Genomic DNA, 56,255 nt, shown 5'->3' with positions numbered 1-56,255 from the left:
CAACATGCGTATGCAGACCGCGGGAGGGCTGTGGGCCTGGGACTTCGAGCGACGAAGCAAGCCATTGAACGTGCGCGTCGATGGGCAACTCACCTTCAACACGTCGCCCAGCATGGTGGATGCTGCGTTGGCAGGGCTGGGCATCGCATTCCTGCCCGAACAGGAATTCGCGCCGCACCTCGAGGAAGGCCAACTGGTACGTGTGCTGGAGGACTGGTGTCCTCCATTCCCGGGCTACTACCTGTACTACCCAAGCCGCCGGCAGCCATCACACGCGTTCTCATTGGTAGTCAACGCGCTGCGCGTATCGTCTCCGATCAGCCCAAAACAACGTTAGGCCGGTTCGCCCTCGGCTTCTCCCGGCGCAGCGTCAAGCGGCGCTTGATCAGTGTTCAAGTCCCATCGGACCGATTGCCGCTTCCATGCTCAGGCGACTAGACAACGGCAACGTTGGCGGCGAGGTTGACTCGGCACAGAAGCCAAGCAAGTGCGATGGGTGCCTTTCGACCCACCGGGTTGCTTGGTCATACGCATCGGCGAGTTGCAGACAGCCCCATTCGTCACGAAGGCGCCCCACGATCTGAAGCCCCGTGGGCAGGCCCTGGGGATTGAACCCGGCGGGCACATTCAGCGAAGGACTGCCGCACATCGTGATCGGGATGGCCACCTCCATCCAGCGGTGATACGTGTCCATGGAGACGCCGGCCACCTCTCGCGGCCAATGAACAGCCGCGTCGAACGGGAACATCTGCGCCGACGGCAGCAAGACGAACTCATAGGTCTGCATGAAGTCTTGCATCCGCGCATGCCATGCCGAGCGCGCGTTCAATGCATCGGTCACTTGGGTCGCCGTCAGCTTCAGCCCTCGTTCGATCTCCCAGAGAGCCTCAGGTTTGAGTTGCCTGCGCTTGATCGGGTCGGCGTAGCTGTCTTTCAGCCAGGCGGCGATCCTCCACGAGCGCAACACCAGCCAGTTCTTCCAGACTTCTTCCATCGGCCAGTCAGGCCTGACGTGTTCCACGATGCAGCCCAACGACTCGAAGACCTGTAGCGCACGCTCGCACAGTTCCAGCACGCCCGCTTCGAATGGCATTGCACCTCCGAAATCGCCGAACCAGGCCACTCGCGTCCCACGAAATCCGGGTCAGCGGTCGCGCGAACAGCGCCGGGTCCGTATCCAGGGAGAGCGGCACTCTCGGATCGTATCCCGCCTGAACCGACAACAGCATCGCGAGGTCAGGAACCGAACGCGCCATCGGTCCCATGACGGTCAGTGAAGGGCTGAATACATCGCCCGTAACGCCCGGCACGCGCCCAAAGCTGGGGCGCAGACCGAACACGTTGTTGAATGCGGCTGGATTGCGCAGAGATCCCGCATGATCGCTGCCGTCTGCTACGGCCTGCATCCGCAGGGCCACCGCCACCGCCGCGCCGCCGCTGCTGCCTCCAGCAGCCATCGACGGATCGTAGGCGTTTCGTGTCGTGCCGTAGACGGAGTTGTAGGTCTGGGACCCCAAACCGAATTCCGGCGTGTTCGTCTTTCCGATGATCACGCAGCCGGCGCGCTTCATGCGCTCGACATACAGAGTGTCGCTCGTCGCAACCTGGCCCTTGAAGAGCGGCGACCCCATCGATGTCGGGAAGCCCGCCGCATCGTCCAAGTCTTTGATCGCCTGTGGAAATCCGTGCAACGGCCCCAGCCACTGCCCGCGTGCGAGCTGCGCGTCGCGCTCGGCGGATTGCCTCAACAGCAGATCACGATCGGCCAGCGCTACGATCGCGCTGGCAGGCCGAGCCCATCAGAGCGGCGGCAATCGGCTCGCATTGAGATCGCGAATGCGACGCCGCTCGATTGTTCTCGCCCCGCGATCTAGCGGCGTCCCCACTTCACCCGGGCGAAGCCCCACACAGTCACTGCGGCGCCGGCGATCGCGCCACCAGTCACCACCACGAAGGCAGACTCAAGGCTGAGCCTCCCCGCGAACACGAGGGCCGCCGCCGACAGCGCGCACACGAAACGCAAGCCCCCCGCAGCGAGCGGCCAGCCGACACGCCGCGCACCCTGCCCCGCGAAATACAGCGACAACGTGATGGCGATGAAGCCGAACGCCGGGCCCATCAACCTCAGGTAGTGGCCGCCGACGGCCAATATGTCGGGGTCGCTCGTAAAGTGAGACATCCGCAGTCCAGGCAGGAACGCCACGCCGAGGCCCAGCACTTCGAGCAAGCCACCGACGAACAACGCATTGACCAGCGCAGCGCGTCGCGCACGCCCCACGTCGCCGGCGCCGATGCAGGTTCCGACCACTGCGATGGTGGCAGTGCCGAAGCCGAACATCATGGGAACCAGCAGCATTTCAAGCCGGGACGCGATACCGTAGCCTGCGATGCTCGCCACGCTCAAGAGATCCGGTCCGGTGCAGGTCACGCCACAAGGGCGACCGCAACGTGCCGACCGTTTCAACGCGCAACGCGCACGGTCATGGCCCCTATTTCCGGAATAAGGGCCTCCAGAACGTCGCCGGGCACGACCGGCCCTACCCCCGCCGGCGTGCCGGTCATGATCACGTCCCCCGGGTTGAGCGTATAGATGGCCGAGGCGTACTCAATAAGGCGCTGCACGTCAAAGATCAGGTACTTCGTGTTCGAGGCCTGCTTCACCTCCTGGTTCACGCGAATGCTCAAATCCAGCACGTTCGGGTCGGCGATCTCGTCCTTCGTGACAATCCACGGCCCGAGCACGCAAAAAGTGTCGGGGGACTTGCGAAACGTCGGGAACTCCGGGCCACGCACGGTCATGTCTAGGCCGATCGTGTAGCCGAACACGTAGTCCAGTGCCTCCTCCCGAGGCACGCGTTTGGCCTTACGGCCAATGACGACCGCGAGTTCAACCTCATGGTCCGTGCGGCGGTCAGCGAAAGGAATCCTAATTTCCTCGCTGCAGCCGATCAGCGAACTATTCGCCTTCAAGAACAGGCCAAACTGGTCCAGCTCGGTGAACGTCTTGCCATGGTTGATCTGTGTGTCAGCGTTCGCCTCCGCGATGTGGTCCTTGTAATTGATCGGCGCGCCGATGATCTTGCCCGGGTTAGCGACCGGGGCGCGCAATTTCACCTCCGACAAGGGGACGCGCGCGCTGGTTTGAACCAACTCCTCGACCTTGGCGCGCACATCGTCGAAATGCTGGATCACCCAGTCGGACTGCGGGTACGGCCAAGTGGGCTTCGGGACAGCCGCGAACGCTTCCGTGACGTCGACGACTTCCTCCTCATCGGCGATGCCGATCCTGTTGTCGTTAAATAGGCAGAGTTTCATGGAACAGGTTCTTCAAGGTGAAGCAGCTTGCTCAGCCGCGGAGTTCGCGCAAGAGCCCGAGCTTCTCGTGCACGGGGCGATCCGAGTAACTGAAGACAACAGTGTCCTGCTGCGCCGCGACGGTCCACTCGCTCCAGCCTGGTACGACGGCGATGTCATTCGGGCCGATCCGCATGGTCGTCCCGGCCACCCGGATTTCAGCCTCGCCTTCGAGGCCGACAAGGACAGTGCTGTCGGTCGAGCGGTAAGGCCTTGTCGTGAAACCTTGGGGGTAGTACCGCAGCACCGTGCCGATCGTCGGCATCGTCCAGCCCCCCGTGAGCGGGTTTACATAGCGCAGGCATACACCCAGGTGCGGGTCGGGCGGCGCCGATCGCGCCTGCACCTCGATGGCTTCGCGCGAGCGCGCGTAGGGGTAGCTGAACAGCGGCGAGGTGAGTCCGTGAGGAACATAGTCCAGCGGAAGCAAGCCAGAGCCAAAGCGCGTCGCGCTCTCGCCTGCAGCCTGGGATGTGGTCTGCGCCTTCTGCGTGTATTCCTCACGAAAGCCAGCTCGCAGGAACGAGACGAGCGGAACGTCCAGCCCGTCAAGCCACACAACGGGCTCGCTGCCTTCGTGCCCGTGGTCATGCCAGGTCCAATGCGGCGTGATGATGAAATCGCCGCGCTGCATCGGTGTCTTTTCACCATCGACTGCGGTGTACGCGCCGGATCCGTGAAGGACAAACCGCAGCGCCGACTGGGTATGCCGGTGCGCCGGCGCCGTCTCGCCGGGCAGGATCAACTGCAGCCCTCCATAGAGCGTGTCGGTGATCTTTGACTTGCCCGGCAAGCCAGGATTCTCCAGCACCAGGACCCTGCGCTCGGCCTCCTCCGCAGAGATGAGCCCGCCTGAGCGCAGGAGTTGCGGATACACCTCGTCCCAAGCCCACTTGCATGGCTTGGCCGCGGGCACAGGCTGGGCGGGGACAAGGCCTTTCAGCACGCTCCATAGCGGAGCGAGGTTCAACGGCCGAATTTCGTCGTAGTAGCGCTCTCGTGCCGCGTTATCGGCTTGCAACATTCCACTGTCATTCATCTTGATTTCCTCAGTTGACGTCCCTGTTTACGCTGCCTTCCGCCAAGCCTCGTACCCCGCCACGAAGTGCGGTGACATGGCCCTGAGACGTTCGGTGTCGATCCGCCCTGACCGGCTGATGTAGTTCATGGCAAATTCCCAGGCGGGCAACTTCAAGTGCTCCGCAAAGCTGTCGTACCAGGTCGCGCTGCGGGTTGCCGCGGCCGCCAGCTTGTCCACGATGGGACGCCGCTGTGCCTCGAACTCAGCGAGTGCATCCTGGACGTTGCGCGGGTGGTTGGCCAGCGCATGTGCGAGTGCCTGGACATCTTCGAGCGCCAGCCGCGTTCCAGAGCCGATCGAAAAGTGGGCGGTACGGAGCGCATCACCGACCAGCACCCGATTGCCGACGCACCAGCGCTTGTTGCTTATCACTGGGAAGCGGCGCCACAACGACTTGTTGGTCACCAGCTTGGCGCCGTCGAGCTCCTCGGAAAAGACCTCTTCACAGTACGCCCGGGACTCGTCTTCCGTCATGCGGTCGAAGCCCACGCGCTCGAAGGTACGGGCATTCACCTCCACCAGAAAGGTGCTCATTGAAGGGGTGTAGCGGTAGTGGTGCGCATTGATGCTGCCCTGTGCGAGCTCCTTGAACGTCTGCGTGAGGTATTCAAAAGGGCGCGTTGCGCCGAACCACGCGAACCGGTTGTTCAAGAGCGTGACCTCCGTGCCGAACTCCGCCTCATGAGTCTTGCGGACCAAGGAATTAACCCCATCGGCGCCGATCACCAGGTCGGCGCCCTCCAGTTCTGCCAGGTCGCGCACCAAGTGGCTGTTGATGAGGTCCGCCCCTACGGATAGCGCGCGCTGGCGCAAGATCTCGAGCAGGCGCAACCGTGCGATGGCGGTGAACCCGACCCCATCGATTCGGATACGTTCGCCGTGCACGCGCAGCTCGATATCGCTCCACTTCTCGAGGCCCGCAGTGATAAGAGGCAGCGTCTCCGAATCTTCCGCGCCGAGGAACTCCAGCGCCTTGTCAGAAAACACCACGCCGAAGCCAAAGGTCGTCCGTGAGTCGTTCTGCTCGTAGACCGTCACTTCAGCATCGGGCAGTTCGCACCTGATACGGTAGGCGGCGTACAGGCCCGCCGGACCTCCACCGAGGATCTTGACCTTCATCTTTCGTTTCCCTTGTTCATTTGGTTGTCCCTTTGCCCGGCCTCTCAGACGGCTTCCTGCAGCAAGGCACGCACGTGCTCTGGGACTTGCAGGGTGCGCAGCGCGCGTGGGTTGCCGAGCGGGTGCTCCGCCCACACGCGCGTCTCTTCCGCCTCCATCAGCAACTTGTTGCCGCTCAAGAACCGATGCTGGAAAGCCATCGATTTGCCACCGACCTTCATCACGGTGATCTGGTGGGTAACGGTTTCGTGCAGAGCGGGCGCGCTCACGAACTTCATTGAAAGGCCGAGGACAGGCAGGCCGCCCAATGCGTTGCCACCCGTCGGCGCGTTCGGATCGATCCCGAGGCTGAGGAACATCTCGTTCAGCCCGTCAACCATCCATCGAGCGTAGTGCGGGAAGAAAATAATCCCGCCCGGATCACATTCGCTCCAGTTCAAGCGGCGGTCATAGGAGTAGTGGCGCATGAAACTGCTTACCTCCCCCGGGTCTCGCCTGCAAGCTTCTCGGCGATCGCCTGGCGCATCTGCTGCCGATCGAGTTTTCCCACACGCGTGATCGGGAAGGTGGTGACCGCCTCGATATGCTCGGGGCACTTGTACTTGGCGAGCCCGTGCGAAACGAGAAATGCCGCAAGCTCCGGCACAGACGGGAGGGCAGCACTGTTGCGTGGGATCAGGTACGCGCATGCCTTTTCGCCGTAGATCGGGTCTGGCATGGCGACAACTTTTCCGTCCGCGATCTGCGGATGCCGCGCGAGCAGCAGCTCGATGTCCTCCGTGCCGAACTTCTCGCCGCCGCGATTGATGTTGTCGCGCATGCGGCCTTCGAAGTGGTAGATGGTCAGCGGGCCTTCACGGATGGCGCGGACCATGTCTGCAGTCCGGAAGAACCCGTCGGACGTCACGGATGCGGCCGTGATTTCGGGGGCGGCGTAGTAGCCACGCAGCGACGACGGGCCGCGGAAGCACAGCTCCCCGGATTCGCCGAAAGGAACCTCCGTCTCCGTGCCGGGCTCCAGAACGCGAACCTCGTCGTGCTCCCAGCAAACCGTTCCGATCGAGCCGTGCCGGATGGCTGGCGGGAACTGCGGTGCGCCGGCAAGCACCAGGCCCTCGGTGATGCCGTACATGTTCGTCGCAGGGCGTGCTGTGCCGCGCTCGATCGGCTCCGCGCCAATGAGCGTCAGCGTGAGCTGCAGTGAGGAAAGGTCATGATTCGCTGCGCCCGGATATCCGGCAATCGAGGGCGCATGCGGCCCGATCGTGAAGGCGTGCTGAACGCGCTCGCGTTCCAGCAGCGCAAAGAAGCGGGCGACATCCCATTTCGGCATCAGCACGGTCGTGGCGCCATAGAGCACGGAACGCAGCAGCGAAAACATCATCCCGGCGTTGTGCAGCATGGGGAGCGCCCAGATCCCCACGTCACCATCCTCGCACCCGAAGTGGTCGCACCATGCCCTGGTGTGCGCGAGGTATTCGCCGTGGTACCGGGGAATGACCTTGGGCACGCCCGTAGAACCACCGGACAGCTGCAGAGCCGCAACATCGCAATAGTTCCACTCCTCCTGCGGCGACTCCGATGGATGTTGCGCGATCAGCGATTCGATGCTGCGCCCGGGCGAGCCAGTATCGCCCCCGCCGACCAGCAGGTGCGGCATGTGGTGCGCGTCAGCCATCTCGGCGGCGAAGCCCACCTGGTCGAAGTTGGGCGAAACGTCGGCCTGCACGAAGAACGCGCTGGGTCGCGTCGCATGGGCCAAGGCGGAGATTTCCATCGAGCGGTATTGCGGGATCGTGCATACCGGCAGGACGCCTGCCTTGAAGCAGCCGAAGAGCGCCAGCGCCGTTTCGATACCCGTTCCCATCTGGAAGATCGCCCGATCTCCAGGCCGGAGCCCCAGGATACGCAGCCCTGCGGCCAGTCGCGAGCTCTTCTCGTCCACTTCGGCAAAGCTGATGCGGCGGTCATCGCAGACGTAGGCGGTTCTCTGCGGATTCTCGCGGGCCACCTGCTGCAGCGCGTTCCCAATTGTGGTCGGCCGCCAAGCGCCTTCCCGAAGGTATCGCTCGGCCTGCGCCGGAGGCGTGTAGACGACCCCAGGGAGAGGCAGTCGGGGGCGGGTTTCGATTCCGCTCATTTCATGATTCCTGGCAGCCAGGTGGCTAAGGGTGGGAAGAAGAACATGGCGGCGAGCAGCAGCACGCTCATCGCCACGTAGGGCACGACTGCCCGGAAGATGTGGGCCATGCTCACGCTCGACGGAGCGACGCCCTTCATGGTCATCAGAAGCAGGCCGTGCGGAGGCAGCAGCAGGCCCATCTGCATGCACATGAGGAACATGATTCCGAACCAGATCGGGTCGACCCCGAGCTTCTGGACGATCGGCATGAAGATGGGGATCGTGATGAGCATCATGCTCACCTGGTCGACGAAGATGCCCAGGAAGATCAGGATCAGCATCATCCCGGCGATGATCGCCATCGGTCCAAGTCCTGTGCCGGTGATCGCCTCGACGATGCCATTGGAGGCGCCGGAGAAGGTGAGAATCTGCGCGAAAGTGGTCGCGCCCATGATGATCAACAGAATCATCCCCGAGATCCCGATCGTTCCACGCAGTGACTTCATCAACGCTTCCACGGACAGCGCTCGGTAAGCGATGGCGATGACCAAGGTCGCGACCACGCCCAGGGCCGCGCTCTCGGTCGGCGTGGACCAACCCGCCACCATGGCACCGACGACCACTCCAAAGATCGAGAGCAGCGGCAGCACGTACTTGAAGAACGGCTTGAATCGTTCCCACCCGTGGAAGTGCTTGAATTCAGTTGCCGGTGCCAGGGAAGGATTCATTGCAGAGCGCAGCACGATCCAGGCAACGAATCCGATCGAAAGCAGGAGACCGGGGACGATCCCGCCAATCAGCAGCCCTGAGATCGAGATGTTAGCGAGGCTGCCCAGGAGCACGGAAAGCGCGCTCGGAGGGATCAGCATGTCCACGGCGCCGATCGCCATGATGGGGCCGGTGGCCATGGTCGGGTGGTATCCCCGCTGCAACATGACGGGCACCATGAGGGAGCCCAACATGGCTGTGGTGGCAATCGTCGATCCAGAGATCGCGGAGAACACGGTTCCGGCAACAACTGCCACGACCGCCAGCCGGCCCGGCACTCCCGTGATCAGCCGCTCGACGCCTTCGATCACCTTCACGGCCAAGCCGGTGTGGAAAAGGATCTCGCCCATGAGAATGAACAGAGGGATCGGCGTCAGTGAGAAGCTGGTCACCGCAACGACGCTGTTTCGCACCAGCTGCCCCAATCCAGCCTCACCCCCCAGATAGATCCAGGCACCGACCAGGTTGGTTACCAGGAAGGCGAACGCCACCGGCAGGCCGACGAAGAGAAGGAGCGTGGACCCGCCAAGGAGCAGCCACGCAGGAAGGATCCAGGCACTCATGCTGCAGACACCGCGTCGGAACGCGGCTCCTTAGGACCATGCGCCAGCCGCCGCATGCGAAATGCAAACTCAATGGCGAGCAGCGCAAACACAATTGGAAGCGGCGCCATCACCCACCATTCCGGAATGACGATGCTCTTGATCTGGATCGCGCCGCTTGCATAACTCTTGAAGGCCATGACAACGCCCATCCATGTCAGCACGACACAACCCCCAAGGGCCATGACGTCCGACAGCCACTCACAGCCATAGGCAAGCCTGGGCGGAATTGCGCGCAGCACGATGTCGACGCGAATGTGCTGGCCTGCCCGCAGCAACCAAGGGGCGCCCAATAAAGTGCAGAAGTACAAGGCGTACTCGGAGATGTCGTTGGAGGCGGGAAATCCGCGAGGCAGGCCGGGGATCTCCACGTTCCGCAACAGCACATCGAGCGTGATAGAGCTCACCATGACGAGCAGCAGTAGGCAGGCCAGCAACATCATGAGCTCGTAAAGGCGCCCGAGGGCCGCCTCCACGGCTTCCGTGGTGTGGCCTCCAGCTGCCGCGGCAAAGGCTTGTTGGTGCGCCATGCTGGTCACGGCTTCTTGGACAGCAGTGCGCGCAGCTTCGGTCCATGCACCGGGCTGGTCTTGATGAGGTCGGCCCAGCCCGCTTCGTACACGGCGTCCAGGTACTTCGCGGTGTCCGTTGCGCTGAAGGTCAGCGGCTGGATGCCCGAAGCATTCTGCTTTTTCTTCTCGTCCTCGCCCTCCTTGCGCCAGTAGGCAGTGTTGGCCTCCACCTCCATGGCCATCTTCTGGATGAAATCACGCTGCTGCGGCGTCATGGCCCTCCACTTGTCCAGGTTCATGATCAGCGACACGTCAGCGTCATAGAAGCCGGGATCGATGCGAAACTTCGTGTGACCCGCGAGGTTCAGATCGAAGATGCCGCCGACCGACCAGCCGTACCCGTCGATCACACTGCGTTCCAGCGCGGTGTAGATCTCGCCCGGCGGGATGTTGATCACGTTGCCGTTCAGCGTCTGCACAGCCGGCCGAATGGCCGGGGATACGCGGATCTTCTTGCCGGTGAGATCCAGCTTGTCGACCTTCTTCGTCAAGAAGATGTGGAATGGGTAACCCTCGACCATCCGGGCGAGATACTGCATGTTCCCCTTCTCGTTCCAGACCATGTTGATGTACTCAACGGCGCCGTTCTTGCGCTGCTCGGCCACTGGGATCTGCGCCATCTTGAGCATGTCTGCCTCGGGGAACACATTCGTGTAGAACGCGCCAGGGCTAAGGGCCATGTCGACGACTCCGCTCTTCACCGCATTGCCGATCTCGAAGGTCGGGACCGCCCGCGGGCCGCCGATGAAGTTAATCTTGACAAGGCCTTTTCCCTGCGCGTTCACCCGCTCGCTCCACTTCACCACTTCCTGCGAAAAGGCCGTGTTCTCAGGGAATGCCGTTACCAGCCGAATTTGAGCTTCCTGTGCCGCCGCCGAGATGGCCAGGAGGCCCCAGGCGGCGCTTGCCGCCAGGCGCTTGAAGGTGTTGGTCATGATGTCTCCGTTGTGATTTGTAGAACTACGAACGTGGGTCAGGCCGCCAGCGCAACCGGAGTAATCTCGATCTTTCGAGGCCGACTCAACTCAGACAGAAAGCGCTGCGCTTGGACCTTTGCGTCGGCGGCAGCCGCAGATTTCACGGACTCGTAGCCGCGAATGCTCTGGGGCAGCCGCAGCAGCTCGGCGACCTCTGCGGCGTTGCGCCGGTCGAGCAGCCGCAGGCCTTCAACCAGCACCCCCTCGTACCAGGCGAGAAGGGCTCGCTCCTCCCGTCGAGACTCCATTGCACCGAACGGATCCAGCGCAGTCCCACGAAGGACCTTCAGCGCGGCGAGGGCTTTCAGCACGGGATGCATCCATCTGCCGACGCGCACCTTTCCCTTCAGGCCCAGCGTGCGTGCGAGAGGCGGCTGCAAGTTGTATTTCAGGCGGACGTTCCCGGAGAACATGTCGGCCACTCGTTTCTCGAAGCCTGACTTGGTGAGTAGGCGGGCCACTTCGTACTCGTCCTTGTACGCCATCATCTTGTGCAGGCTGTCGGCAACAGCCGCGGTCACCTCATAGGCGTGCCGCTCTCCGCGGGCGGCTGCCTCGGCCTTGACTGAGGACGTCACCCGCTCCAGATAGCGGACCGCATACGCAATGTTCTGGTAGTCCGCCAGATCCACAGCACGCAGCAGCACACGGTCACGAAGCTGCGCGGGGAGCTTTGCCAATTGCGGCTCGAAGGCGACCAGTTCGCCCAGCCTGCCCTCGCTACGGAGGGCACGCAGCCGCTCCGTGCGGTCCGCGAGCGGTTGCAGCCTGAGCATGCCCAACGCCTGGATTTGCTCCGGCGCGTGCACCCACAGCCGTCCCGCACGGAAGGCCGTGGTGTTCGCGTCCACCTGAGTGCCGTTCAGCGCGATGGCGGCCTCGATCCATTCCGCGCGGATCGGCAGCCAGCCCGCCTGGTAGGCAGCACCGATAGCCACCATGTTGGTCATCATGTAGTCGCCGAACAGCGCCTCGGCGATGCGCTGGGCATCCAGCGTCAAGGCGCCGTCTTCCCGAACGGCGGCGGCGACGGTATCGCACAACTCCTGCGTCGGAAGAGTCTTGCGGGAGTCCCTGATGACCTCTCCATTCGGGAACACGCCGGCGTTGATGACGGACCGCGTGCGTTCGGCATCGCAGCACTTCAGATTGCTCACGTCCACCGCCGCCAGGAGATCGAGCGCCAGGTACAGATCCGCTTTGCCGATGCCGACCTTGTTCGTGTGCGGCGGCCGGTCCGCGGGAGCAAGAATGAGGCTGGAGAGCACGGCGCCCCACTTCTGGGACGCTCCGGTCTGGTCATAGGTCTTGACCTGCAGACCCTGCATGGCGGCCGCCTGTGCGAGGATGGCGCTGGCCGTCAGGACGCCGGATCCGCCGAGACCCGGGATGTACACGTGGTACGGCGCCTGCAAGGCTTCCGGCTCGATCTCCGGAATTCCCGTTGGGTCGATGGAGGGCAGCCCCGGCTTTCGAAGCCCCTTTCCAGGCTCGACTTCGACCGTGACGAAAGAAGGGCATTCCCCCTGGATGCAGGCCTGATCCTGGTTGCACGTGGACTGGTGAATCTGTGTCTTGGCACCAAACTCCGTCGGTACCTTCTGCAGCGACATGCAATTCGCCTTGGCGCCGCAGTCGCCGCAGTTCTCGCACACTTCTTCGTTCACAAACGTGAACACTGCGGGCGCGGGCAGCAGCCCCCGCTTCTGGCGTCGGCGCCGTTCGTTCGCACAGGCCCCGTCGTAGATCAGGATGGTGACGCCCTGAGTCTCCGAGAGCTCCTTCATAGATTGTTCGAGCTCGTCGGGCGAACGACGCACCAGGCCGGCGGGAAGCTGCACTTTCGCGTACTGACCAGGCTCTTTCGAGACCAGGACCACGCGGGACGCGCCGTCCTGCAACAGACGGCTGGCCAGATCCGCGATCGCGCTTGCGCCCACCGCTTCCTGCCCGCCGGTGTTCGCGAGAACACCGTTGATCAGCAGCTTGAACGTCATGTTCGCCCCCGTGGTGATCGCAAAGCGGATGTTCTGGTAGCTGGAGTGAAACAAGGCGCCGTCGCCAACGTTCTGGACTATGTGGGGGCGGCTCGTATACGGGGCGAGTCCCAGCCAGGGCACCCCTTCGCCACCCAAGGGCGTCGTGGCTTCGACGCGCTTTTGCGGCTTGTCCATGAGTGCCGCGAACAGGTGACAGCCTGGCGCCCCCCATGCCATCTGGCCTGGCGCGAGCAGCGTCGAAATGTTGTGGGGGCAGCCCGAGCAATAGTTCGGTGCACGCCCGGGCAAGGCGGGGCTGCGCTGCACGGTCTTCTGCTGCAGGTATCGAACGCGCTCGCGGCCCCGCTCTGGCAAGGTGAAGCTTCGAGCCAGCACCCGCCCCAGCCGTTCGGCCACCATGTCGCTGGTCATGCCGCCTTCGACGGGGAAGAGGCGGGTTCCGTCCGCGTCTTGTTTTCCGAGCAGTGCACGGACGCTAGTTCCGACGATCCCTGCAGCGACCTGCCTTTCTAGAAAGTCCCGCTTCTCTTCGACCACGACCACCGTTTCGAGGCCGTCGGCGAACTCGCGAAAGAACGCGCCGTCGGAGGGGCAAAGCAGTCCGACCTTGGCCAGCCGGATGCCGCTCGCTTCGAGAGCTCGCGCGTCGAGCCCGAGATCCTCGAGGGCCTGCATGGTGTCCGCCCAACTCTTGCCCGCGCTGAGGATTCCAATCCGATCGCCCGGTGACGATCGCACGATCCGGTTGAGCCCATTCGCCCGCGAGTAAGCCAGGACAGCGGCATGGCGCTCGTCGTAGAGGCGCCGCTCCGTCTCCACATTGGTGACCGGAAAGAAGCGGTGATTGGCGAGTTTGGCGAAAGGCTTGCCAGCGATCTGCAGATCCGGCGTTCGGGTCGTGATCCCTGCAGGGTGCAGTTGCACCACCTCGCCCCCGTCACATAGCGTGCCAACGAGCTTCAGGGCCACCCAGCAGCCGGAGTACCGCGACAGCGCCGCAGCATGCAGGCCGTAGTCCAGAAACTCCTGCACGCAGGATGGATACAACACCGGCATGCCGTGGTGCTCGAAGGAGAAATCCTGCTGGTACGGCACCGTGGAGCTCTTTGCCTCATGGTCCTCACCGCTCAGAATGACGGCGGCCCCATGACGGCTCGTACCCGCGAAGTTCGCATGCTTGAGAACGTCGCCCGAACGATCCAGCCCTGGGCCCTTTCCATACCAGTAGCCCACCACGCCGTCCACGTCCGGGTGCGGGTGCTCGTCCAGCATCTGCGTGCCGCTCAGCATCGAGACGGCAAACTCTTCATTCTGCGCAGGCTGATGCGTGATTCCATGCGCATCGAGGGTTCGCCGCGCCTGGCGCAATGCGATGTCGATACTTCCTAAAGGGGAGCCGGGATAACCAGTGACGAAGGCCTTGGTGCGCAAGCCGGCTGCAGCGTCGGAGCGCATCTGCTCCACCATCATGCGGATCAGCGCGTGATTCCCGTTCAGGAATGCGATCGGCGTATCCGATTCGAAGCGAGCATCCAGGCTGCGGGTCATTGATTCACTCCGCGGGTGAAGTCCGCATACGAATCGGCGTCGCCGCCCGGAATCCCCAGGATCTGCATGTGTTGTCTCCGGCTGCCGGGTGGCTGATGCCCGTGCTGTTGCTGTCAAGGATCGGGAGGATTGACCAGCGACGAGATTTAGGCAATAAACACCGCCTTAATTCCGTTATTTGCTTTGCAAATGTCATCGCGCTTCGACCTCAACCTGCTGCGTGTGCTGGTTGCCCTTCACCGGTGGCGGAGCGTGTCCAAGGCTTCGGTGGACTTGGGACTCAGCCAACCGGCAACGAGCCTTGCCCTCGGCCGGCTCCGCAAGAGCCTCGGAGACCCTCTGTTCGTACGATCATCATCGGGGATGCTGCCCACGCCCAGGTGCACCGAGGTCGTTGAATGCGCGGTCGAAGCGCTTTCGGGCATCGACGAGACAGTTCTTCACCGCAAGGCGTTCGACCCAGCCAGCTCCAGGCGAGACTTCGTCGTCACCATGGCGGACGTCGGTGAACTGCACTTTGCCCCGCCGCTGATGGCCTACCTCGAGCGCGAGGCACCTCTTTGCAACCTGAGGTGCGAGACGTTCCCGAGGCAGGACATCGAAGCTGCCCTCGAGGAAGGTCGCTGCGACCTCGCCCTCGGCTTTTTCCCGAATCTGCACCGGCCGGCGCTCTATGCGCAAACGCTGTTCATGCACACACTCGTTTGCCTGGTACGCGCCAACCATCCCGAAGTCAAGTCGTCGCGCATTAGTATGAAAAAATTCCTGCAGCTGTCGCACGCCGTGGTGACGCCGATGGGCCGCAGCGGCGAGTTGTTCGAAACCAAGCTCAAGGAAATGGGACTTCAGCGTCGGGTGCAACTCGCATCCGTTCACTTCCTTACGGTGCCTGCGATCATTGCGACAACTGACATGATCGTGACGGTACCTCGGTCGATTGCGGACTACTACACGCGCCTGGAGAACCTCCGCATGATCGAACCACCCATCCACATCAAGCCATACGCGGTCAAGCAGTTCTGGCATCCCAGATTCAATGCGGATCCCGCCATCCGGTGGCTGCGTGAATCTGTTGTTCGTCTTTTCGGAACCCAGAGCGATGCTGTCCGGCCCTCGAAGCGGGCTTCGTGATCTGCCGTGGGCTGCTGCCGGCGTCCCCCGCAGCGGGACATACGTTTGAGCAAATTCAGAAGAACACGGGTCTCTCACACCGTTCGACGATGTTCAGCCACTTGCTTTGAAGTGCTCTTGCAGATGCCGAGACAGTTGCATCGCAGCTTGAGTTCTGCCCCTGTCAGGCAGAAGAAGGCCCAGCGACTCCATGGGGCTTGCGGGTCTCACATCGAGTTCTACCACCTCATTGGCGTCGATGAGCGGCTTCACAAAGTTTCGCGGGAGAAATGCAAGCGCATTCTCGTGTCGCAGCATCCACCACAGCATCGTCGGGGACCGCGTGATGATGGAAGAGGCCTTCAGTTCGCCCTGTGCGTCTTCGAACAATGAATCCAAGCGGTCCCGCGCGGCGGTTCCGCTCGGGCTAAGAAGCCACGTTTGCGACTTCAGTCGCTGCCAGGTAACACGTTTGGTCGTCGCCAACGGGTGGCTCCTGCGACACACAACCGTCAACCGATCATCGAGTAGCGGCATGAAGTCCCACCCTTCGGGTGATTGCGGCGGCCGTCTGCAGGCAACCAAATCTGCCTCACCGCGCGCAATGGCCAAGAGCTGGTCGTCGCCTTCGGCCTCCGTAAGATGCACCTGAACGGTGGGATGGCTGCGTCCGAACTCCAACAGTGTGCCGACGAGCAGGCCGTGCATCGCAGAGACGGATGCAACAACCCGAACGATAGTCTGTCCTCGGCTATGGCGCGCCGTGATGGCCTCGGCGCAATCAGCGACCCCGAGGAGAATGTGGCGCGCCACAGGCAGCAGGTCTGAGCACGCAGGGGTTGGTCTGACCCCTTTGGCGTGACGCTCGAACAGCTTGACGCCGATCAGCCGCTCCACATACGCCAGCGCCTGGGTGACCGAGGGCTGGGACATGCCGATTGCCTCCGCTGTGCCTTGAACTGTTCCGACCTCCGCCAGCTTGAGCAGAACCTGCATATGCCTGAACTTCCCCCGCGTAAGTAGCCGGTTCAAAAGAGCTGACGCACCAGGCGGCTTCCCATTCATGTATTGGTGTCTCCTATGGATACCCTTCATTATGAATTTGAACGCAATAGGGAGCCGCGACAAGATGCGGCCTGAACTACCGACGCGTTATCGGGAACCATAAGGAGACGGTCTTGCAAAGAAGAAAACTGCTTCGGGCCATGGGCCTGTTGATCGCCCCTTGCAGCCTCACTCACGTTGCTGCCCAGGAGACTGACTGGCCCAAAAAGCCCATCAAGGTGATCGTCCCAGCTCCCGCCGGTGGACCCTTCGACCGGACCATGCGGCCATTGGCGCAAAGCCTGGCTGACCTGCTCAAGCAGCCTGTTGTGATCGAGAACCGGCCAAGCGCTGGCAACATCGTCGGCACACAGGCTGGAGCGAGCGCACCCGCTGATGGCTACACGCTGACCATGACGGGCATGCTGAACACCATCGCGGCGAGCCTCTATGACAACCTGCCATTTGATGTGGCACGTGATTTCGAGCACATCGGTGGGATTGGCGAAGGCGCCCAATGGCTTGTGGTCAGGAGCGATGCCGGAATCGCTTCTTTTCAAGACTTGATCGCTCACGCCAAGCGAGAACCCGGAAAGCTGAACTATGCGAGCTCGGGTGCTGGTAGCTCGGGGCACTTGATCATGGAGATGCTCCAGCGAGCTACGAGCACGACACTCACACATGTGCCATACAAAGGTGGAGCGCCTGCGCTGCAGGATGTGCTCGGCGGCGTAGTGTCGGTGACTGCGCTTCCCATCACTGGGTCGCTTCCCTTCGTTCAAAGCGGAAAGTTGCGAGTTCTTGCGGCATCAAGCAAAAAGCGCGACCCGCGGTACCCGGACGTTCCCACGTTCTCCGAGCTGGGATACCCGCAGCTCAGCGTCACTTCGTGGGTTGGCCTTTCCGCGCCCAAGGGAACGCCCGCGCCCATCGTGCGAAAGGTCAGCAGCGCGCTCCAGATGGCCCTTTCGACGCCCGCAATCTCGAAGCAACTTGAAGCAGAAGGCATGACCGCCTTGCCCATGACCCCTGAACAGTACGCTGCCCTCGTGCGATCCGATGTGGCCCGGTGGGGCCAGCTCGTGCGCAGCTTGAACATCAAAGCCAACTAGCCTGCCGATGCCATTTGTCAACTCACACGGCCGCGACATCTACTTCGAAGTGTGCGGGTCAGGCCCCGCACTCCTTTTTTGCCACGGCGCTGGGTCGAACGCCGCAACATGGTGGCAGCAGTTGCCAGCGTTCAGCGCGCATTACACGTGCATCACGATGGACATCCGATGCTTTGGCCGCTCCGTCGCACCTCTTGACGAGTTCACGCTGCAGCTGTTTGTTGCCGATGTTCTAGTGATCCTCGATCATCTTGACGTCGAGCGCGCTGCATTCATTGGCCAGTCGCTGGGCGGAATGATTGGGCTTGCCCTTGCCCTCCAACGGCCATCTCGCGTTGGCGCCTTCGCTGCATGCGATACCAGCTTGGCGGTCGATCACCCGGCCCTCATAGACATCTCCAGGAAGCGCCTGTCGTCCATGAAAGCAGTGAGTATCGAGCAACGCTCCCTCGGCGCATGGTTTCTTGAACGGGCCCCAGAGAAGGCAGCGTTGTATGCGCAGATCAATCGTTTCAACCCAAGCGCTTACTCAATTCCGCCAGCCGCCTGGAATGCTGCAGTGGGCAGCCTGATGGAGCCCCGCAATTTGACGCCGCTTCGCCGGCTTTCGGCAGTGACCTGCCCGACGTTGTTTCTGGTTGGCAGCGAAGACCCAATCGTTCCCGCTGAGGTCATGCGTGAAGTCGCGGCGCTCGTCCATGGCAGCGAAGTTGCTGTACTGGACAAGGCTGGCCATTCCGCATATTTCGAGAAGCCCGAAGAGTTCAACAGCGTCGTGTTGCAGTTCCTCCGGCGACATCATTGGTAGCCGCTGACGCGGCCATGCCACGGCCAGCGGCGAGGCCGTGATGTCCTCGGGGACCGGCGTCCCCCCGCAGCGGGACATACGCTTGGGCAAATCCGGAAGAACATGGCCCCCTCATACCGAGGTAGCAGAGCCATGCAGAGCGTCGTGATACTCGGAGCCGGGCACGCCGGCTTCCAATGCGCAGCCGCCTTGCGACAGCAAGGCTTCGCGGGCAACGTGTCCCTCGTTTCCGAGGAACGAGGCTTGCCCTATCAGCGCCCACCTCTTTCCAAGGCCTACCTGCTCGGCAAGGCGTGCGCCGCCGATCTGGCCTTTCGTGCAGAGGCCTTCTTCAGCGAGCACCGCGTCACCCTCATCTCGGGCGTCGCAGAAGGCATCGACCGCGTTGCGCAGCGGGTCATACTCGGCAACGGTGAGTCCCTGCCCTACGGCCACCTGGTCATCGCGACCGGTTCGCGACCGCGGAAGCTTCCGGTCCCGGGCGCGGAACTAGCGGGCGTGCTCCCCCTGCAAACACTGGATGATGCCGATCGGCTCCTCGCGGCGCTTGCGGGCTGCAAAAGTGTCGCCGTGATTGGCGCGGGCTTCATCGGCCTCGAATTTGCTGCTTCAGCGCGGCTGCTCGGCCACGAGGTCACTGTCGTGGATATCGCCGATCGTCCGATGGCCCGAGTGTTGTCTCCGGAATGCGCCCTTGCATTTGCCAAGGCGCATCGCGCGCTTGGCACGAAGCTGCTGTTGCAAACCGGCGTGGAACGGCTCGAAGGAGAAGGTGGAAAAGTCGCCGCGGTCGTCACGACGAGTGGGGAGCGAATTCCGGCGGACATCGTGCTTGTTGGTATTGGTGCGACTCCGCGGGTCGAGCTCGCGAAAGAAGCTGGTCTTGCGGTCGACAATGGAATTGTCGTGGACGCCATGTTGCGCACCGCGGATCCGCAAGTGTCCGCCATCGGTGACGTCGCCTCATTTCCGAGGCGCGATGGTGGCCAGCGAGTCAGGCTCGAATCAGTCCAGAACGCGACCGATCAGGCGCGCGCGGCGGCGGCTCGCATCGCGGGACATGCCGCGGTTCCGTACGAGGCGGTGCCGTGGTTCTGGAGCGACCAAGGGAACCTCAAGCTTCAGATCGCCGGACTGCGCGGCGACGTTGATGAACGTCTGCTGACCGGTGATGTGACCGCCGGGCATTTCTCCGTTCTCTGTATTTCGGACGGCGTGCTGTGCGCAGTCGAATCAGTGAATCGGCCGGCAGATCACATGCTTGCGCGCAGGCTTCTCGCCAAGCAGACCCGCGTTCTGCCGGCTCAGGCACGCGAGCCCGGATTCACGCTCAAGATGCTTTGAGGCTCGGCAACGGGAGACGTTTGTCACGGCGCTGTCGTGTTGGCCGCTGAGCCCTGCAGTCGAAGCGATGTAGAGGCCTCGTAGAGGAGTTCGGTTTCAATGGGCCGCGTTCAGGCGGAGGTGAAGCAGCGCAACTGGAAGTGCACCTTTGCCGACGCTGCGCCGCGACCGCCTGATGCATTAGGCCGCTGAGGCATTCCGCTGTCGCGCACTGGCTTCGAGACGCCGTCTAGGGTTACTCCCGACGTTCCGAGCGGACGAATGTTGTTCTTGGAACAAACAGCATTCGGGCGCGTGCATACGATGACCTTTGCCCCGGCATCCGGCGTGGGACGCGAATGCATTGGGCGCCTGCCCACCTTGTGGACGCCAATGAGCACACAACCAGGAGACAACCATGAGAGAGATATGGAATCCAGTTCGGTCCGCCACGGCAATCGTCCTCTCCACTGCCCTTCTCGCCAGCTGCGGCGGCGGAGGTGGCGGCGGAGTTGTCGCCCCGCCAACGGAGGCAAGCGGAACCCTGGTGCTGAGAACCTTGTCCAATCGTGCCGACATGATCAGCGACGGCGACGCACTGGTCGAGGTGGTGGTGCCAGAGGGCATGGCCGCCACCGAGGTTTCCATGGACCTCAACGGAACGGAGGTAACGGCGTCTTTCGCAAAAAGGGCGGATGGCCGCGTGCTGGGCGTAGTGTCGGACCTGCGTGATGGAGAGAATCTGCTGACTGCGCAGGTCAAAGGGAAGAACACCGGAGCTCGCCTGAAGATCACCAACTTCGCGCGCGGGGGGAACATCTTTGCCGGCATCCCGATCCAGCCCTGGGTCTGCGCTACGCGCACCGTCACCACGGTGCTTGTGTCCCAGCCGGGAACAAACCTCTCGGGCACGGCGACGACTCGCGCCAACGGCCTCGATTCGGATCCCGTCGACGCCGACTGCAACGCGCCGACGAAGTTCACCTACTACTACCAGCCGAAGGCGAAGCAGGGCACGGCCTGCACCTTCACGATCACCGGGGCGAACCCCTGCCTGCAGGCTTACGATCCGAAGGCGCGGCCGGCGGACCCCGACATCGCGGACATCACGAACGATCGGGGCGACACGGTGAAGGCATTGCTGCGCGTGGAGCTCGGCACCATGGGACGCGGCATGTACCAGATTGCCACCTGGTTCGATCCTGCCAAGCCATGGACCCTCTTCGAACCGCAGAAGGGTTGGAACGGCAAGGTCCAATGGAAGATGGGGCCCGCGGCTTCCGGCAACCGTTTCCAGCAGCAGCCCGGCGGCTCGATCTTCGACGACAACGCGCTGCGGGCCGGCTTCATCACCGTGAACTCGCAGCTGACCAATAACCTCGACAACAACAACCAGGTCCTCGCCACCGAGAACATCATGATGGTCAAGGAACATTTGATCGACACCTACGGCGAGGTGCGCTACACGATGAGCGACGGCGGCTCCGGCGGCTCCATGATGCAGACCGTGCCCGCCTCGGTCATGCCGGGCCTGCTCGACGGACTGCAGACGGGCAGCAGCTTCCCGGACGCGGTGACCACCTGGATCGAAGCGCGCGACTGTGGCATGCTGAACAATTTCTATGCGACGGCGGCGGGTTCGGGCATCAGCGAGAGCGCGCGGGCAGCAATCAACGGGCATCCGACGGCTGCGCACTGCGGCACCTGGGCTGGCTTGAACAACGCAGGGGATCCCACACGCGCCGGCAGTTGCCTCCCCGGTTTCCCGGCCGATATCGTGTACGACGCGAACCTGCGGCCGACCGGCGTCCGCTGCTCCATGCATGACCTGCTGACCCCCATCATCGGCACGATCACGGATACCGACCGGAACATCAAGCCCAACCTGCCCTATGACAACGCAGGCATCCAGTACGGCCTGAAGGCGCTCAAGGCGGGCGCCATCACGCCCGAGGAGTTCGTCGCGTTGAACGAAGGCGTTGGCAGCTACAACTTCGACATGGCATGGTCCGGCGGCAATCCGGCGGCGCCGACGATCCCGGCTCCGCGGGCCCGCGTCTCGCCCACCTCGATGGTGACTTTCTACAAGAGCGGACTTGTCAGTTACGGCAGGAACCTTGCCAAGGTGCCGATCATCGACCTGCGGCCGGCACGCGGCGCCGACATCCACATGCAATGGCGCTCGTACTCTCAACGCGCGCGGCTGGACGCCGCAAACGGCGGACACGCCAACCACGTCATGTTCGCGTCCCAGACGAACTCTGGCACAGCATTGGTGCGAAAGTCGTTCCAGACCATGGACCGGTGGCTCACCGCGATCGAGAACGACAAGTCTGCCGACTCGAGGGAGACGAAGGTGATCCGGAACAAGCCGGCAGACGCAGTGGATTTCTGCATAACGACCGACGGTGTCACGGATGCCGACCTGGTGGATGTGGGCTTCGGCAGCGCCACATGCCCGGTCAAGCCCTTTGAGTCCCCGCGGATCGTGTCCGGCGGTCCGCTGTCCGAAGACATCTTCAAGTGCCAGCTGAAACCACTCGACTTCGCATCCCCGGATTACGCCGGCATCGCCTTCACTGCCGGCCAGCAAGCACGGCTGCGTACCGTTTTCACGGATGGGGTCTGCGACTGGAGCAAGCCGGGCGTCGGGCAGACGGCCTGGTCGCCGACGACGTTCCGCGCAGGGCCCGGCGGACAGGCCATCCCGGCCGCCCCGGTATCGGTGCGGTTCTAAGTACAGCGGCGGCGTACCGCCCCATCACAGGAATGAGCACGAGAGACCTGAACCTCTTCTTTGAACGGTGCGTCTGGCCGAGGTCCCTGACTCAGGCCGAACAGGCAACCGCCTTCGATGCCCTTTACGTCCGCAAGCATGAGGCGCACGCCTACGTGTGCCAGCGCAACGAGATCGCCGACAGTTGGGTCGGCGTGATGGAGGGCTTCCTCCGGGTGCAGGACACGACGGCCGACGGCAAAGTCATCATGTTCACGGGAGTTGCACCCGGCGGCTGGATTGGAGAGGGCTCGCTGCTGAAGCCGGAGCATCGCAAGTACGAGATCATCGCCACACGGCCCACCGTGACGGTTCATCTGCCCAGGAAGACCTTCGGGTGGCTGCTGGAACGGAGCATACCGTTCAACCACTTCATGATGTCGCACCTGAACGAGAGGCTGGGGCAGTTCATCGCGATGGTGAAGTTCGACCGGATGCTGGAGCCTACGGCGCGCGTGGCACGTGGGATCTCCAGCCTGTTTCATCCAGTGCTCTACCCCAATACCGATGCCACACTGAGCATCAATCAGGAGGAGATCGGCTGGCTTGTGGGCGTCTCGCGATCGCGCGTCAACACCGCTCTCAACGAGCTCGAGACTGCAGGTTTGATCCAGAGAGGGTACGGCTTCATCGTGGTCCTGGACAGGCAGCGCCTGGCACGGTGCTCATAGGCGCCGCCGGCGTTCACGAACGCACGGCTCGCCGGCCGCGTGGACGCAAGGCTCAATCCGACGCCCAGCCCTTGGTAGAAGTGAACGCGGCGGTCCAGCGTGCCTCCAGCAGGCGATGCAGATTCGTTCAGTACGTTCGATAGCATCCAGCCGATCAGGCTGACACGCCGTGGCGCGCTCACGCCCGCAGATCTCCGCGCTCGAAGAGCAGCTGCCGAATGTCCTTCTTGACGATCTTCCCGTAGCCCGACTTCGGCAGGGTGTCCCAGAAGAACACATGGCGCGGCCACCGATAGCGCGCACAACGGCTTTCGAGATGCGCCAGGAGCGCGTCGCAATCGAGCCGCGCGCCTTCACGCCGGACCACCACCGCAACACCGACTTCGCCCCATTTCAGGTCCGGCACGCCAAGGACCGCAACTTCCGCCACGGCGGGATGCGTCAGCAACACCTCTTCCACTTCACGCGGATAGACGTTCGAGCCTCCCGAGATGTACATGTCGGATTCGCGGCCGGTGATGCACAGCAAGCCGCGTTCGTCGAGCTTTCCCAGGTCGCCGGTGTGGAACCATCCGCCGCGAAGCGCCTTCGCGGTGGCATCGGGATTGTCGTGATAACCGGAGAACACCGCGGGTCCACGCACGCAGATCTCCCCCACTTCACCCATTGGCACCGGCCTGAGCTCGGCGTCGAGAATGGCCACTTCCATCCCAGTGCGAGGCCGGCCGCACGAGCCGATGTTCGCGTTCGGATCGTCATCATCGGCCGAATGCATGTCGGGCGTCAGCACGGTGATGTTGCCAGTGACCTCGCCCAGCCCGAAATACTGCACCAGCACCTTGCCCAGTTTCTGCACGGCGAGCTTCTGATCCGCGCGGTACATCGGCGCTCCCGCGTAGATCAAGTACCGCAGGCTGGAGTGGTCATACCGGTCTACCGCGGGATGCTCTACGAGCATCTTGACGATGGTCGGTACCGTGAACACGTTGGTCACGCGATGCCTCTGCACCGCTTGCCAGAACATCTCCGGGTCCAGCTTCTCGCCGGGCAACAGCACGGCCGCTGCCCCACGAGCTACGTTCAGCAAGGCGTGGATGCCCGCGCCATGCGACAGCGGCGCCACCACGATGGAGCAATCGCGCTCGTTCGTTCCGGGGATGAGGTCGGCGAGGTGGTTCGTCACCACGAAAGCCATCTGGCCATGCGTGAGCACGCCGGCCTTCGGGCGGCCGGTCGTACCGGAGGTGTAGAAGAACCAGAGCGGATCGTCGTACGCGACCGTTTCGTGTGCGCCTTCCGCCCCCAGGTGATTGCGAACGAGTTCTTCGTAGCCGTGCTCGCCGGTCCGCGGTTCGCCGATGGTGATGACATGTTGCAGCGCAGTGGCTTCTGCGCGCACCGCGTCGACGTGGCCGGCGAACACGTCCTCCGCGATCATCGCCGTCGCGCCGCTGGAGGCACCCAGGTAGGCGACCTCGGGCGGCGTGAGCCGGAAATTCGTCGGCACCCAGACGCAACCGAGGCGGAACGACACCCAGCAGCTCTCGAACAACTGCACGTTGTTGCGCGACTGGACCAGGATGCGATCACCCTTGCGAAGGCCAAGTGCGCGCAGAGCGTCCGCCATCGCGGCCACGCGCTGCTCGACTTCGGCCCAGGTCCAGGTCCGTTCCCCCCGGATCAATGCGGGCCGGTCGGGAAACAGGCGGGCGGTCTGCGTGAGCAGCTGCCCGAGATTCATCACCTGTGCAGCGTTCACGCGGACTCCAGGATGCTCAGGTAGCTGGCGACAGCGGAGCCGCCCATGTTGAACACGGCGCCCACGCTCGCATTGGGCACCTGCATGCCTCCCGCCGTACCCGACAGCTGCATCGCCGCCATGACGTGCTGCGAGACGCCGGTGGCGCCGATGGGATGCCCCTTGGACTTGAGCCCGCCCGACGGGTTGACCGGCAGCTTGCCGTCTTTGCGCGTGATGCCATCCAGGATGACGCGTGCACCCTGCCCGTGCGGCGCGAGGCCCATCGCTTCGTACTCCAGCATCTCCGCGATGGTGAAGCAGTCGTGCGTCTCGACGAACGACAGGTCTCCCAGGCCGGCTTGCGCGGAAGCAAATCCCTTCTGCCAGGCCAGCGCCGCGCCTTCGAAGCGCGTCGGATCCCGCCGCGACATCGGCAGAAAATCGTTGACGTGCGTGCGCGAGCGCCAGCGGACGGGCGCGACCTTGGCACCGCGCAGCGGCTCGGTCGACAGCACCAGCGCAGCGGCGCCATCGGAGACGAGCGAGCAATCCGAGCGCTTTAGAGGACCCGACACGAACGGGTTCTTCTCCGACGGTGTGCGGCAGAAGTCGAACCCGAAGTCGCGCCGCATGTGCGCATACGGGTTGTGCATGCCATTGCTGTGGTTCTTGGCCGAGATCGCCGCCAGCGCATCGGACTGGTCGCCGAAGCGCTCGAAGTACTTGCTGGCGATGCCGCCGAAGATCCCTGCGAAGCCGGCAGGATCCGTGCCTTCTTCCTTCACGTAGGAGCACTTGATCAACGTGGCCGCCACCTGCGGCGTGGTGAGCTCGTTCATCTTCTCCATGCCAATCACCAGCGTGCGCTTCATGCGCCCCGCTGCCATCGCGTCGAGTGCAGCCCAGATCGCGGCGGAGCCGGTGGCGCAGGCGTTCTCGGACCGCACTGCGGGCGTGTGGCGGAACTCGGGCATGGCCACCGCCGGCAGGGACGCCGTGAAGTCCTGGCCGACGAAGCCGGCGTTGAAGTGCCCAAGGAAGATGCCGTCGATGTCCTTGGGCTCCAGGCCCGCACTGTCCAGGGCGGGCTGCACCGCGTCGCGGATCATTTGCTCCAGGTCCAGCTTGTCGAGTTTGCCGAAAGGCGTGTGGCCCCAGCCGACGATGTATGCGTTGCTCATGGTGGTCCTCGGTGGTAGGTGGGGAATCAGGTGGCTTCCAGCAGCTTGCGCCGGACGAGCCAGTCTCGGATCAGCGCAGTGGCCTCTTTCAGCAGCTCGGGCTGCCCGGCGTAGTAGTGGGTCGCGCCCTTGACGATGCGGAACGTCTTGTCAGCAGATGCGGCGGCGTCGAACAGCATGGTCGGATGCGTCTGGGGTACGGCGTCATCCGCGCTGTTCTCGATCACCAGCAGCGGCGCCCGCATGCGCCTGGCATTCTCGAGTCCGTTGCCGCAGGAGTCGTCGAGCGACCATTGCGAAAGCCAGGAGCGCAAGGTGGTGAAACGCGCCAGCCCCACGGGTCCCGTGTTCACCGTCTCGGGATTGCCCATGTAGCACCAGCGCGGCTTGCGGTCGTTCGGGTCGAGCGAAGGATCGAGAAACCGCGGATCGGCCAACGTGCGGTGGACGATGAACGGCCGCTCCATCTCGCCGGTGTTGCGTTCCTTCAGTTCCTGCAGCTTGGCCTTCGCCCACGACGTGATGCGCCGCATCCGCGCAAGCTGCGCGGCGCGGTAGCGCGCCATGAACTCCTGCGAGTACGGCGGCTGGTTTGGATTGCGCGGGTCATAGATGTCGAGTTCGAGGTCGCGATCGTCCGGATTCGCTTCGTCGCGAACGGAGGGATCGATCGCCTCCGCCAGCAGATGCGCGCGTGACAAGTGCGCGGCCTGGTAGATGACGGCGTCCGCCGGAATGAGGCCTGCATCCTTCACATTGACAGGGTCGCCGGCGGGCGTGTGCATCACGCTGGGGTTCTCGGCTTCCGCCTGATAGCTCACGGCGAGCGCGCCGCCGCCGCTCCAGCCAACGAGGACCACGTACTTATAGCCCCACACTTCCTTCGCGTGACGGATATAGGCGCCCAGGTCCAGCAGCACCTTTTCCATGATCAGGGCCGCGTCGTTGCGCTGGTACCGGCTGCCCGCACACAGCACGTGCGCGCCCGTTGCCGCCATGGCACGAGGCACCGGCAGCAACTGCAGTGTGGACGCCGGGTGCATGAACACCATGAGCGTCTCCGAGGCGTGTCCCTGCGGCCGGAAGCGGATCCCTTCCAGGTTCACCGCCCCCTGGTTGCCGGCGAAACCATAGGTTTCGGTGAAGGTGGCGCGCTCCTCGTACTGGAGGTGCACCCACTCGGTCTGGATGTCGAAGGCTTGAGTCATGGGCTCACTCTAGGGGCGAGCCGGCGACCCTGCAGTCCCCCACGAGGGGACAGACACCGTGCGCACCCGGCTGGACAGTCATGCCACGATGCCGCAAGCCCCGAACCGCTCTGAATTCATCGCCCGCTACTTCATCGAGAGTCCGGAGCCGCTGCAAAAGGCGGCGGAGATCATCGCTGGCGAGCAGTCCTCCGGCACCTTCCTAGCGCTGCCGGGAGAGACCGACGAGCTGAAGGAGCGCGCGCGCGCGAGGGTCCTGCGAATCACGCCCCAGGAAGCCGCATTGCAACCGTCGCTGAACAGTGCGCTGGTGAACCGGCGCGGCCATGCAGGTCCGTACCACCGCGGCGAAGTCGAGATCGCTTTTCCGGTGGACAACGTCGGCGCCAACCTGCCGACGCTGCTCGCAACCGTGGCAGGCAACTTATACGAACTGGGTGAGCTCACGGGTGTGCGCCTGCTTGATGTCGACCTGCCGCCATCGTACGCAGAGCGCTTCCCCGGCCCGCAGTTTGGCGTGGCCGGCACCCGTGCCCGGACGGGTGTGTACGGTCGACCGGTCATCGGAACGATCATCAAGCCCAGCATCGGCCTGAGTGCGCAGCAAACCGCAGCGCTCGTGGACTCGCTGCTGGCCGGCGGCATCGACTTCGTCAAGGACGACGAGCTCACTGCCGACCCTGTGCACGCGCCATTCGACGAGCGACTGGCTGCAGTGATGCCCGTGTTGCACCGCCACGCGGAACGCCTGGGCCGCATGCCGATGTACGCCATCAACATATCCGGTACGGTGGACGAGATGCGCCGGCGCCATGACCAGGTGCTGCGCGCGGGTGGCACCTGCGTGATGGTCAGCATCAACTGGGTCGGTTTCTCCGCGTTGCAGCACCTCCGCGAGAGCTGCGAACTCACGCTCCATGGCCACCGCAATGGCTGGGGCGCGCTGTCGCGGCACCCGGCTCTGGGCATGGCTTTCCCTGCCTACCAGAAGCTGTGGCGCCTGGCTGGTGTCGACCAGTTGCACGTGGGTGGAATGCGCAGCAAGTTTTCGGAACCCGACGCAGACGTCGTCCAGGCAGCACACGCCTGCCTCGCACCCTTTGCCAGGCTCGCGCCGGTCATGCCCGTGTTTTCCTCGGGCCAGTGGGCTGGTCATGCGCCCGGCCTCTACGCCGCCTTGGGCAGCACGGACCTGATGCACCTGGCTGGCGGCGGCATCGTCAGCCACCCGGGCGGGGTCGCAGCAGGCGTGGCCAGCATGCGCGAGGCCTGGGAAGCAGCTACCGCCGGAGTACCCCTGGCGGAATACGCGGCCGAGCGCCCTTCACTTGCAGCCGCGATCGAGAAGTTCGGGAGCCTCGCGTGAGCGCCGCGATGCTCAAGCTGGCGTTCTACGGCGACGACTTCACCGGATCCACCGACGCGCTGGAGGTGCTGGCGTTTGCCGGGCTGCGAACCGCACTGTTCCTCGCACCGCCGTCGGCCCAGGCACTCGCGCAAGCCGGGCCGCTGGACGCCTTCGGCATCGCCGGCGACAGCCGTGCCATGACGCCGCGCGAAATGGACGATGCGCTGCCGCCGGTGTTCGATGCTCTGGCCGCAAGCGGCGCGCCCATCGTCCACTACAAGGTCTGCTCCACCTTCGACAGCTCTCCGGAGATCGGCAGCATCGGCCGCGCCATGCTGCTGGCGCGCCAGAGCTTCGGGCGGGGCACCATTCCCGTGGTGGGCGGCACGCCATCGCTGCGCCGCTACTGCGCGTTCGGGCACCTGTTCGCCCGCTCGGCCACCGACGACCAGGTGCACCGCATCGACCGCCACCCGATCATGCGCGTGCACCCGGTGACGCCGATGGTCGAGAGCGACCTGCGGCTGCACCTGGGCGCCCAGGCGCCGCTGAAAATCGCCAGCCTGCCTTTCACACAGCTCGACGATGGACCCGAGACCTCCGCCGCCCACCTTCAGACGCTGGTTTCGCGCGGTGCCGAGGCGGTGTTGTTCGACAGCCTCACCGCGGCGCACCTGACCGAGGTCGGCCGCCTGCTGGCGCTGCAGGCCGCCACATCACCGCCGCTGTTCGTGGTGGGTCCCTCCGGTGTCGAATACGCATTGAGCCAGTGGTGGCGTGCGTCGCAGGAAATCGGCGCCCCCTCCTCCGACTTCGAGCGTTTTCGGCGGGTCGAGCGCGTCCTGGCCGTTTCCGCCAGCGCGTCGCCTCTGAGCGCGCAGCAAATCGACATTGCGGTGAAAGCGGGCTTTGCCGAGCTCGCGGTCCACGCCGCCGCCCTGCTGGACGAGCACCGATGGGAGTCGGCGCTGCGCGAGTTGGTCAGCGACGCGCTGCGGCAGCTTCGACTGGGCAGGAGCGTGATTCTTCATACCGCGCGCGGGCCACGCGACGACCGCATCAAATCGGCCGTAGCTGCCATGCACGCACAAGGCCTGGAGCACGAGCAGGCGCGCCACGAAGCAGGCCGCCGGCTCGGGCGCCGGCTCGGCCTGGCGACTCAGCAAATCCTGCGCGAGGAGCCGCTGGAGCGCTTGCTACTGTCCGGGGGCGACACCTCCTCCAGCCAGATCGTGAAGACGCTCGCTCCCGGTGCGCTGCTGATTGCAGCACGCCTGACGCCCGGTGCGCCGTTGTGCCGCCTGGTCTCCGCCCAGCCTTGGCTGGACAACCTGGAGGTGGCCCTGAAGGGCGGACAAATGGGCGATGCCGACTTCTTCGATACCGCACGGCTGGGCCGGACATGAATCCCGCGCGACACCCTGCGTGTGAGGCGACCACATGAAACTAGGACACGCCTTCAACGTGATCGCCATGCTGCAGATGCTGGCGAGGCAAGGGACCCTGCAGATGCTCGCCAATCTTGCGGCTGGTTCTGCTGGCCGGCACGAGCACGACCAACAAACCCCAGGAGTAAAGCAATGCTGAAGAAGGAAGTCGCCGGCGGACCGCGCGGGCACGTGATCATCATGGACTCGATCACCAAGGTGACGCCGCAGGACTCCGGCACCTACGTGGTGTCCGCCTCCCACGGCGGCGCCAGCTCGGGAGAGTTCGCGCTGGAGGTGCCGCTGACGGCGGCCTTCTTCAACGACGCAGGGGTGGGCAAGGACTGTGCCGGCATCGCCGCACTCGCCATGCTGCAGGAGCGGGGCGTGGCCGGCGGCACGGTGTCGCACACCAGCGCCCGCATCGGCGACGCGCAGGACACCTGGGAGCATGGCGTGATCTCGCACGTGAACGAAATCGCCCGCAGTCTTGGCATCGCCCCAGGGCGGCGCCTGAACGAGGTCCTGCTGCAGCTGGTGGGCAGCTGAAACCGCCCAGGGATGCACGATTAGAAAAGCCAGGGCTCGGTTCGCCTGCGCTTGGCTTCGAAGTCGCGGATCCTGTCCGCGCGCTGCAAGGTGACGGCGATGTCGTCCAGTCCTTCGAGCAAGCGCTTTTTCCGGTCTGCGTCGATGCTGAAGTCCATGGCATTGCCGCCGTCCGGCAGTACCACCTGCGCCTGGAGATCCACCGTGGCGCTGAACCCTGGTCGGCGTTCAACGCCGGCGAACAGGGCGTCCACGTCCCGTGCCGACAGCACGATGGGAAGAAGGCCATTCTTCAGGCAATTGCCGTGGAAGATGTCCGCGAAGCTGGGCCCGATCAGCACCCGAATGCCGAAGTCCCGCAGAGCCCAGACGGCATGTTCCCGGCTGGAGCCACAGCCGAAATTCTCTCGCGCGAGCAGGATCTGCGCGCCCGAGTAGCGAGGCTGGTTCAGAGAGAAGCCGGGATCAGGCTCGCGCAAGGATGCCTCCTTGCCAGGTGCACCCGGATCCAGGTAACGCCACTCGTCAAACAGGTTCGCACCGAATCCCGTCCGCCGGATCGACTTCATGAACTGCTTCGGCAATATGGCGTCAGTGTCCACGTTGGCGCGATCGATGGGGACGATCACGGAGCGCATCGTCATAAAGGCTTCCATTACTGCAGTTCCCCTTGGTCCAGTGCACGCAAGCGTCCCGTGATCGCCGCGGCCGCAGCACTGGCCGGACTCACCAGGTGTGTCCTTCCGCCTGCGCCTTGGCGGCCTTCGAAGTTGCGATTTGATGTGGAGGCGCAACGCTCGCCGGGAGCCAGGCGGTCCTCGTTCATGCCGAGGCACATCGAGCACCCCGGCTCACGCCATTCGAAACCCGCCTCGATGAATATGCGATCGAGGCCCTCTGCTTCCGCCTGGGCCTTCACTAGGCCGGAGCCCGGGACCGCCAGTGCCTGCTTCACGGTCGCCGCGACAGACCTGCCGCGCAGCACTGAGGCCGCAGCTCGCAGGTCCTCGATGCGTGCGTTCGTGCAGGATCCGATGAAGACCCTGTCGATCTGCAGGTCGGCAAGAGACTGGCCAGGCTCCAAGCCCATGTAAGTGATGGCGCGCTCCATGCCATTTCGCCGGATAGCGTCAGGCTCGCTTGCGGGATCCGGTACGCATCCCCCGAGGGGCACGACCATCTCCGGGGAAGTCCCCCATGTGGCCATCTGCGGGATGGTCGCGGCGTCAATGGCGACCGTTTGATCGAAGGTGGCGCCTGCGTCGCTGACGAGTGTGCGCCAGTCAGCGACTGCGGCATCCCAAAGATCACCGACGGGCGCGTAAGGCCGACCTCGCAGGTACTCGATGGTCTTGTCATCGACGGCCACGAGTCCCACCCTCGCGCCAGCCTCGATGGCCATGTTGCACAGCGTCATTCGGGCCTCGATCGAGAGGGCCTCGATGGTGCTTCCGGCAAACTCGATCGCATGGCCGGTGGCTCCGCCGGTGCCCACCAAGCCGATGAAGTGCAGCACGAGGTCCTTGGCCGTGACGCCGCATGGCAATGTGCCTGTGACCTGGACGTGCATGCGCTTCATCGGCCGCATGGACAGGCACTGTGTCGCCAGCACGTGCTCCACATCGGAGGTGCCGACGCCGAACGCCAGAGCCCCGAAGGCCCCGTGGGTGCTGGTGTGCGAATCGCCGGCCACCACCGTCATCCCCGGCAGCGTCGCGCCTTGTTCCGGCCCCACCACATGGATGATGCCGTGGCGCCGGTCGCCGAGGCCGAACTCGGTGATGCCGAAGTCCCGGCAATTCACGCCCAGCTGGCGTACTTGCATGCGCGACAAGGCGTCGGGAATGCTGTCAATACTCGCGCGCTCGGCACGGGTCGTGGGCACGTTGTGATCGGCCGTGGCGAGCACGGTGGACGGTCGCCACGGTTGGCGGCCCGCGAGGCGCAATCCTTCGAAAGCCTGCGGACTCGTTACCTCGTACACGAGGTGGCGATCCACATACAGCAGCGCCTCGCCGTCAGGCGTCTCGTCGACCAGGTGCCGGTTCCAGAGCTTTTCGAAAAGAGTGAGCGGAGGGGATGAGGCAGTTGGCATTGGATCGAGACCCAGGCAGGTGACACCACGATCGCGCAAGACGAGGTCGCGCGGGAACAGCATCTCATTGTTCCCGCCGCGCGTCCGAAAGAGAGTCCCCCTGGCGGGGACAGACGCGAGGACGGCCGACGAGGAGGATGCATGCTCCAGCACGTGGCTTCGCTTGCCTCGCGCGTGTCAAACGAAGAACCAAAGTGCCAAACATCACCATCGTCTGTTACAGCAGCACCGGCAACACCTGGGTCATGCCTAAGCCGTGGAGCAGGGCGCGCGCGAGGCTGGTGCGCAGACGCGCCTGCGCATGCGGCGCGAACTCGCAGGCCTCTAGGCCATCGCGGCCAAACCCGCTTGGGGCGCGCACCTGGAAGCGGTGAAGGACGTGCCGGAAGCAACGCGCCCCGACCTCGAGTGGGCCGATGGCTTCGTGCTGGGAACACCGACGCGAGTCGGGCTCCCGTCGATGCAGTTGAAGCAGTTCATGGACACCCTCGGCCCACTGTGGTCCGAGGGAAAGCTGCAGGACAAGGCCGCGACCGCGTTCACCGGCGCCGGCAACATGCATGGCGGCCAGGAAACTACCTGCTCGCGCTGCACAACGCCTTCTATCACTGTGGGCTCGATCATCGTTCCGGTGGGATGCACGGACAAGCTGCTGTACGCAGCGGGCAGCAATCCTTACGGGGTCAGCTACAGCGATCCCCGCGAGCAGCCGATGCCTGCCGAGAAACTCGCCGCGGCGCGATACCAGGGCGCTCGAGTAGCGAAGTTTGCCGGCTTGCTTGCAGCGGGGTGGGGCTAAGCCGATTCGATTGAAGGCGACTGCTGGCGCCAACGGCGAACACCATGAACAGCATGTTAGGCTCCTTTCCTTCGAGGCATGGAAGTACAGGAGCCCAGGGGATGAAAGGCGAGCACGAACGTGTGGCCGACCGCGACGCCGATGTCGAAAGCGGCGGTGTGCAGGCGGTCGATACTGCGCTGCGAGTGCTCTCCGCCTTGGTGGAAATGGGCCCCCCGCTCATGCTCAAGACCGTGGCGGAGCGCGCCGAGATGCCGCCCCCACAGGCACATCGCTACCTGGTGAGCTTCTGCCGCGGCGGCCTGGCGGAGCGCGACCCTGCTTCCGGCGGCTACCGTCTCGGGCCGCTTGCAGTACGTCTGGGTCTCGCGGCGATCCGACACTTGCATGTGGTGAACGTCGGTGCGCAGGCTCTCGGGGAGTTGCGCGACGAGGTGGGCTACACCGCCGGCCTCGCGATCTGGGGCGCCGCCGGCCCGACCTTCGTCCGCGTCGAGGAGAGCAGCGACGCCTTGATCGTCAGCGGTCGTCCCGGCTCCGTCATGCCGCTCCTGTCGTCTTCGACCGGCCGGGTGTTCGGAGCGTACATGCCGCGCAGCATCACGGAGCCCTTCTTGCGCAGGGAGCTGGCCGGCGAACGCCATCCGGGCGCCAGCCCGTCCACGATTCCGCGCCTCACGAAGGAACAGATGGAAGCTCTCTTCCAGCATGTGCGGGAGCATGGTTTGGCACAGGTGCGCGGAGACCTCAACCCTGGCCTGCACGGCCTGTCCGCGCCTGTGTTCGACCATGCTGGTGGCATTGCGGGGGTGATCACCGTGATGGGGCCGGCGGGGGTCATTGACGTTGAACTCGAGGGGCCCATCGCACAGGCATTACGAACGAAGGCAAGGCAGGTCTCCCGGCGCATGGGCGCCTCCTGAAAGAAGCGCAGTGTCCACAGGCCTTGTGGGCATCGCTTCAGCTCAGCCAAGATTCCACCCGAGGGCCGCGAATCGTCAGGGCGTGTGCGCATTCGCAGGGCACCCCCCCAAGCCCCACCGCCTGCTCGTCACGACAGCGAACAACTGAGCCGACCGGCCGAGGGTATTCCCCATAGAGCCGAGATTACGTTGAGAGTAATATGATTACTCTCTCGAGAACGCCAGCGACCTTTGCGAATACACTGGCGACTCGCCGCTGAGCCTTTCAGGAGACAAGCGATGACCATCGTGACCGTTCGCCAGGACATGGCCTGTATGTCCGTACACGACGCCGCCCTCGCCACTCTGGTGGACACCATCGGTGAAGACGGATTCGGCCCCGCGCTTGCCCGCTTCTTGAACGAACTCTGCGGCGCTGATCACTTCGCGGCATTCCGGCTGCAGCAGGACGAACTGCGCGAAGTCGCAGCCTGCTGCGTCGAACCGGAGCGGACGGCGCGGGACCGTGTCGAAACCTATGTCAACCAAGGCTGGTGGAAGCGCGACCCGGCGATGGCTGAAGCACAGCGCTGCGTGCACGCAGTCCGCCCCAGCATCATCCATGTGGACTTCAGCGCGGACGGCTACGCCGCGCTGCGTCCCAGCGTATTTCCCAACGTCCGCGACCGCTTGCTGCTCTGTGGCCGCACCACGAACGCGGACTTCGGCCTGAGCATCGTGCGCGCGGACCCAAATGCCCCGTTTGCCGACGAGGCGATCGAGCAGGTTGCTCACTCCGCCGAACTCCTCATGGCCGTGCTGGCCAAGCATGCAGACATCCGGCGCACGCGCCCCAACGTGGCGCAAGCGCTCACGGCGCTCGATGAAATCGAGCACTGCATCGATGCAACGAAAGCGCTGCCCAGGCGCGAGGCCGAGGTCGCCGCGCGCATCCTGTATGGCATGTCCTCCGTGGGCATCGCGCTGGACTTGTCGGTCAGTGAAGAGACGGTGAAGACCTATCGCAAGCGCGCCTATCACCGTCTTGCGATCGGCAGCGAACGCGAACTGCTCACGTGGTACCTGGCGCACTGGAGCGAGTGGCGCGGGCACCGTTTTGACCTCGCCGCTGCCGGCGCCTTGCACTGACCTGCCCCCCTCCAGGGGGGCTGACCTGCGCGCGCGGTGGGGTGCCAATGGCAAGGCCAACCATGCAGTACCCCGCCCTCAAGATCATCCTGGAAGAACACGCGGCGCTGGCCTCCGTGCTTCATACCCTGCGCGCCGCCGCAAGACCCCGCATGGGCGACGCCACGCCGGATTTCGAGTTCCTGCGCTCGATGCTGTTCTACATGGACGAGATTCCCGCGCGGCAGCACCACGCACTCGAAGAGCAGTTTTTGTTCCGCAAGATCCGCGAACGTTGTCCGCCACTGCGGCCGGTTCTGGATCGCCTGGAGGCGGAACATGCTCGAGGCGAAGTCACCGTCCAGGGCTTGGAACGCGCCCTGACCGCCTGGCAAGTCATGGGAGAGGGGCGGCGCGAGACTTTTGAACTTCTGCTGCACGCCTACGTGGACGGCTATCTCGGCCACATTGAGGTCGAGGAGAACTACGTCCTGCCGGTCGCGCAGGACTATTTGTCCAAAGCTGACTGGCTCGACCTGGAATCGGCATTCGCGCGCCAGCGCAGGATGCTCCCGGCGTCAACGCTGGCAGGCCATCAGGCGCTGCTGCAACGCATCGTCGGCAATCCGTCCCCTGGACGCGTAAGACAGCGCGAACACGCCCTCGTGACCATCGTCCCGCCCGAGGGGGACTGACCGCACCGTCGATGGGAACTAGGCTTCACCCATACCGGCATGAAGCCGGCCCAAGGAGATTCCATGCGGCCCCTATCCACCGACGCATCCTCGCAAGCGCAAGGTCCGATCACACCGGCGAGCGAACGTTTCAACCCCTTCGATCCAGACTACGTCCGCGATCCCTACCCGATCCTGAACGAACTGCGGGAGAGCGAACCCGTGTTCTTCTCGCCTGAGATCGGCTCTTGGGTGGTCACGCGTTTCGAAACTGTGAAGTCCATCTTGCGCGACACGCAACGGTTCTCCGCCTTGATCGCATCCGATCCGCTGACGCCCCTGTGTCCGCATGCACGGAACATCATCACCGAGTCAGGGTTCGACGTGCCGCCGATGCTGGTCAACAACGATCCGCCATCCCACACAAAATATCGGGCGTTCTTTGGGGCCCCGCTGACGCGTGAGCGGCTGCAGTCGCTCAAGCCGTTCACGGAAAGCACCGTTGATTCCTACATCGACCGCATGCTGGCCGGCTCACAACCCGCCGACCTGGTGGCCGGCCTCACCTGGGATGTACCCGCGCTGGTACTGTTCCAGTTGCTGGGGGTGCCTGCCGAGGATGTGGCGCGCGTCAAGGAATGGGCTTCTAGCCGCGTGGTGATGACGTGGGGGCGGCCCACGGAGGCCGAACAGGTAGAGCTCTCCACCGGCGCTGTCGCCTACTATCGCTACGCCCTCGACCTCGTGCGCAAGAAGGCGGAGGCACCTCAGGACGACTACATCAGCGACCTGCTGCGTGCCCATAAGGAAGACAGCGAGGTGACGATGCACGAGATCGGCGCCACCGCCTTCAACCTGCTGTTCGCGGGCCACGAGACGACTTCCAGCGCCACAGCCAACATGTTCAAGGCCGTGCTGGCTGACCGCAAGCTTTGGAAGGCAATCTGCGCGGGCGAGCAGCCGCTCGCCCCCGTCGTTGAGGAGTCGCTCCGAATTGATCCGCCCGTGCAGGCATGGCGCCGCCAAGCCAAGGAAGATGTTGTGCTCGACGGCGTCGCGATACCTGCGGGAAGTCGCATCCTGATGGAATTCGCCGCGGCCAATCACGATCCCCAGCAGTTTCCGGAACCCGACGTTTTCACTCCCGGCCGTCGCAATGTCCTGCAACAGGTGGCATTCGGCGCCGGTACCCACTTCTGTCTTGGCGCGCCACTCGCACGCTTGGAGATGGAAGTGATGCTGAGACGTGTCGCTGCCCGCATGCCGGAGTTGGCGCTGGTGCCCGAGCAGTCGTTCCCATACACACCCAACACTTCATTTCGCGCACTGCGACGCCTGCTGGTGACTTGGTAGCACCTACGGGCACGGGCCCATGCGTCCGAGTCAAGCGTCAAGGACAACACCGCTGGAGAGGCTCGGGCATGCAACGCATCCACGCATTCAATTCGAAAGAGATCATGCAGATCACCCGACGTCATTTCGCTATCGGCACTGCGGCATCGGTCATCGCGCCGGCCTGGGCCCAGAACTACCCTTCGAAGCCGATCACGGTGGTTGTCGGCTACGGAGCTGGCGGCGGCGTCGATGTGGTCATGCGAAACATGGCGCCAGGCTTGGGACAGCGGCTGGGCCAGTCGGTGGTTGTTGAAAACCGACCCGGGGCCAGCGGCATCCTCGCCGCGAGTCACGTCGCCAAGTCAGCTGCCGACGGCCATACCTTGTTCGGAACCGACGGAGGAGCCCTCACCCTCAACGGTGCACTGTTCTCCAAACTGCCGTATGACCCTGCGGCGGATTTCGCGCTCGTTTCGATGGTAATCCGTGCGCCGATCCTCATCGTCGCGCATCCGGAGGCTCCGTTCTCCGACTTGCGCGGACTGGTCAGCCAGGCCAAGCGCGAGCAAGGCGGCATCGCGTACGCCTCACCTGGTAGCGGCACCTACCACCAGCTGTCCATGGAGTTGCTCAAGCGGCGCGCCGGCTTCGAAGCCAGGGCGGTCCAATACAAGGGCGCCGGTCCGGCCGTGCAAGACGTGATCAGCGGCCAGGTCCCAATCGGGGCTATCGATTCGATCGTCGCGATGCAGCAGATTCTTGGAGGGAAGCTGAAAGCGCTTGTGGTTTTGGCTCCCAAGCGGATCGCGCAACTGCCGAACGTCCCCACGGCTGCAGAAGCCGGTGTTGAAGGTGTGGAGGCCTCCCCTTGGGTGGGCGTTGCCGCGCCACGCGGGACGCCAGCGAACATCGTTTCGCGCCTGAGTTCCGCCATTCGCGAAGTTGTCACCAGCCCCGAGATCTCGAAGAGATTCATCGACCTTGGCATGGAGCCATTCGCAACGACACCGGAGCAGTTCAGCTCATTCGTGAAACAGGAGATCGCCCGCTGGCATCCCCTTATCAGGGAATTGAACATCCGGCTCGATTGAGCCTGGCCGTCGCCAGGCCGTTGCGCTGGCCGCCATCCATTTACCCACAGGAGACAACATGAAAATCACTCGGCGGCACTTCACCATCGGGGCCGCGGCAGCGGCTATCCAGCCCACCTGGGCCCAGACCTATCCGTCCAAGCCAATCACCATCGTCGTCGGCTTTGCGGCTGGCGGTGGCATCGATGTGGTGATGCGAAATCTGGCACCGGGCCTCTCGCAGCGACTCGGCCAGCCTGTAGTGATCGAGAACCGTCCCGGTGCGGGTGGCATGCTTGCCGCGAGCTACGTTGCCAAGGCTGCTGCGGACGGCTACACGCTATTACCCGGCGACGGCGCGACGCTCGCGTTGAATGGAGCACTTTTCTCCAAGCTGCCGTATAACCCGGTCGCAGACTTCGCTCCCATTTCGTTGATCATCCGCGCGCCCATCTTGATAGTGGCGCACCCGCAGGCTCCCTATTCCGATTTGCGCGGGCTGATTGACTACGCCAAGCGTCAGCCCGGTGGCGTTTCCTATGCGTCGCCGGGTAATGGCACCATCCACCAATTGGCGATGGAACTGCTCAGGCAGCGAGCCGGGTTTCCCGTTACGCCGATCCAGTACAAGGGTGCGGGCGCCGCAATTCAAGACATCCTCAGCGGGCAGGTGCCTGTCGGGCCGATCGATACGATCGTCGCGCTGTCGCATGTGAATGCCGGCAAGCTCAAAGCGCTGGCGGTCCTCGCACCAAAACGCATTCTCCAGCTGCCCAACGTGCCGACCACCGCTGAGGCGGGGGTGGAAGGGGTGGAGGTATACCCCTGGATCGGCCTTTCGGCTCCAAAGGGAACGCCAGCCGACATCGTCGCTCGCCTGAATTCCGATCTCCGCGAAGTGCTCATGAGTCCCGAGATCTCCAAAAAGTTCACCGATCTGGGGATGGAGCCGTTCGCGACAACGCCGGAGCAGTTCGATACGTTCGTGAAGCAAGAGATCGCGCGCTGGCATCCCCTGATCAAGGAACTGAACATCCGGCTCGACTGAAACCCGACACTAGGACCCTCATGAAATCTTTTATCGCTACGACGAATGGGCTTCGGCTCGTCGACACACCCCGCCCCATCCCGAAACCCACCGAAATCCTCGTGCGCACGCGAGCGATCGGCGTCAATCGCATCGACCTCCACTCGCTCGCGAATGCCGCCGATCAGATCATCGGCATGGAATGGTCCGGCGAGGTGGTCGAGGTCGGCGCCGAATGCCAGGGACTCAGCGTGGGTGATCGCGTGATGGGCACCGGGCCCGCCGCCTACGCTGAATACGTGGTGACGGACTATGGCCGCGCGGCGCCAATCCCCAAGGCGGAAGTCGACTGGGCGGCAGCGGCGTCGGCCATGCTCGGGCTGCAGACGATGCACGATGCCCTCGTTACGCGCGGAAGGCTCCGTCCCGGCCACGCTGTCCTCATGCAGGGCGCTGCTTCCGCGATGGGGCTGATCGGCATGCAGATCGCCAAGGCGCTTGGCGCCAACCTTGTCCTCGGAACTTCCGGAAATGCGGAACGACGCGGGAAACTCACGGAGTTCGGCTGCGATGTCGGGATTGACAGCAGCGACGAAGGATGGTCGCGGAAGGTGCTGGATGCCACCAACGGCAAGGGAGCGGACATCGTCGTGGACAACGTCTCCGGAACCGCGTTCAACCAGTGCATGGCGGCGGCCGCGCTTGAAGGGCGTCTTGTCAACGTCGGCCGCCTCGGTGGTGCGACGGCAGCATTCGACTTCAACCTGCACGCACTTCGCCGACTCGAGTACATCGGGGTGACGTTCCGCACCCGCACCGTGGAACAGGTGCGCACCCTCAATTCGCTCATGCTCGCAGACCTTCAGCGGATGCTGGCCGATGGCGGTCCGCGGGTGCCGATCGCCGGCCGGTTTGCCTTCGACCGCGCCGCGGAGGCCCTCGACACGATGCGACGCAGCGAACACTTCGGCAAGCTGGTGCTGGAGCTCTGATGGATCGGCAGAAGGCGCTTCTGCAGGCCTCCAAGATTCTCTGGAGTGAATGGCAGCAGGGAACGGTGATTCCTGCCCTGCCTGATGATTGCCGCCCACGCACGCGTGCCGAGGGATACCAAGTGCAGGCGGCGATCGAGACGCGTTCGGCGGGCCCGCTCTTTGGCTGGAAGATCGCGGCGACAAGTCCGGCAGGCCAACGCCACATCAACGTGGCCGGGCCGATCGCGGGCCGTCTGCTGCGCGAGCGCGTGCACGCCTCCGGATCGCGGCTGTCGCTCGCGCGAAACCGCATGGCGGTCGCCGAGCCTGAGTTCGCCTTCCGGATGCGTCGCGACATCCCTCCGAGGAGACCGCCCTATTCCGCCGCCGAAGTGCTGGCAGCAACTGCTAGCCTGCATCCGGCGATCGAGGTGCCGGACTCGCGCTTTGCCGACTTCACCGCCGTGGGAGACGCGCAACTCCTCGCGGACAACGCGTGCGCCCACGATTTCATCCTGGGCGATGCGTCGCCGCACGACTGGTGGGCCATCGATCTTTCGCAACACCGCGTTCGTGGGCAAGTCTCCGGGGAGTCACGCAGCTATGCGCGTGAGGGCAGCGGCGCGGCCGTGCTCGGCAACCCGATCGACGCACTCGTCTGGCTCGTCAACGAGCTGTCCTCGCTTGGCATCACACTGCATTCCGGCCAAGTGGTGACCACTGGAGCATGCACCGTGCCCCTCGAAGTTCTCCCAGGGGACATGGTGGTCGCCGATTTCGGCCAGCTCGGGACAGTGTCGGTGACCTTCACCGACCAGATATTCGGAACACAAGGAGAAATTCGATGACAACAGGCAAGGGCTACCTGTTCGCGGAGCTGGACGTGGTCGACGCAGCGCACTTCTACAACGAGTACATGCCGCGCGTGCACCCCGTCCTGAAGAAATACGGTGCCACCTTCCTGGCCGGGAGCGACGCTCCGGTCGTCAAGGAAGGTGGCAGGAGCGTCAAGCGCGTCGTCCTGCTGGAATTCGAGTCCTCGCAGCGTGCCGAAGAGTTCTACCACTCCGAGGACTACCAAGGCGTCATCGGCTACCGTTTCGACTCGGCACGGTCGCATCTCTACATCTTCGAAGGATTGGGAGTGGAGCCCGGCTAGTCCTGCGCTCCCCGGCCGCCTCATGCAGGCTGGCAGACCACCTGGTGCAGTTGCCAGAGAGGCCCAGCCTTGCTCACTTGCGCCGGCACGTCATGGCCGACGATGTCCGGCAGCTTGCGGGCGACGGCGAGCAGCCGTTCCAGGTCGATGCCAGTGTCGTAGCCCATCGCCTCCAGCATGTGGATCGCGTCCTCGCTCGCGATGTTGCCGCTTGCGCCGGGCGCGTACGGGCAGCCGCCGAGCTCGCCGAGCGAGCCGTCGAAGCGCACGATGCCACCTTGCACCGCGGCCAGGACGTTCGCCAGGCCCATTCCCCGCGTGTTGTGGAAGTGCAGGGTCAGTTGCAGTCCTGAAGGCAGCCTCTGCTGCAGGCTCTCGCACATGGCTGCGACCTGCGCCGGGTGAGCCATGCCGGTGGTGTCGCAGACCGCCACGCCGCGCACGCCTAGATCGGCGAAACGCTGCGCGAGGCCGATGACTTCCTCGGCGGGTACGTCGCCCTCCATCGGGCAGCCGAATGCCGTGGAGATGGACACATCCACGGCGGCACGTCCGTTCACGACGGTGATCACCTCCGTCAACGCGGAGAAACTCTGCGCGCGGCTCATGCGCAGGTTGGCCTGGTTGTGCGACTCGGACGCGGACATCACCAGGTTCAGTTCGTCGGCCCGCGATTCGAGCGCGCGCTCGGCGCCGCGTAGGTTGGGCACGAGCACGGCGTAGTCGACACCCGGAACGCGCCGGATTCGACCCATGACCTCTTCGGCGTCCCGAAGCATCGGGATCGCCTTGGCGGAAGTGAAGGATGTCGCCTCGATCTTCGCGTACCCGCAAGCGGAAAGCTCGTCGATCAGGGCGATCTTGGCGTCCGTGGAGACGAACTCGGGCTCCATCTGGAAGCCGTCACGGGTCACAACCTCATTGAAGAAGATTCGCTTCATGACTTTCCTCCTGCGATGACGCCGCGCTGCTTCAGTTCGGCGATTTGCCTAGGCGTGAGGCCGATCTCCGCCAGCACCGCGTCGGTGTCCTGGCCGATGCCGGGCGCTGGCCGGCGGTGCTGGCCGGGTGTGCGCGAGAGCTTCGGCACGATGCCGGGTACCGCCAGTTCAGAGCCGTCCTCCATCCGCAGCGTTTCAAGCATGCCGCGCGCGCTGTAGTGGGGGTCGGCGGCAATGTCGGCCACCGTATAGATCTTCCCGGCGGGCACGGAGGCCTCGTCCAGGGCCTTCAGCACCTCCGTCACTGAACGCGTGGCGGTCCAGGCACCGATCGCGGAATCAAGCTCAGCGACCCGTTTGACGCGCCCGGCGTTGTCGGCAAGCTCCGCATCCCTGGCGAGGTCGGGTCGCTCGATGACGGCCATCAACCGCTTGAAAATGCTGTCGCCGTTGCCCGCGATGAGCGCGTATCCGCCGTCGCTGCACAGGTAGGCATTGCTGGGCGCGATCCCCGGGAGTGCGCTTCCCGCAGCACCGCGAACGGCGCCGAACGCACTGTATTCCGGCACAAGGCTTTCCATGCAGTTGAAAACCGCCTCGTACAACGCGACATCGATCACCTGGCCGCGACCCGATTGCTGACGCTCCTGCAGGGCGATCAGGATGCCGATCACGCCATGCAGTGCAGCGAGCGTGTCCCCGAGTGAATGCCGACCCGAACCGGAACACGTCCGGGTTCGGCCGTCAAGTGGCGCAGCCCGCCCATCGCCTCCGCGACCACGCCAAAGCCCGGACGGTCGCGGTAAGGACCGGTCTGTCCATAGCCGCTGACCCGCAGGATGACCAGCCTTGGGTTGATCTCCAGGAGCAGTTCCGGGCCCAGACCCCAACCTTCCAGCGCACCGGGGCGAAAGTTTTCGATCAGCACGTCGGCCTCGCGCGCGAGCTTGCGCACGATCTCCTGAGCGGCGGCAACCTTCAGATCCAGTGCGACGGAGCGTTTGTTGCGCGATTGAACTTGCCACCAGACAGAGGTGCCGTCTTTAAGCAGGCGCCACTTGCGAAGCGGATCACCCGCACCAGGTGGTTCGATCTTGATCACTTCGGCGCCAAAGTCAGCCAATGTCTTGGCTGCGAATGGCCCAGCAATGAGCTGGCCCATTTCGAGGACTCTGAGGCCTGTTAGCGGGGTAGTAAGAGGAGTTGGGGACAAGGCAGTCAATCGTGGTTGCGCTTCAGAGCCAATGTAGGTGCTCGCCGCCTCAGCGTCAGTCCCCCCGACGGGGGCGCGCTCATTGCAACAGACCCAGCGAGCGCAAGCGCAGGGCCGAAACGTCCCCGCAGAGGGGACTGACACCACAACGCACGTCAGGGACATTCAACCCATGCCCCGCGTCATCTACACCCATCCCACCGGCGAGCACAAAGAGGTTGAAGTGCCCGTTGGCCAGAACCTCATGCTGGGCGCCGCCGCCCATGGCATCGAAGGCATCGTCGGCGACTGCGGCGGCGCAATGAGCTGCGCCACCTGTCATGTCATCGTGGACGCGGCGTTCGCCGCGTTGCTGCCTGCGCCCGACGACACTGAGAGCCAGATGTTGGACTTCACGGCAGCGCCGCGCGAGGCGAACAGCCGTCTGTCCTGTCAGATCGTGATGAGCGACAGGCTTGACGGGATCCATGTCCGCATTGCCGACCCCCAAGTTTGAACCGCAATCAACCGGAGAATCACCATGCAAACCACAGCGCCCGAATCAATCGGTGCCAAGCCCCCTGCGGCCCTGACGCCCAATCCCGGCCTGACGCCGATGATGTTGAATCATGCTGCATGGGTGACGCCCGATGCGGCCGCGACGACTGACTTCTACACGCGCATCATGGGAATGGAGCTAGCGAGTACGGTCCTCGACGACAGCATCCCATCCACCGGCGATGACATTCCCTACTTCCATATCTTCTTCCGCATGCAAGACGGCTCGACCCTGGCCTTTTTCGAAGCGCCCGGCGTGCCGCCACCAGCGAAGGCCAGCCATCCTGCGTATGACCTCTTCCAACACATTGCCCTGCAAGCGAAGGACCGTGCGGAGGTACTGCGCTGGTATGAGTGGTTGAAATCGCAAGGGGTGGAGGTCATCGGCCCGACCGACCACAAGGGCCTGATTTTGTCGATCTACTTCCACGACCCTGCGGGGGTCCGCCTGGAGATAACGACACCCCTCGACGTAGAGTGGAACCGCCACACCGAGAAGGGCTACGCCGACCTGAAGCTTTGGGAAGACTGCAAGGCCAAGGCCAAGGCCGAAGGAAAAGATGTGCCCAGGGCCCTCGTCGAGATGATCAAGGACGTGCGTAGGCGCTACGAGGCGAAGGCCTAACTCCAGATCTGATATGACCGACACGATTGGCGCTCTTCCGAAGCGACCCGACCTCTCACTGAGTGTGTCTGCGCGTCCCAATCCCGGCCTGACGCCGATGATGCTCAATCATGCGGCGTGGGTGACCCCCGACGCCGCGGCAACCGCCGAGTTCTACACCCGGATCATGGGAATGGATCTGGTCAGCACGGTGATCGAAGACACCAGTCCGTCTACCGGCCTGAAGATTCCCTACTTTCACCTCTTCTTCCGAATGGCGGACGGCTCGACCCTGGCATTCTTCGAAGCGCCGGGCGTACCGCCGCCGGCGAAGTCCTCGCATATCGCCTACGATGTTTTCACCCACGTAGCGCTGCAGGCTGCGGATCGAAGTGAAGTCATGAGGTGGTACGAATGGCTGAAGTCCAACGGCCTTGACGTTCAGGGACCTACCGACCACAAGGGCTTGATCCTCAGCATCTACTTCACGGACCCAGCCGGTCTTCGCATGGAGATCACGACCCCGCTGGACAAGAACTGGAACCGCCACGACGCCAAGGCAAAGGCCGATCTTGACCTGTGGGCCAACACCAAGAAAAAGGCGATTGAAGAGGGTCGCGACGTCGTGCAGGCGATGACCGACCTTTGCGTGGAAGTACGGAGGCGCTATGAGCGTGAGACCGGAAGCGCGGGACACGCGGTGTCGGCATAGCCTTCGCTCGAAGCGAAGCCTGGTCGCCTTCGAAGCGCCACCGCGACACGTGGTCGGAGCGCTTCCGCGTCTTCGACACGCTGCCGATGTCGAACCCGGCCCGTAAGCGACCAGATCCATCGCAAACAGCTTTCCAGTTGCGGCGAGGTCGAACGAGTTTGCATGCCGTGCTCGCCCCCGCACGCGAGAGGGACGGCCGGGCTCAGCAGTTCGGTGCGCCGCTGACGATGAAGGATCTCATCCGTCGCACGTTGCTCCCGTCTCACATTCCGCACATCGAATCTGTCAATAAACCCGAATTTCCGTCGTAGCGGAAGGCGGCTTCAGGGCTTGTCGAGATAGGCTGAGGCGGGCACTCCCAGCAAGCCGAGGATTCGGCGCTGCAGCTCGGTGAGTTCTGGCGGGAAGACGCGAATGACCTCGCCATGGGCCAACACCGACACGCGCTCGGCGAGGCTGAACAGCCGCAGGATGTGTTCGGTGGTGGGCCGCCGACAGGCCCGGGCCTCGGGATAGAGGGGGAGCTGATCGATGTTGGCCGCCTGCATGCCCTGGCGCAACTCGCGCTCGATGAGCGCCTGCACCAGCAGGGCCAGGAAGTACAGGGTGAACAGCGCCTCGATGCGCGCCTCGTTCTTCAGGAACACGGGTGCGATCTCGTGCACCGACTTCAGCTGCTCGAAGCGCTTCTCGATGCATGGCTGACCCTTGTGGGCGGTGAGCACCTGGGCGGGCGAGAGGCTGGGGTCGTTGCAAAGCAACGGGTACATACCGTCGCTCTTCTGGTCGTAGGCGATGGCATGCGTGTCCAGCGTCCATTCGATGTCGAAGCGCCGGCGGGTGATCTTGCGGTAGGCGGTGTCCGGGCCCGGGCGTCCGCGGCGTGACTGCTTGAAGCTGTGCTCCTCGCGCACCACGCGCGAGACCTTCACATAGCGGGCGACCTTGTAGCGCTCCAGGATCTGCGCGACCTGCAGGTCGATCTGCGCGGCGCCGCGCAGCCGGGCGCGGGCAGCGGCCAAGCGTCGCTTGAGATCGCTCAGCTGTTCGATGGCCGCCGCCAGGTGCTTCTGGCGGCGATGGGTCTGGTGCAGGGTCAGCAGCGTGCTCCACACCCACACGATGGTGTACAGCTCCGCCGAGGGCAGTTCGGGCTTGAAGACGCACCACAGATCCCGCGGACCGTCGGCCTCGCGCGCATTGGGCCGGTCCCACACCAGCTCCCAGGGCGGCGAGCCGGTCTGGATCCATTTGCGGAACTGCGCATCCTCCTGACGCGAGCGCGGCATGACCGTCACGAAGCGCCCGCCGGCGCGCGCGATGTGCTGCATGTTGTCGTACGAGCAAAGCTTCGAGTCGGCGACATACAGGAAGTCGGCGCGCCCGGCCAGCTCGCGCAGCGTGTTCCAGGTCTCGATATGGGTGCGCACGTCGGTGGTGTTGCCACTGGCGCAGCGGAACTGCACCGGCACGCCGCCGTCGGCGGCGGTGGTGAGGATGAACAGCAGCTGCTTCAGATCGGGGCGATGGTCCTTCGAGTAACCGAAGGCTATGGCCGGCGCACTGCGCCCACGCACGCCGCGGCCACTGGCCTGGCGGTACTGACCGCACAGAGAGACCGACGTCGAGTCGTTGTGCAACTGCTCCATGCGCACGCCGAAGCGCTGCGCGACGGCCAGCACGACGCCGGTGAGCAGCGCGGCGCGATCGGCGTCGAACAGCCGATCCAGCGCGCGGCCGATGCGATCGTCGCTGAGTCGGGTGGCCTGCGCGGCATCGACGCCGAACAGGCCGGCGGCGAACCCGCTGGCGCTCTCCTGCTGGCGGTAGATCGGTTCGCGCTCGACGATGATCGAGCGCAGCAACACGCCCAGCGCCTGCGCATGGGAGACAGTGCTGCGGCCGTCGGCGGTGGGGACGTGGTGCTCGAGCAATTCGAGCAGACCCATGCGCGACAGGAAGTGATTGACCAAGGGTAAGGGACCCATCCGCTCGGCGAGCACGCCCAGCGCGGAGGGTGAGAGCGGAGGTTGAAGTGCCATCCTTCTTACATCATAATATATGTAAGATTGAAACAAATCAAGATCAGGCAGCGCATGACCATCCCCTCCAAGCGCAGCGTGCAACGCGCGCGCGAACGCATCCAGGGCATCCGCGCCTCGCTGGGTGAATTCGAGCTGCTGTGTTCGGGCACGCTGAGCCAGCGCATGATGAAGTGCGGCAAGCCCAACTGCGGCTGCGCCACCGATCCGGCGGCGCGCCACGGCCCGTACTACCAATGGGTGCGCACACGCGCGGGCAAGCCGACCGCCCGCTACGTCAGCGAACAGCAGGCGCAGATCCTGAGCCAGGCGATCGACAACTATCGTCAGGTCAAGAGGATGCTGCGCGACTGGGAGGAGAACACCGAACGCCTCATCGACGCCGTGCAACCACCCGCGCCTTGACCGGGCCCCAAACGTCCCGGTAATTGCGAGTTATTGCGTCGCAACATGTGCGGAATGTGAGTCCCGTCGCTGAAGCGTCCACCATTCACCCCAAAAAGGAGACTACCAATGTCCCGTACTCCGATTGAAATCGCCGGAACTTTCTTCGCGCACTGGACCGCCGATCGCATGGAGGATGGTCTTGCCATGCTCGCCGACGACGTTCTCTACGACAACGTGCCGTTCCCGAACATTGTCGGTCGCGACGGGGTGCGTCAATTCCATGTTGATTTCGGATTCGGCAAGGATTTCAGAGCCGAGTTCAGAGTCGTCAATATTGCGGTGTCTGGCAACATCGTGCTGAGCGAACGCGTCGACGTCTTCTTTCACACCAACGGCGGCACGATCACGCTGCCGGTCATGGGCACGCTCACCATCGAGAATGGAATGATCACCGTGTGGCGTGACTATTTCGACCCGACCGACTTCGAACGTCAAGTCAGCCTGATCAAGCGCTAGGCCCAAACCAAAATTTGCCGCTTGCGTTGGAGCTTTCTCCCTCGCACATCGATCGGGATCTGAGAAATGATGAGCCCGGCGCGGAGCATGATCAGTGCTGGCGTCCTGGCGTCGCCGGCGCCTCGCAGAGCCGCTTGCAGCAACGCCGAAAGCCGGAACAGACTGCGCCGCCAAAGAGAATGTTCGAGTACTGAAGCACCTGCTGCAAAGACGCGCCCGTCCCGCCCAATCCGCGACAGAGCGCCGGCCCCAGAGCGATGGCGATGACGGTACCGGCACCAATCGCGATCACGGCGGTATGCCATACGAGGCTTTCCGCTTCGTCTTGCGATCACGTGGTGACACTGATGTGGGCGGCCTACAACCACACGCGGCTGCGTACCTTGGCCCAGCTGCGCCCGCAATGCGCCTGATGGGCGACGGGAGCGTAGGAATGGCTCCGTGAAGCTCGGCGGCCTCAACTCTGAAGTGCAACACCTCATCGCATAAGGTGTGCACATGAATGAACGAACAAGGTACCAGCAGCTTCAACCCGAGGACCGGATGACGATGGCGAGCATGCGTCAACAGGGTTCGAGCATGCGGGCCATGGCCCGCATGCTCGGGCGCTCGGCGTCCACCATCAGCCGGGAGTTGGGGCGCAACACGCTGGCCGAGTTGCCCTACACCTCGCACTCGGCGCAGGTGAGCAGCCAGGGGCGGCGCCAGGCCGCTCGTCCGACACGCAAGCTCGACATGCAAGGTGTTGGTTGGGGCGTGGTACTGACCCTGCTGGACTGGAGGTGGTCACCCCAGCAGATCGCGGGTACCCTGAAGCGCGTATTCCCCAACGAGCCCGAGCGCCACGTGTCCCACGAGACCATCTACAACGCCATCTACGCCCAGCCACGCGGCGAGCTTCGACGTCAGCTCATTGCCTGTCTGCGCCGCGGGCGCAGCACTCGCATGCCGCGCACCCGAGGCGACGATCGCCGCGGCCAGATCCCGGACATGGTCAGCATTCACGTGCGCCCGCCCGAGGTGGACGACCGCGTCATGCCAGGTCACTGGGAAGGCGACTTCATCAAGGGCGCTGGCAACCAGTCCTCGGTGGGCGTGCTGGTTGAGCGCACCAGCCGTCTGGTGCTCCTTGCCAAGATGGACGACGCCACGGCCGCCTCGGCGCTCGCGGGCTTCTCTGCAAAGCTGAATTCGATTGCCGAGCCGCTGCGCCAGAGCCTGACCTACGACCAGGGCAAGGAGATGTCGCGTCATGCTGACCTGGCAGCGCAGACCGGCGTGAAGGTCTACTTTTGCGACCCGCACAGTCCGTGGCAGCGTGGCACCTGCGAGAACACCAACGGGCTGTTGCGCCAGTACCTGCCCAAGGGCACCGACCTGAGCCTGTTCAGCCAAGACGAACTCGACGCGATCGCCGACAGCATGAACAACCGCCCTCGCGCCACTCACGCGTGGCACTCGCCCCTGGAAGTGTTCGCAAGAACGCTCGCCTCGGCCCATCAACCGCCAGCGTCAATCCACTGACGCAACCCTGTTGCGCTCCAGACTTGAAACCGCCCTCGAAAAAGGCCGTGTTCAGGGACACGGTCACTCTCCGAACCGTTCAGAAGACCGCGTGACCTCAACGGACCGAATTGCAACGGTAGCGCACGCGCTGTTTCAACGGCCTGCCAACTTTCGGCCCTTACTGCCTCTCATGCGCCCTTCGGGTGCGGCAGGCAAAGGTACTGCATCGTTAGAAGTCCGGTGTTCGGCGGGACGCCAACTGAACCGAGTGTCTCTTGCTGCTCCGCCGTCCCCCACAAGGGGACATACGTGCGGAGAAATTTAGACGAGCATGGGACCCTCTAACAACGAGATAGCAACATGCAGAGCGTCGTGAAGTTCGGAGCCTGGCATCCCGGCTTCCAATGCGCAGCTCCATTGCGCCAGCAGGGTTTCACCGGGGGACACGTCTGTCTTCTCCGAGGAACGCGGATTTCCCTAGCAGCGCCCTCGGCTTCATCCGAAAGCTTTCTTCAGCGAACACTGCGTGACTCATCTCCGTGGTTGCAAATGACATTCTGACGAGTTATCGGCGCTCGGTGGCGCATCACAAGGACACAACTGGCATGAATGCTTTCCCATTGACCGCTGACAGCGGAAATCGCTTCGCTTACGCACCCGCGCTGGAGTTCGGCGGCCGCCTTCTAATGGCGGCGTTATTCTTTATTGCGGGCATCCGAAAGGTGCTGGCCTGGGGTGCCACTGCGGCGGCATTCGGCAAACTTGGTCTGCCCTTTCCTGAGATTACGCTGGTAGGCGTGGTCATCATCGAGATATGTGGTGCGGTGCTACTCATTCTGGGCTGGCGAACCCGTGCGGTCGCGTTGGCAATGGCGCTGTTCACCATCGGCGCTGGGCTGATTGGCCACCAGTTCTGGAACGCCGATCCGGCCCAAGTCAACAATCAGGTGAACCATTTCATTAAGGTGCTCGGCATCATTGGCGGGCTGCTGCACATTGCCGCGTTTGCTCAGCGCAAGCCCGTTCCGAACGTTTGAAATACCACCGGGCTCAAGCCTCAGGGATTTGCGCGATGAGCCGTGAGACGCCGTGTCGCTTGCCGACGTTGAGGCGGTCACCAACGAGGCGACGACTCCAGCAGCGTTCGTCGCGGTGACGGTGTTGAGGATTGCAAATTCCGCTAGCCGGGATCGCTTATTGCGCTAGCGACTCATCAACTCTGCTAGTGCAGGATCGAATCGTAAGACTCGCGCTGCGGCTCGCGTTCGTCCCTCGAAATTTGAGACAGGAGCTGGACCAGATTCAGGCACGTTCGCAGCCGCATCAGCCCCTCCACGACCTTATCGACCACGATCAGCGATGGCCGTCAGGTGGTGGATGCGTCCTCCGCGGCCTCGAGTTGCAGTCGAAACCGGCGTTGACGCTGGTCTCGAGAATGCCCAGAGATCGGATGGACGAGGTCCCAGCCATACCGCTCAGCGAGCACAAGCACCGCGCCCAGTTCGGTCCGCGTTCCCCGGAAGTAGCGTGGTATCTCGTCACCCACGTGGTAGCCGGTGCGACGAAACGAGTCCAAATCTGCTGGAACTGGACTGAAGCTGTGCGTTTCATGCATGAAACTGGCGGTGAACACCTTCAAGGCAGCCCCTCCTGCTTGCGAAGAATCGTGGAACAGCAACTTACTCGGCGCGAGGAGGCGTCCGGAGACCGCCCGACCGCACGAGAGCGGCGACGTAGTCAGGCACTTCAAGGCCCGGGATCAAATCAGGGGCATTCACCGGCTCAACCGTCTTCTGCACAATTGGAATGGCGCCGGCCCACACGGGATGCTGAGCATCGTCCGGGTCATTCGGGAACCCTTCCCGAACCTTGGCGGTAGCCTCCTCGATATCCACGTAGAGAATGGTGGTCGCCTTCAATTCCTGAGGCTGCATAGGCCTCAGGCTATCCCAGCGACCCGGGAAAAGGTTTTCAATGAAGTCGTGCAGCGCCTCCATCTTGTGATCATCGCCTTCTACCATCTGCGCTTTCCCGAACACCATCGCCGAGCGATAGCGCGCAGAGTGAAAGAAGGCCGACCTGGAAAGCACATAGCCGTCCATGAAACTGCATGTGATGCAGACTTGCGTGCCCAGCGCCTTGCGCAGGAAGCGGCTGGCGGAGGAGCCGTGCCAGTAGACCCGATCCCCTACGCGCCAATGGAGAGTGGGCGTCACGTAGGGGTTCCCATCAATGACGTAGCCTACGTGGCACAAGGGAGCCTCGTCGAGGATGCGGTGCACGTCCTCTCGGCCGTGTGAGCCTCGCTCATGCAGACGCCTGATTCGCGTCCTCTCGGTGGTCGGATAGTTCTCGGGGGTGGTTGCTGTGACAGTCATGGCAGTTGTCTCATAGAAATGCCAATTGTCTGCAACGGCGCACCTCGCTATAGAGCCACTTGAGGGGATTCGGATGGGCCCGCTTCGATGCAGAATAGATACAACATTGACGCAGCCTCGTTGCACGCCTTCTAATCGCGACTGACGACTCCATAGCATCAATGCAAGGCTCCCCCAACAGATCCAGAAGCGCCGGCGGCATCGTGTTGAACGCGAGCATCTCGCGCGACAACGAAGGCAGCATTCAAGACCAGCTCTATGCGCATCTGCAATCGATGATCCTCAGCGGCCAGCTATCGCCTGGCGTTCGTCTGCCTTCTACGCGTTTGCTCTCGACCGAGCTCGGTGTCGCCCGCAACACCGTGGCTGCTGTCTTCGAGCGCTTGCAAGCCGAAGGGTACGTCAACTGCAAGAGCGGTTCTGGCACCCGAGTGAGCGACCAGTTGCCCGATGAGTTGCTAATGGCGAGGTCCCTTGCAGTCGCGCCGGCACCCGCATCGATTCTGATGCTCGGCGTGTCGCAGCGAGCGCTGATGGCGGCGAGCCATCAGGGCGTCGCGGTGACCTGGCTTCCTGCCTTCACACCGGGTTTGCCGGCGGTGAAGGAGTTCCCCTTTTCTGCCTGGTCGAAGCTGGCCGCACAGGAGTGGTCTGTCGAGGGGATGGGTTCGATGAACAGCGACGCTGGCGGCTACTGGCCGCTGCGCCAGCACATCGCGGAGTACGTGGGCAGCGCGCGAGGCATCAAGGTCGATGCCGATCAGGTCATCATGGTTTCCGGGAACCGGGAAGGCACGGAACTCGCCGCCAACGTTCTGATGAACTCGGGAGACGCGGCCATCGTCGAGGAACCCGGCTACCCCGGCACAAAATCCGCATTGGCCGCCGCGGGCGTTATGCTGCTGCCACTGCCGGTGGACGAGAATGGACTGGTCATCTCCGAAGCAACCGGAGAGCACCGCAAGGCGAAGATGCTGTGCATTGCGCCCTCCCATCAGTACCCGCTGGGTGTGACGACCTCGCTACAGCGCAGGGTCGAGATCCTGAACTGGGCGCGCGACAACGGCTGCTGGATCGTGGAAGATGACTATGACAGCGAGTTCCGCTATGCAGGCAGGCCCCTGCCCTCCATCCTTAGCATTGACCCCGGAGCCAACGTCATATACATCGGCACCTTCTCGAAAACGCTCCTGCCCTCGCTTCGGCTCGGCTACGTAATCGTCCCCAAGCGCGTTATTCAGGCGTTCACCAAGATGAAACTCGCCATGACCGGGCCGGCCACCATGGTGTCGCAACGCGCGGTCGCGCAGTTCATCGAAACGGGAATGTTCTATCGTCATGTCAGGCTCATGTCCAAGCTGTACTCGCAGCGACGCGCAGCGCTGGTCGATGCGATCGCTAGCCACTTGCCTTTTCTGCGCATACCTCCCCAGGAGCCGGCCGGGCTCTTTCTGATCACGGTCTTCGACGAAACCCTGGGCAGGATCGAGGACACCGAGATTGCTGAGCGGGCCAGCAATGCCGGAATTTACGTCGTTCCACTCTCATCCCTCTACATCACAGACAACCGAAGGAGCGGCCTGGTCTTCGGTTACGGTGCCATTCGGCCCGAGGACTTTGACGAGCCAATCCGACGCCTGCTCTCGGTGATCCGCGGTCTGCTCCAAACCGTCTAGCCCCCCCAAACCCGACACCGCGGCCAAGCGCGGCGTCACCTGCGAAGCTCAACACAACGCGTCGGGCGTGGGATTCTTGCCTCATGCCCGATCAACGGCAATCGCGCTGCGTGTTCTGCAGCTCTCCTTTGCACTTGAAGCAACTTGTCCCAATGGACCATTGTCGCGATCGGCAAGTGGCCCTTTCGCCCCCCTGCCTCGCGCGCGATGCTCTTGGGCTGAAACAATTTTCATAGGCCGCCAATGCACTCGAAAACTATTTCTCCTATCCGTCGCCTCGCGGTGCTGAGCCCACTCATCGCCATGAGCATGTGCGCCCTACCTGCGCTTGCCCAAACATGGCCTACCAAGCCGATAAGGCTGGTAGTGCCATTTCCAGCTGGCGGCGCCACGGATGTGTTGGCGCGGACGCTCGCTGAAAAACTGCAGTTCCGGCTGGGACAGCCGGTAATTGTCGACAACCGGCCCGGCGCAAGCACTGTGATTGGCGCAGCCGCAGTTGCCAAGGCCTCCCCCGACGGCTATACGCTGCTGGTTTCAGGCTCGAGCACCTTCAGTGTGCTGCCCGCCCTGAAGCCGCAACTGCCGTATGACGCAAAGAAGGATCTGGTGCCCATCGCAGTGGTGGGGCGAACGCCGCTGGTGCTGGCCGCGGGTCCAGCCACCCCCGTGAAGTCAGTGGCCGATCTAGTTGCCCTCGCGAAGAGTAAGGCAGGGGTCTTGACCTACGCGACCTTCGGTCCTGGCTCGGTGTCGCATTTGGCAGGGGAGCTTTTTTCGCACGAAGCCAGCGTGAATCTTATGCCTGTGCCCTACAAGGGCAGCGCCCCGGCGGTACTGGCAGCGCTCAGCGGCGAGGTCAGCATCACTTTCGACACCATCGCATCTGTCGGGCCACACATCAAGTCTGGCCGCCTTCACCCGCTGGCAGTTGTAGGCTCGTCTCGCGCCACCGCACTACCCGACGTGCCCACCATGGCTGAGCTGAAATACCCCAAGGCGACCCTCGACGCTTGGTATGGTGTGGCGGCCCCCAGCGGCACACCACAGGCTGTACTCGATCTGATTTCGCGAGAACTGGCTGCCGTTCTGACGCTACCTGACGTCACGGAAAAACTACTCGCCGTGGGAGTAGAACCAGCCTTCAGTGGCAGTGCAGCCTTCGCTGCAAGAGCGAATTCTGAGACACAGACCTACACGGAAGTTGGCAAGCGCGCAAACATCACGATGGACTGAAGAACGTCCAGTACATCGCCGATTCAAGCTCTTAACGTGCGACCTTGACTACAGCATAGGTGCACGTTCCCTAGCAGGGTGCGGAAATACTCCCCTTCAAAGCGAGTCCTCCCTGCCGGCCGAGGGTTCGCTTTTCACATGGTGCGTCAGGCAGGGTTTTGCGAGCCGTTTTCTCTGATTTGAGGATGTTTTGCGCGCCTCTGGTTGCCTCAGAGCCCCTGCGGACGGATTTGTCCCAGCGAACGCATGCGCGTCAAGTTGTAGGCCGTCATCGTCAGCACGAACAGGTGGTCCACGCGCTTGAGTCCACGCACCATCACCTGACGAATTCCGCCCACCGTCTTGGCCCAGCCGAAGCCCTGCTCGATGAGTTTTCGTTTGCGCTGTGACAGCGCATAGCCTTCGCTCGCAGCGATGGCATCGGGCACCGCGGAGCGCCGCCCCGAAGTGTTCTGGGCTACGTGCGGTATCACGCCCATGTCCTGACATGCCTGGACGAACTCCTGCGCGTCGTAGCCCTTGTCTGCACCGAGTGTGACCTCGGTATCCGGACTCGCGGCCGCTTGACGGGCATCCTTGATCATGACCTTGGCCGCTTCGCGCTCGGCAAAGCCGTCAGCCTGTGTGACCATCGCGTTGGCGATCAGGCCATGGCGGTTGTCCGATAGGGTATGACCCATGTAGCGCAACTCGCTGGCGGTCTTGCCCTTGCGGTACAGACGCGCATCGCCATCGGTGCGCGAGGCGTGAGTGTCGTTGCTGCGGCTCTGGCCTTTGAAGCTGGTGCTACCCGTTGTGTTGTTGCCCGCATCATCGTCGCCGCCGTCCTTGCGCACAAAGCTCCTGTGGCTGGCCCACGCCTGAATAAGGGTGCCATCGACGCTGAAGTGCTCGCCCGACAGC

At 63.6% G+C, this 56,255-nt stretch carries 52 protein-coding genes and 1 pseudogene (2 of these 53 only partly in view); 29 read left to right on the top strand and 24 right to left on the bottom strand.

The window, feature by feature from the left end; genetic code table 11:
- Positions 1–337 carry the 3' end of a LysR family transcriptional regulator gene (locus ACSQ9I_RS32010; RefSeq protein ID WP_436316082.1) on the top strand. Its footprint begins 578 nt before the window's first position, so 337 of the gene's 915 nt are visible here — the last part of the coding sequence; the start codon falls outside the window, past its left edge; it ends in the stop codon at positions 335–337.
- 48 nt (positions 338–385) lie between these two features.
- Here ACSQ9I_RS32010 and ACSQ9I_RS32005 read toward each other — a convergent pair whose 3' ends face one another.
- The 12 genes from ACSQ9I_RS32005 to ACSQ9I_RS31950 form a co-directional block, all read right to left on the bottom strand.
- On the bottom strand, positions 386–1,093 hold the full coding sequence (locus ACSQ9I_RS32005) for an amidase family protein (protein WP_436316080.1): 708 nt from the start codon (positions 1,091–1,093) through the stop codon (positions 386–388).
- A complete protein-coding gene (locus tag ACSQ9I_RS32000; RefSeq protein WP_436316079.1) occupies positions 1,002–1,748 on the bottom strand; it encodes an amidase family protein in 747 nt (248 codons plus the stop codon). The genes ACSQ9I_RS32005 and ACSQ9I_RS32000 overlap by 92 nt, the downstream gene beginning before the upstream one ends.
- A gap of 122 nt (positions 1,749–1,870) precedes the next feature.
- Positions 1,871–2,398, bottom strand: coding sequence for an MATE family efflux transporter (locus ACSQ9I_RS31995; RefSeq protein ID WP_436316077.1), 528 nt, complete (start codon positions 2,396–2,398; stop codon positions 1,871–1,873).
- A 62-nt stretch (positions 2,399–2,460) separates the two neighbouring features.
- Complete coding sequence (locus tag ACSQ9I_RS31990) at positions 2,461–3,315, bottom strand: fumarylacetoacetate hydrolase family protein (RefSeq protein WP_436316076.1); 855 nt, start codon at positions 3,313–3,315, stop codon at positions 2,461–2,463.
- A 31-nt stretch (positions 3,316–3,346) separates the two neighbouring features.
- Positions 3,347–4,393: a gentisate 1,2-dioxygenase gene (gene gtdA / locus ACSQ9I_RS31985; RefSeq protein WP_436316074.1), complete on the bottom strand. Its 1,047-nt coding sequence runs from the start codon at positions 4,391–4,393 to the stop codon at positions 3,347–3,349.
- Positions 4,394–4,420: 27 nt separating this feature from the next.
- Entirely contained in the window at positions 4,421–5,554 is a 1,134-nt protein-coding gene (locus tag ACSQ9I_RS31980) for an FAD-dependent monooxygenase (protein WP_436316072.1), read from the bottom strand.
- Between the two features lie 44 nt (positions 5,555–5,598).
- Complete coding sequence (locus ACSQ9I_RS31975; RefSeq protein ID WP_436316070.1) at positions 5,599–6,021, bottom strand: acyl-CoA thioesterase; 423 nt, start codon at positions 6,019–6,021, stop codon at positions 5,599–5,601.
- A gap of 8 nt (positions 6,022–6,029) precedes the next feature.
- Positions 6,030–7,694 (bottom strand): AMP-binding protein, encoded by a 1,665-nt coding sequence (locus ACSQ9I_RS31970; protein ID WP_436316069.1) that lies wholly within the window; start codon positions 7,692–7,694, stop codon positions 6,030–6,032.
- The gene (locus ACSQ9I_RS31965; RefSeq protein ID WP_436316067.1) at positions 7,691–9,007 is read right to left on the bottom strand and encodes a TRAP transporter large permease; all 1,317 of its coding nucleotides are present in this window, start codon (positions 9,005–9,007) and stop codon (positions 7,691–7,693) included. The genes ACSQ9I_RS31970 and ACSQ9I_RS31965 overlap by 4 nt, the downstream gene beginning before the upstream one ends.
- Complete coding sequence (locus ACSQ9I_RS31960) at positions 9,004–9,576, bottom strand: TRAP transporter small permease (protein ID WP_436316066.1); 573 nt, start codon at positions 9,574–9,576, stop codon at positions 9,004–9,006. The genes ACSQ9I_RS31965 and ACSQ9I_RS31960 overlap by 4 nt, the downstream gene beginning before the upstream one ends.
- Positions 9,577–9,581: 5 nt before the next feature.
- Positions 9,582–10,553, bottom strand: coding sequence for a TRAP transporter substrate-binding protein DctP (gene dctP, locus ACSQ9I_RS31955; protein WP_436316065.1), 972 nt, complete (start codon positions 10,551–10,553; stop codon positions 9,582–9,584).
- A 38-nt stretch (positions 10,554–10,591) separates the two neighbouring features.
- Positions 10,592–14,143, bottom strand: a complete 3,552-nt coding sequence (locus tag ACSQ9I_RS31950; protein ID WP_436316064.1) for an indolepyruvate ferredoxin oxidoreductase family protein — start codon at positions 14,141–14,143, stop codon at positions 10,592–10,594.
- A gap of 189 nt (positions 14,144–14,332) precedes the next feature.
- Here ACSQ9I_RS31950 and ACSQ9I_RS31945 point away from each other — a divergent pair, with 189 nt between their 5' ends.
- Positions 14,333–15,274 carry a LysR family transcriptional regulator gene (locus tag ACSQ9I_RS31945; RefSeq protein ID WP_436316063.1) on the top strand — a complete coding sequence of 314 codons (942 nt, stop codon included), beginning with the start codon at positions 14,333–14,335 and terminating at the stop codon, positions 15,272–15,274.
- 93 nt (positions 15,275–15,367) lie between these two features.
- Here ACSQ9I_RS31945 and ACSQ9I_RS31940 read toward each other — a convergent pair whose 3' ends face one another.
- A complete protein-coding gene (locus ACSQ9I_RS31940; protein ID WP_436316062.1) occupies positions 15,368–16,249 on the bottom strand; it encodes a LysR family transcriptional regulator in 882 nt (293 codons plus the stop codon).
- Between the two features lie 182 nt (positions 16,250–16,431).
- Here ACSQ9I_RS31940 and ACSQ9I_RS31935 point away from each other — a divergent pair, with 182 nt between their 5' ends.
- The 5 genes from ACSQ9I_RS31935 to ACSQ9I_RS31915 all read left to right on the top strand — a co-directional run bounded on the left by ACSQ9I_RS31935 (position 16,432) and on the right by ACSQ9I_RS31915 (position 22,987).
- Positions 16,432–17,409: a Bug family tripartite tricarboxylate transporter substrate binding protein gene (locus ACSQ9I_RS31935; protein WP_436316061.1), complete on the top strand. Its 978-nt coding sequence runs from the start codon at positions 16,432–16,434 to the stop codon at positions 17,407–17,409.
- Positions 17,410–17,416: 7 nt separating this feature from the next.
- A complete protein-coding gene (locus tag ACSQ9I_RS31930; protein WP_436316060.1) occupies positions 17,417–18,217 on the top strand; it encodes an alpha/beta fold hydrolase in 801 nt (266 codons plus the stop codon).
- Positions 18,218–18,349: 132 nt separating this feature from the next.
- Positions 18,350–19,561, top strand: coding sequence for an NAD(P)/FAD-dependent oxidoreductase (locus ACSQ9I_RS31925; RefSeq protein WP_436316059.1), 1,212 nt, complete (start codon positions 18,350–18,352; stop codon positions 19,559–19,561).
- A 538-nt stretch (positions 19,562–20,099) separates the two neighbouring features.
- Positions 20,100–22,277 (top strand): DUF6351 family protein, encoded by a 2,178-nt coding sequence (locus tag ACSQ9I_RS31920; RefSeq protein ID WP_436316058.1) that lies wholly within the window; start codon positions 20,100–20,102, stop codon positions 22,275–22,277.
- A 32-nt stretch (positions 22,278–22,309) separates the two neighbouring features.
- On the top strand, positions 22,310–22,987 hold the full coding sequence (locus ACSQ9I_RS31915; protein ID WP_436316057.1) for a Crp/Fnr family transcriptional regulator: 678 nt from the start codon (positions 22,310–22,312) through the stop codon (positions 22,985–22,987).
- Positions 22,988–23,165: 178 nt separating this feature from the next.
- Here ACSQ9I_RS31915 and ACSQ9I_RS31910 read toward each other — a convergent pair whose 3' ends face one another.
- Genes ACSQ9I_RS31910 through ACSQ9I_RS31900 form a run of 3 tightly spaced genes read right to left on the bottom strand, consistent with a single transcriptional unit; the run spans position 23,166 to position 27,117 of the window.
- Positions 23,166–24,728: an acyl-CoA synthetase gene (locus ACSQ9I_RS31910; protein WP_436317085.1), complete on the bottom strand. Its 1,563-nt coding sequence runs from the start codon at positions 24,726–24,728 to the stop codon at positions 23,166–23,168.
- Between the two features lie 14 nt (positions 24,729–24,742).
- On the bottom strand, positions 24,743–25,909 hold the full coding sequence (locus ACSQ9I_RS31905; protein ID WP_436316056.1) for an acetyl-CoA acetyltransferase: 1,167 nt from the start codon (positions 25,907–25,909) through the stop codon (positions 24,743–24,745).
- A gap of 26 nt (positions 25,910–25,935) precedes the next feature.
- Positions 25,936–27,117 carry an alpha/beta hydrolase family protein gene (locus tag ACSQ9I_RS31900; RefSeq protein WP_436316055.1) on the bottom strand — a complete coding sequence of 394 codons (1,182 nt, stop codon included), beginning with the start codon at positions 27,115–27,117 and terminating at the stop codon, positions 25,936–25,938.
- Between the two features lie 88 nt (positions 27,118–27,205).
- Between ACSQ9I_RS31900 and ACSQ9I_RS31895 the strand changes: the two genes are divergently transcribed.
- The 3 genes from ACSQ9I_RS31895 (at position 27,206) to ACSQ9I_RS31885 (ending at position 30,441) form a co-directional block, all read left to right on the top strand.
- Entirely contained in the window at positions 27,206–28,483 is a 1,278-nt protein-coding gene (locus ACSQ9I_RS31895; protein ID WP_436316054.1) for a ribulose-bisphosphate carboxylase large subunit family protein, read from the top strand.
- Positions 28,480–29,871 carry a four-carbon acid sugar kinase family protein gene (locus tag ACSQ9I_RS31890; protein ID WP_436316053.1) on the top strand — a complete coding sequence of 464 codons (1,392 nt, stop codon included), beginning with the start codon at positions 28,480–28,482 and terminating at the stop codon, positions 29,869–29,871. The genes ACSQ9I_RS31895 and ACSQ9I_RS31890 overlap by 4 nt, the downstream gene beginning before the upstream one ends.
- 174 nt (positions 29,872–30,045) lie before the next feature.
- Complete coding sequence (locus tag ACSQ9I_RS31885) at positions 30,046–30,441, top strand: hypothetical protein (RefSeq protein ID WP_436316052.1); 396 nt, start codon at positions 30,046–30,048, stop codon at positions 30,439–30,441.
- A gap of 20 nt (positions 30,442–30,461) precedes the next feature.
- Here the strand turns inward: ACSQ9I_RS31885 and leuD are convergent, their stop codons facing one another.
- A complete protein-coding gene (leuD, locus tag ACSQ9I_RS31880; protein WP_436316051.1) occupies positions 30,462–31,085 on the bottom strand; it encodes a 3-isopropylmalate dehydratase small subunit in 624 nt (207 codons plus the stop codon).
- An 11-nt stretch (positions 31,086–31,096) separates the two neighbouring features.
- Positions 31,097–32,536: a 3-isopropylmalate dehydratase large subunit gene (gene leuC, locus ACSQ9I_RS31875; protein ID WP_436317084.1), complete on the bottom strand. Its 1,440-nt coding sequence runs from the start codon at positions 32,534–32,536 to the stop codon at positions 31,097–31,099.
- A 370-nt stretch (positions 32,537–32,906) separates the two neighbouring features.
- Here leuC and ACSQ9I_RS31870 point away from each other — a divergent pair, with 370 nt between their 5' ends.
- From ACSQ9I_RS31870 to ACSQ9I_RS31825, 10 genes are all read left to right on the top strand, one after another.
- Entirely contained in the window at positions 32,907–33,335 is a 429-nt protein-coding gene (locus ACSQ9I_RS31870; RefSeq protein WP_436316050.1) for an NAD(P)H-dependent oxidoreductase, read from the top strand.
- Positions 33,336–33,436: 101 nt separating this feature from the next.
- Positions 33,437–34,258, top strand: a complete 822-nt coding sequence (locus ACSQ9I_RS31865; protein WP_436316049.1) for an IclR family transcriptional regulator — start codon at positions 33,437–33,439, stop codon at positions 34,256–34,258.
- A gap of 279 nt (positions 34,259–34,537) precedes the next feature.
- Complete coding sequence (locus tag ACSQ9I_RS31860; RefSeq protein ID WP_436316048.1) at positions 34,538–35,386, top strand: LuxR C-terminal-related transcriptional regulator; 849 nt, start codon at positions 34,538–34,540, stop codon at positions 35,384–35,386.
- 62 nt (positions 35,387–35,448) lie between these two features.
- On the top strand, positions 35,449–36,060 hold the full coding sequence (locus tag ACSQ9I_RS31855; protein ID WP_436316047.1) for a hemerythrin domain-containing protein: 612 nt from the start codon (positions 35,449–35,451) through the stop codon (positions 36,058–36,060).
- Between the two features lie 63 nt (positions 36,061–36,123).
- Positions 36,124–37,392 carry a cytochrome P450 gene (locus ACSQ9I_RS31850; RefSeq protein ID WP_436316045.1) on the top strand — a complete coding sequence of 423 codons (1,269 nt, stop codon included), beginning with the start codon at positions 36,124–36,126 and terminating at the stop codon, positions 37,390–37,392.
- Between the two features lie 68 nt (positions 37,393–37,460).
- Positions 37,461–38,465, top strand: a complete 1,005-nt coding sequence (locus ACSQ9I_RS31845; RefSeq protein WP_436316044.1) for a Bug family tripartite tricarboxylate transporter substrate binding protein — start codon at positions 37,461–37,463, stop codon at positions 38,463–38,465.
- Positions 38,466–38,523: 58 nt separating this feature from the next.
- Entirely contained in the window at positions 38,524–39,492 is a 969-nt protein-coding gene (locus ACSQ9I_RS31840; protein WP_436316042.1) for a Bug family tripartite tricarboxylate transporter substrate binding protein, read from the top strand.
- Positions 39,493–39,512: 20 nt separating this feature from the next.
- On the top strand, positions 39,513–40,463 hold the full coding sequence (locus tag ACSQ9I_RS31835) for a quinone oxidoreductase family protein (RefSeq protein WP_436316041.1): 951 nt from the start codon (positions 39,513–39,515) through the stop codon (positions 40,461–40,463).
- Positions 40,463–41,293 (top strand): 2-keto-4-pentenoate hydratase, encoded by an 831-nt coding sequence (locus tag ACSQ9I_RS31830; RefSeq protein ID WP_436316040.1) that lies wholly within the window; start codon positions 40,463–40,465, stop codon positions 41,291–41,293. Before ACSQ9I_RS31835 ends, ACSQ9I_RS31830 begins: the two co-directional genes overlap by 1 nt.
- Entirely contained in the window at positions 41,290–41,604 is a 315-nt protein-coding gene (locus ACSQ9I_RS31825) for a DUF1330 domain-containing protein (RefSeq protein WP_436316039.1), read from the top strand. The genes ACSQ9I_RS31830 and ACSQ9I_RS31825 overlap by 4 nt, the downstream gene beginning before the upstream one ends.
- A gap of 20 nt (positions 41,605–41,624) precedes the next feature.
- Here ACSQ9I_RS31825 and ACSQ9I_RS31820 read toward each other — a convergent pair whose 3' ends face one another.
- Together ACSQ9I_RS31820 and ACSQ9I_RS31815 are read right to left on the bottom strand one after the other, a co-directional pair.
- The gene (locus ACSQ9I_RS31820) at positions 41,625–42,545 is read right to left on the bottom strand and encodes a hydroxymethylglutaryl-CoA lyase (RefSeq protein ID WP_436316038.1); all 921 of its coding nucleotides are present in this window, start codon (positions 42,543–42,545) and stop codon (positions 41,625–41,627) included.
- Positions 42,542–43,707, bottom strand: a pseudogene (locus tag ACSQ9I_RS31815) (CaiB/BaiF CoA transferase family protein). The gene ACSQ9I_RS31820 and the pseudogene ACSQ9I_RS31815 overlap by 4 nt, the downstream one beginning before the upstream one ends.
- A 223-nt stretch (positions 43,708–43,930) precedes the next feature.
- Between ACSQ9I_RS31815 and ACSQ9I_RS31810 the strand changes: the two are divergent.
- The 3 genes from ACSQ9I_RS31810 to ACSQ9I_RS31800 are packed head-to-tail and all read left to right on the top strand — an operon-like array spanning position 43,931 to position 45,611.
- Positions 43,931–44,254, top strand: coding sequence for a 2Fe-2S iron-sulfur cluster-binding protein (locus ACSQ9I_RS31810; RefSeq protein WP_436316037.1), 324 nt, complete (start codon positions 43,931–43,933; stop codon positions 44,252–44,254).
- 24 nt (positions 44,255–44,278) lie between these two features.
- Positions 44,279–44,920, top strand: a complete 642-nt coding sequence (locus tag ACSQ9I_RS31805; protein WP_436316036.1) for a VOC family protein — start codon at positions 44,279–44,281, stop codon at positions 44,918–44,920.
- Positions 44,921–44,933: 13 nt separating this feature from the next.
- Positions 44,934–45,611 (top strand): VOC family protein, encoded by a 678-nt coding sequence (locus ACSQ9I_RS31800; RefSeq protein WP_436316035.1) that lies wholly within the window; start codon positions 44,934–44,936, stop codon positions 45,609–45,611.
- 323 nt (positions 45,612–45,934) lie between these two features.
- Here ACSQ9I_RS31800 and ACSQ9I_RS31795 read toward each other — a convergent pair whose 3' ends face one another.
- Entirely contained in the window at positions 45,935–47,653 is a 1,719-nt protein-coding gene (locus tag ACSQ9I_RS31795; protein WP_436316034.1) for an IS1634 family transposase, read from the bottom strand.
- Positions 47,654–47,707: 54 nt separating this feature from the next.
- Between ACSQ9I_RS31795 and ACSQ9I_RS31790 the strand changes: the two genes are divergently transcribed.
- From ACSQ9I_RS31790 to ACSQ9I_RS31775, 4 genes are all read left to right on the top strand, one after another.
- On the top strand, positions 47,708–48,058 hold the full coding sequence (locus ACSQ9I_RS31790) for a DUF6788 family protein (protein ID WP_436316033.1): 351 nt from the start codon (positions 47,708–47,710) through the stop codon (positions 48,056–48,058).
- A gap of 108 nt (positions 48,059–48,166) precedes the next feature.
- Entirely contained in the window at positions 48,167–48,556 is a 390-nt protein-coding gene (locus ACSQ9I_RS31785; protein ID WP_436316032.1) for a limonene-1,2-epoxide hydrolase family protein, read from the top strand.
- A gap of 498 nt (positions 48,557–49,054) precedes the next feature.
- A complete protein-coding gene (locus ACSQ9I_RS31780; RefSeq protein WP_436295365.1) occupies positions 49,055–50,080 on the top strand; it encodes an IS30 family transposase in 1,026 nt (341 codons plus the stop codon).
- Between the two features lie 587 nt (positions 50,081–50,667).
- Positions 50,668–51,099, top strand: a complete 432-nt coding sequence (locus tag ACSQ9I_RS31775) for a DoxX family protein (protein WP_436316031.1) — start codon at positions 50,668–50,670, stop codon at positions 51,097–51,099.
- Between the two features lie 329 nt (positions 51,100–51,428).
- Here ACSQ9I_RS31775 and ACSQ9I_RS31770 read toward each other — a convergent pair whose 3' ends face one another.
- Both ACSQ9I_RS31770 and ACSQ9I_RS31765 read right to left on the bottom strand, forming a co-directional pair.
- Positions 51,429–51,695: a M81 family metallopeptidase gene (locus ACSQ9I_RS31770; RefSeq protein ID WP_436317083.1), complete on the bottom strand. Its 267-nt coding sequence runs from the start codon at positions 51,693–51,695 to the stop codon at positions 51,429–51,431.
- Between the two features lie 46 nt (positions 51,696–51,741).
- Positions 51,742–52,344 (bottom strand): pyridoxamine 5'-phosphate oxidase family protein, encoded by a 603-nt coding sequence (locus ACSQ9I_RS31765; RefSeq protein WP_436316030.1) that lies wholly within the window; start codon positions 52,342–52,344, stop codon positions 51,742–51,744.
- A gap of 302 nt (positions 52,345–52,646) precedes the next feature.
- Between ACSQ9I_RS31765 and ACSQ9I_RS31760 the strand changes: the two genes are divergently transcribed.
- The gene (locus ACSQ9I_RS31760; protein ID WP_436316028.1) at positions 52,647–54,116 is read left to right on the top strand and encodes a PLP-dependent aminotransferase family protein; all 1,470 of its coding nucleotides are present in this window, start codon (positions 52,647–52,649) and stop codon (positions 54,114–54,116) included.
- Positions 54,117–54,359: 243 nt separating this feature from the next.
- Positions 54,360–55,352 carry a Bug family tripartite tricarboxylate transporter substrate binding protein gene (locus ACSQ9I_RS31755; protein ID WP_436316027.1) on the top strand — a complete coding sequence of 331 codons (993 nt, stop codon included), beginning with the start codon at positions 54,360–54,362 and terminating at the stop codon, positions 55,350–55,352.
- A gap of 209 nt (positions 55,353–55,561) precedes the next feature.
- Here the strand turns inward: ACSQ9I_RS31755 and ACSQ9I_RS31750 are convergent, their stop codons facing one another.
- Positions 55,562–56,255: the 3' portion of an IS5 family transposase gene (locus ACSQ9I_RS31750; protein WP_436311868.1), read on the bottom strand. 419 nt of this gene lie beyond the right edge of the window; only the last 694 of its 1,113 coding nucleotides appear in the window; its start codon lies beyond the right edge, outside the window; it ends in the stop codon at positions 55,562–55,564.

Origin of the sequence: Variovorax sp. LjRoot84, assembly GCF_964254305.1 — a bacterium.
Classification (GTDB): Bacteria; Pseudomonadota; Gammaproteobacteria; order Burkholderiales; family Burkholderiaceae_C; genus Variovorax.
This window is presented reverse-complemented; position numbering and strand designations above follow the sequence as displayed.

What these genes read in the sequence shown, in the direction of transcription:
- ACSQ9I_RS31855 (WP_436316047.1), top strand. Translation starts at nt 35,449, where the DNA reads ATGCAGTACCCCGCCCTCAAGATCATCCTGGAAGAACACGCGGCGCTG.
- ACSQ9I_RS31960 (WP_436316066.1), bottom strand. Translation starts at nt 9,576, where the DNA reads ATGGCGCACCAACAAGCCTTTGCCGCGGCAGCTGGAGGCCACACCACG.
- leuD (WP_436316051.1), bottom strand. Translation starts at nt 31,085, where the DNA reads ATGACGATGCGCTCCGTGATCGTCCCCATCGATCGCGCCAACGTGGAC.
- ACSQ9I_RS31850 (WP_436316045.1), top strand. Translation starts at nt 36,124, where the DNA reads ATGCGGCCCCTATCCACCGACGCATCCTCGCAAGCGCAAGGTCCGATC.
- ACSQ9I_RS31790 (WP_436316033.1), top strand. Translation starts at nt 47,708, where the DNA reads ATGACCATCCCCTCCAAGCGCAGCGTGCAACGCGCGCGCGAACGCATC.
- ACSQ9I_RS31940 (WP_436316062.1), bottom strand. Translation starts at nt 16,249, where the DNA reads ATGCAGGTTCTGCTCAAGCTGGCGGAGGTCGGAACAGTTCAAGGCACA.
- ACSQ9I_RS31865 (WP_436316049.1), top strand. Translation starts at nt 33,437, where the DNA reads ATGAAAGGCGAGCACGAACGTGTGGCCGACCGCGACGCCGATGTCGAA.
- leuC (WP_436317084.1), bottom strand. Translation starts at nt 32,536, where the DNA reads ATGCCAACTGCCTCATCCCCTCCGCTCACTCTTTTCGAAAAGCTCTGG.
- ACSQ9I_RS31785 (WP_436316032.1), top strand. Translation starts at nt 48,167, where the DNA reads ATGTCCCGTACTCCGATTGAAATCGCCGGAACTTTCTTCGCGCACTGG.
- ACSQ9I_RS31780 (WP_436295365.1), top strand. Translation starts at nt 49,055, where the DNA reads ATGAATGAACGAACAAGGTACCAGCAGCTTCAACCCGAGGACCGGATG.
- ACSQ9I_RS31915 (WP_436316057.1), top strand. Translation starts at nt 22,310, where the DNA reads ATGAGCACGAGAGACCTGAACCTCTTCTTTGAACGGTGCGTCTGGCCG.
- ACSQ9I_RS31975 (WP_436316070.1), bottom strand. Translation starts at nt 6,021, where the DNA reads ATGCGCCACTACTCCTATGACCGCCGCTTGAACTGGAGCGAATGTGAT.
- ACSQ9I_RS31835 (WP_436316041.1), top strand. Translation starts at nt 39,513, where the DNA reads ATGAAATCTTTTATCGCTACGACGAATGGGCTTCGGCTCGTCGACACA.
- ACSQ9I_RS31795 (WP_436316034.1), bottom strand. Translation starts at nt 47,653, where the DNA reads ATGGCACTTCAACCTCCGCTCTCACCCTCCGCGCTGGGCGTGCTCGCC.
- ACSQ9I_RS31950 (WP_436316064.1), bottom strand. Translation starts at nt 14,143, where the DNA reads ATGACCCGCAGCCTGGATGCTCGCTTCGAATCGGATACGCCGATCGCA.
- gtdA (WP_436316074.1), bottom strand. Translation starts at nt 4,393, where the DNA reads ATGAATGACAGTGGAATGTTGCAAGCCGATAACGCGGCACGAGAGCGC.
- ACSQ9I_RS31970 (WP_436316069.1), bottom strand. Translation starts at nt 7,694, where the DNA reads ATGAGCGGAATCGAAACCCGCCCCCGACTGCCTCTCCCTGGGGTCGTC.
- ACSQ9I_RS31775 (WP_436316031.1), top strand. Translation starts at nt 50,668, where the DNA reads ATGAATGCTTTCCCATTGACCGCTGACAGCGGAAATCGCTTCGCTTAC.
- ACSQ9I_RS31930 (WP_436316060.1), top strand. Translation starts at nt 17,417, where the DNA reads ATGCCATTTGTCAACTCACACGGCCGCGACATCTACTTCGAAGTGTGC.
- ACSQ9I_RS31840 (WP_436316042.1), top strand. Translation starts at nt 38,524, where the DNA reads ATGAAAATCACTCGGCGGCACTTCACCATCGGGGCCGCGGCAGCGGCT.
- ACSQ9I_RS31800 (WP_436316035.1), top strand. Translation starts at nt 44,934, where the DNA reads ATGACCGACACGATTGGCGCTCTTCCGAAGCGACCCGACCTCTCACTG.
- ACSQ9I_RS31980 (WP_436316072.1), bottom strand. Translation starts at nt 5,554, where the DNA reads ATGAAGGTCAAGATCCTCGGTGGAGGTCCGGCGGGCCTGTACGCCGCC.
- ACSQ9I_RS32005 (WP_436316080.1), bottom strand. Translation starts at nt 1,093, where the DNA reads ATGCCATTCGAAGCGGGCGTGCTGGAACTGTGCGAGCGTGCGCTACAG.
- ACSQ9I_RS31965 (WP_436316067.1), bottom strand. Translation starts at nt 9,007, where the DNA reads ATGAGTGCCTGGATCCTTCCTGCGTGGCTGCTCCTTGGCGGGTCCACG.
- ACSQ9I_RS31860 (WP_436316048.1), top strand. Translation starts at nt 34,538, where the DNA reads ATGACCATCGTGACCGTTCGCCAGGACATGGCCTGTATGTCCGTACAC.
- ACSQ9I_RS31825 (WP_436316039.1), top strand. Translation starts at nt 41,290, where the DNA reads ATGACAACAGGCAAGGGCTACCTGTTCGCGGAGCTGGACGTGGTCGAC.
- ACSQ9I_RS31895 (WP_436316054.1), top strand. Translation starts at nt 27,206, where the DNA reads ATGCCGCAAGCCCCGAACCGCTCTGAATTCATCGCCCGCTACTTCATC.
- ACSQ9I_RS31900 (WP_436316055.1), bottom strand. Translation starts at nt 27,117, where the DNA reads ATGACTCAAGCCTTCGACATCCAGACCGAGTGGGTGCACCTCCAGTAC.
- dctP (WP_436316065.1), bottom strand. Translation starts at nt 10,553, where the DNA reads ATGACCAACACCTTCAAGCGCCTGGCGGCAAGCGCCGCCTGGGGCCTC.
- ACSQ9I_RS31925 (WP_436316059.1), top strand. Translation starts at nt 18,350, where the DNA reads ATGCAGAGCGTCGTGATACTCGGAGCCGGGCACGCCGGCTTCCAATGC.
- ACSQ9I_RS31905 (WP_436316056.1), bottom strand. Translation starts at nt 25,909, where the DNA reads ATGAGCAACGCATACATCGTCGGCTGGGGCCACACGCCTTTCGGCAAA.
- ACSQ9I_RS31885 (WP_436316052.1), top strand. Translation starts at nt 30,046, where the DNA reads ATGCTGAAGAAGGAAGTCGCCGGCGGACCGCGCGGGCACGTGATCATC.
- ACSQ9I_RS31945 (WP_436316063.1), top strand. Translation starts at nt 14,333, where the DNA reads ATGTCATCGCGCTTCGACCTCAACCTGCTGCGTGTGCTGGTTGCCCTT.
- ACSQ9I_RS31820 (WP_436316038.1), bottom strand. Translation starts at nt 42,545, where the DNA reads ATGAAGCGAATCTTCTTCAATGAGGTTGTGACCCGTGACGGCTTCCAG.
- ACSQ9I_RS31990 (WP_436316076.1), bottom strand. Translation starts at nt 3,315, where the DNA reads ATGAAACTCTGCCTATTTAACGACAACAGGATCGGCATCGCCGATGAG.
- ACSQ9I_RS31810 (WP_436316037.1), top strand. Translation starts at nt 43,931, where the DNA reads ATGCCCCGCGTCATCTACACCCATCCCACCGGCGAGCACAAAGAGGTT.
- ACSQ9I_RS31910 (WP_436317085.1), bottom strand. Translation starts at nt 24,728, where the DNA reads ATGAATCTCGGGCAGCTGCTCACGCAGACCGCCCGCCTGTTTCCCGAC.
- ACSQ9I_RS31830 (WP_436316040.1), top strand. Translation starts at nt 40,463, where the DNA reads ATGGATCGGCAGAAGGCGCTTCTGCAGGCCTCCAAGATTCTCTGGAGT.
- ACSQ9I_RS31845 (WP_436316044.1), top strand. Translation starts at nt 37,461, where the DNA reads ATGCAACGCATCCACGCATTCAATTCGAAAGAGATCATGCAGATCACC.
- ACSQ9I_RS31805 (WP_436316036.1), top strand. Translation starts at nt 44,279, where the DNA reads ATGCAAACCACAGCGCCCGAATCAATCGGTGCCAAGCCCCCTGCGGCC.
- ACSQ9I_RS31755 (WP_436316027.1), top strand. Translation starts at nt 54,360, where the DNA reads ATGCACTCGAAAACTATTTCTCCTATCCGTCGCCTCGCGGTGCTGAGC.